Here is a 57295-nt window from a genome sequence, read left to right on the forward strand (position 1 = left end):
GTCGCGGGGTTGTACGTGCCTGCGCCAACCTCGGAGTTGTAGGGCTGCACGATGAGGCAACCGCGCTCGGCCCAGAAGCGCTGGAGCGTCAGGATGATGTCTTGGAACGTCATGGCGACGGGCAAGCCATACCCCAGGCCCGGGCGCTCGTCGACGCCGTCCTCGCGCCCCGCGAGCGCCCACCGGTCCGATGCCGCACGTTGCACCAACCGCCCGTTCTGGAAAACGCCCTTGACGCCCCAGCGGAGGAACGGTACCCGCAATGACCAGGCGTCATACAACTGGCGCCCCTTATAGGTAAGCTTCCTCGGGGTCGGAGGAACGTAACGGTTCTCGGTGGTTCGGCCCGAGCAAGGCCGCGCTCGTCGGCACGGCGAGGTGAGCCTGGTCGGGTGCGCCGAGGAACGCGCACGGAAGGACGGTCCGATGCCGCGCATCCTGATCATCGACGACGACGCGGCCTTCGGCGCCAGCGCTGTGCGCACCCTGGAGAGCGCGGGTTTTTCCGCACGGTTTCACCGTGGCCCCTTCGGCAGTTTGCAGGCGATTCGCGAGACGGTCTGCGACGTCGTGTTGCTCGACGTCAACATGCCGAAGCTCGATGGCCCCTTGCTCGTCCGCATGATCCGCGACGCCTTCGGCCGCGGCGCGGTGAAGGTGCTGCTCTGCAGCAACATGGAGCCTGGGCCGCTCGAGCGCCTCGCGAAGGTGATGGGCGTGCACGGCGCGGTCCCCAAGCACCTGCCCGAAGCGCATCTCGTGGATCAGGTGCGCGCCGCGCTCCCGCCGCGCGCCACCGCCTGATCACGCGCGGCGCTCAGCCGTGCTGTTTTTCCAGCGCCTTCTTGTCGATCTTGCCCGCGCCCGTGCGCGGCAGCGCGTCGACGAACACGACCGACTGCGGGACCTTGTACTTCGCGAGCCGCGCGCGGCAGTGCGCGAGGATCGACTCCGCGTCGGGCGGCGCGCCCGGGGCGAGCACCACGATCGCCCGGCCCACCTGGCCCCATTTTTCATGCGGCACGCCGAGGAGCGCCGCTTCCGCGACCGACGGGTGCGCCGCGAGCACGGCCTCGACCTCGGCCGGATACACGTTTTCCCCCCCGGAAATCAGGAGATCCTTGCTGCGGCCCGCGATGTAGAAATGCCCCTCGTCATCACACCGCGCGAGATCCCCCGTCCGTAACCATCGGCCATCGTTCGGGGGCTTCGCTCCGGCGAGCGGAGCTGCGCCCCCGTCCCCCGCCACTAGCACCTTCGCCGTCTCCTCGGGCCGACCCCAATAGCCGCCGAAGACGTGCGGACCACGCACCTCGAGCTCGCCCACCTCGCCCGGACGAACCGACTCGCGCGCCGCATCGACGACCCGCGCCTCCACGAAAAACAGCGGCGCGCCCACGGATCCCACCTTGCGACGCACGTCCGCGGGCGGCAGCCAGAAATTGTTCGGCCCCGCCTCGGTCAGCCCGTAGCCCGTCTTCAGGTCGATCCCTCGCTCCCAGTACGTGTGGAAGAGCGGCTCCGGGCACGGCGCGCCGCCGCTGATGCAGATGCGCAAGCTCCGGAGTTCGCCCTCGGCGAACCGGCGATGCTGCGACAGCGCGAGGAACATCGTTGGAACACCAAAGAACACCGTCACGCCTTGATCTCGCACGCCCGTGTACACCTCGTCCGGATCGAAGGCGCGACAGACCACGGACGTGCCGCCCGCGAGCACGAGCGGCGCCGTGAACACGTTGAGCCCGCCCGTGTGGAAGAGCGGCGCGTTGAGCAGCGCCACGTCCGAGGACGACAGGCTGAAGCTCGAGATCGTGTTCACCGCGTTCGCCGTGATCGACCGGTACGTCAGCATCGCGGCCTTCGGCGTGCCCGTCGTCCCGCCCGTCCCGCAGAGCACCCAGGGTTCGTCCCAGCCGATCTGCAACGCCGGCGGCGGCCTGTCCGTGGCCGCGTCGCGCTCGCCGAGATCCACGTCGTCTCCGCGCGCCCGCGACGCGCCGTGCGTCGCCACGAACACGCGCGGGACGAAGCTCGCCTCGCGCCGCAGCGCCTCGCTCGTGGCGGCGAACGCGGGCCCGTAGACGAGCACCTCGGGCGTCGTCGCGGCGAGGTACTGACCGAGCTCGCCGGGCGTCAGCCGGTAGTTCAGCGGCGTGAAGATAGCGCCGAGCTTGCCGCACGCGAACCAGAGATCGAGCATCACGACGTCGTTCATCGCGAGCGCCGCGACCCGGTCGCCGCGCCGCACCCCGAGCCTCTCCCGGAGGAAATGCGCCGTGCGGTTCGCGGTGTGATCCCAGGCTCGGTACGTCAGGGGCCGCCCGCCTGCTCCATTGTCGAGCAGCGCTACCTTGTCGGGTGTTAACGCCGCGCGTCGTCCGAGCCAGTCGCCGAGATGCATGGCGCCCTGCGTAGCAAAGCCGCGCGCGCGGTGGAATGGCTCGCGTGCATTGCTGCGTTGCAACAAGCGATTGCGATCTGGACGATCGGGGTGTACGACCGTCCGCATGGTCGTGAAGAAGTACGGCAACCGGAGGCTGTACGACACCGAGGCGAGCCGTTACGTCACGCTCGAAGAGGTGGAGGCGCGCGTCCGGCGTGGCGACGACGTGGAGGTCGTCGACGCGAAGACGGGCCGCGACCTGACGCAGGCGACGCTCGCGCAGATCATCCTGGAGAGCCGCGGCGCTGCGCGCCTCTTGCCGGTGCCGCTCCTGCGCCAGCTCATCCGCATGGGCGACGACGCGCTGGCCGAGTTTTTCGAACGCACCGTGATCTGGGCGCTCGACATCTACTTGCTCGCAAAGAAAGGCGCGCGCGTCTTTCCGATGGGCCCCCTCGGCGCGCTCCCTTTCCTCAACGCGATGCTCGGCGGTGGCAAGAGCGCGCCCTGGTCCTCGCCGCGGGATCCCGAGCCCGAGGAGCAGGTCCCTCCGCCCGACACGAACGAACGCGACGAGCAGGCCGAGGAGATCGCCGCGCTCCGCCGCGAGCTCGACGAGCTCAAGCGCATCGTCTCCAAGAAACGCCGCGAGCCTTGAGGAGCCTTGTTGCAGTGCAACAAAGTCCGCTTGACACAGCAAAAGGCGGGGTTTAGGTTCGGCTCCCAACAGACGGGGTTCGCCTGGAATGCAAGGCGATCCTTCCGGGGTGAGGAGCACGCGATGAGCGAACAGGTGGATTCGCAGGTGCAGCAAAACCGCGAAGTCTTCCCGGGACACCGCGCGTACGCGGACTTGTTCGAGGGGCTCGACGCGCTGGAGACGGCGGGCGCGGCGCAGATCGGGCTCGTGCTCCGGGGCATGGCGCGCATCGGCCAGGCGTCGCTCCTCTACGGCGCGCGTATCGCCGCGGAATGGCAGCGGATGGCGCGCGAAGCGACGGAGCGCGCGGGCGACACGTTCGGCGCGCCCTTCCTTTGAGCGGCCTTCCAAGCCACGTCGAGCTCGCGTAAGCTCGGCTCTGTCCGGGCGAACCACCGAAAGCACGCGCCGGCGAGCGGAGAACAAGAGCATGTACATCGGGGACTGGATGGAGCGCGGTGAGCGGTATTTCCCGGAATCGCTCGCCGTCGTCGACGTGGCCAAGGGGGACGCGGGCCGCTTTTCGTATCGCGAAATGAACCGCCGCGCGAATCGGCTCGCCGGCTTCCTGCGGGACGAGGCCGCAGTCGCGAAGGGCGATCGCATCGGAATCCTCGCGATGAACGGCGTCGAGTTCCTCGACGCGTTTTTCGCGTGCGCCAAGCTCGGCGCGGTGCTCGTGCCGTTCAACTGGCGTAGCCATCCGCGCGAAATCGCCGAGCTCGTCTACCAGACCGAGCCGAAGGTGATGCTCTTCGGCGACGATTTTCGCGCTGGAATCAGCGAGATCGCGGGCCTCTCCGCGTGTGCGTCCGTCAAGACGTGGCTGCACCTCGACGGCGAGGGCATCGAGGGGAGCCGCCCCTATACGGAGACGGTGCAGGCGCGCGAGGCGCGGCCCGTGAAGAACGACGCGGTGGAGGCCGAGGACATCGTTTGCCTGCTCTTCACGGGCGGCACGACGGGCCTGCCGAAAGGCGCGAAGATCTCCTACCGGATGATCGCGTGGAACACGCTGAACACGGTGGTCCACGAGCTCGCGCGCGGGGACGTGACGCTCACGCACACGCCGATGTTCCACACGGGCGCGCTCTTCGTCTACACGTTGCCCCTGCTCACGCTCGGCGGGACGGTGGTCATCATGCGCAAATGGACTGCCGACGACATGCTCTCGCTCATCGAGCGCGAGAAGGCGACGGTGCTCTTTTGCGTGCCGACGCAATACCAGATGATGATGCAATCGCCGCGCTTCGAATCGGCGAAGCTCGCGTCCCTGCGCTTCCTCACGAGCGGCGGCGCGCCCTTGCCCGTGCCGATCCTCCGCGCGTACCGGGAAAAACACGGGGTCGTGTTCAAGCAGGGGTTCGGGATGACCGAGTTCGGCCCGGGCATCTTCTCGATGGACCCCGAATATGCCGAGGCGAAGGCTGGCAGCATCGGCAAGCCGAACTATTTCATCGACGCGCGGATCGTCGACGACGACAACCGCCCCTTGCCCGTGGGTGAGGTCGGCGAGCTCGTGCTCAAGGGCCCGAGCGCGTGTTCGGGGTATTTCAACAATCCCGAGGCTTCGGCGGCGTCCGTGGACGAAGAGGGCTGGTTCCACACGGGCGACATGGCCCGCGTCGACGAGGACGGCTTCTATTCCATCGCCGACCGCAAGAAGGACATGTTCATCTCGGGCGGCGAGAACGTCTACCCCGCCGAGATCGAGAAGGTCCTTTACGAGCACCCGGCCGTGGCGCAGGTCGCGGTCATCGGCGTTCCGGACGAGAAATGGGGCGAGGTCGGCCGGGCGATCGTGATCACGAAGCCCGGAGCGAGCGCGACCGAGGAGGCGCTCCTGGCCCATTGCCGCGATCACCTCGCGAAATACAAGGTGCCGAAATCGGTCGTCTTCGTGGAGGCGATGCCCATTTCGGCGGCCGGCAAGATTTTGAAGAGAGAGCTGAAGGAAACGTACGCGCGGTGAACGCGCGAGAGGGAGAGGATGCCGTGGCGAAAAAGGAACCCAAGCTCTTGACCCGCGTGGTGAAGGGCCTCGGGCACTGGCTCGGGCCCGAGACGCCGACAGGCAAGGCATTCGTCGCCGCCGAGAAGGGCATGACCAAGGCGTTCGATCGCCTCGGCGGCAGCGAACGGTACCTGAACCTCGCGGGCGGCGTCTTGAACCGCGCCTTGCGCGCCCGCGCCGCGTATGTCGAGGCCCAGGAGAACTGGCTCCACCTCTTCCGCCTGCCCACCTCGACGGAGATGGACGATCTGCGCGAAGAGGTGCGCGACGTCAGAAATCAGATCGAGGCGCTCTCGTACCAGCTCGAAGCCGTGATCGAGGCGCTCGAAAAGAGCCGCGCCCTGGCGCAAGGGGGCGAGGCTCCGCGCCCGCCCGCTCCCGGCAACACGGCGACCGATCGCCCCTCCTGACGCGGAGAAGGACGGAATAAGCCATGACGACGCAATCGACCACAGCGCGCCTCCGCGCCTTCGTGAATGGCCAGATCGAGCTCTCGCGTGAGCTCCTGCACGCCGCGCAGAAGGGCTCGATGAGCCCGTACCACTACGTAAAACCGTTCCTCCTCCGCGCTGCGGACATCGGCGAGCCCCCGCTCGCCCCGACCCCGCACAAGGTGGTCTACACGAACGGCAAGATGCGCCTGCTCCGCTTCGAGCCCGCCGTGCGCAAGCACGCGACGCCGATCCTCTTCGTCTACTCGCTCATCAACCGGTATTACATCCTCGACTTCCTGCCCGGCCGGAGCCTCATCGAATTCATGGTCGGTCAGGGCTTCGACGTTTACGCGATCGACTGGGGCACGCCCGGCTCGGCCGAGCGGCGAATGGGCTGGGACGACGTGCTCAACGTGCTCGTCAAGAACGCCGTGAAGTGGGCGCTGCGCCTCAGCGGCGCGAAGGACCTCACGATGTACGGCTACTGCATGGGCGGCACGATGGCGCTCGCCTATGCGGCGCTTCACCCGCAGGGGCTCCGCAATTTCGTGGCGCAGGCGACGCCGGTCGATTTCCACGAGGGCGGCGTCTTCGCCGAATGGACGAAGCCGAACCGCTTCGACGTCGACGCGCTCGTCGACGCCTACGGCAACGTGCCGATCGAGCTCATGGAGACGGGCTTCTCGTCGATGGCGCCCGTCCAGCGCATGACGAAATGGCTCGAGGTCTGCCGCCGGATCGACGACCCCGACTTCGTCACCACGTTCCTCGGCATGGAGCACTGGGCCTCGGACAACGTGCAGTTCCCCGGCGAGATTTACCGGCAATACATCAAGGATTGCTACCAGTACAACAACTTCTGCACCGGCCGCATGAAGGTCGCCGGGCAGACCGTGGACCTCTCGACGATCCAGGTCCCGCTGCTCAACATCATCGCCGACAACGACACAATCGCGCCCCCGAAATCGAGCGAGATCCTGAACACGATCGTGCGCTCCACCGACAAGGAGATCATGCGCTTCCCCGTCGGTCACATCGGTTTGTCGACGTCGAGCAAAGGCCCGAAGCAGATCTGGCCGAAGGTCGCCGGGTGGATCGCGAAGCGCTCCGATCCGTGGACGGCGACCTGAGCTTACGCTTCGATCAGGGGTTCGGCGGCGGGGCGTGGAACTGGAACTGGCCCTGCCGCTGGACCGGGGGGGTTTCGCCGAGGCGAGGCGGGTAGGGCGCGAGGGGCTCGAGTTCCGCGAGGAGCGAGTCGACAAACGGGTCGGGCCCTTGCTGCTCTCGGATACGACGCAGCGCCGGCAGGTTGTGCGCGCAGACCGGGAAGGCGCCCCAAGGGCAGCTCTTGCACGGGTCGTCAAGGCGTTTGGCGCGGAGGCGTAATGCCGCCGTGCCGAGGCCGACGGTCGTCACGACGAGCGCGGCGCGGATGGCCCACCCCAAAAGGGTGTTCGGCAGGAGCCAGGCGGCGCCCGCGACGAGGCCAAAGCCCACGCCGAGGACGAAGCGCGCGGGGATCTTGTACCAGCGGCGCTGGATGAAGGGCTGAAAGAAGGTCGGCACGGCGCAGCCGAGGGCCGCCATGGCGACCTTGAAAGCGGTCGCCACGTCGTGCGTAGGTGAAACGAAGAAAAGGGCGATGAGCGCGACCGCGATGCCCGGGTACATGCAGGCACAGCCCAGGCACAAGGGCACGCCAAACGGGCGGACGAGGTGATGATCGTGCCGCCCGCAGGTCGGATGATGAGCGAAGGAAGGATAACGGCCGAGTTCGCTCAGCGCGAACGCAGCCGGAGGCACCCCCGCGAGCTCGAGCCTGCGCGGGGATGAGCGATCAGCCACGCTTGAAGACCAGCACGGCACAGCGCTTCGGGCAGAACGGGCCGAACGCGCTCCGGACGTCCATGAAGACGTGCGAGAGCACGAAGCCCTGCGCCGCCATCTGGTTCGACAGGTCCGAGATCTTGCTGTGCTCGATGGTGCCGCCGCAGCCCGCGTCGATCGTCATGACCTGGAACGAAGCGCCGCCCGCCTGCGCGCCAGCGTAGCCGCCACCATAACCGGGATTCTGTTGCACTCCTGGGATCCTTTCTCCGACAGAGACCAGGCGAACGCTACGTCCGAGACGGGGCGCAAGTCAACACCCTCGCGACGATGAACGCCACGTCGTCCACGCCGAACCGTTCGTCCGTCCGTTCTGTTCCTGGCACCGTCAGCGTCTCCCGGAGGAGCCCCCGGCACGTCCCCTCCTCCTGGAGGAGTTCCGCGATACGAGGCTCGCCGACCTGCGCCCAGACGCAGGGTTCGCCTGCGCCCGTTCGTCATGTCACTTCGGCGGCTCCAGCGGCGCGCACGTGGAGACGCCCGCCCCGACGATGCGGAAGCCGATGTCGCTCATGTACGCATTGTCGATGGCGCCCGTCGCGGGGTCGTATTTCGTCACGTTCGAATTGCTGAGGCTCGCGGCGGCATAGAGGTAAAACGATCCGCCCCAGAACGAGAATGCCCACGCCGAGGGCGTCTCCAGGCCCGTGATCGCCTTGGTGTTCGTCACGGCGCCCGTCACCTTGTCGATCTGGCCGACCTGCACCGGGGTTGTCGTGTAATACCCAAAGAGCCGGCCGTCGCCCGTGCCCGTGAGCTCGGCGCTCTGGCCCTTGAACGTGGAGGGGGAGAAGTTCGCGATCGTCTCCACGCTGAACGAGAGCGGGTTGATCTTCCCGAGCCCGGGGCTATCGCCTGCGCCGATCGTGCCCGTGCCCGTGATGTAGAGCGTCTCGCCCATCCCGCCGTCGTTCGTGGAAAAACCCATCCCGAGGCGGAACCAATTCGAGATGAGATTCACCGTGGGCGCCGGATCGCAGCTCGCGTCCTTCGTGCTCACCTTGTAGATCACGCCGTTCGTATCGTCCCCGAAGAACGGGTCGGACTCGACGTAGTTCACCCACGCGACGGCGTTCCGGTCGACGGCCATCGAGTTCGGCTGCATCGTCGTCTGGCAGCCGAGCTGGCCGATCTTCGTGAACTTCTTCGCCGGCGGATCGAAGCTGTAGAGATCGTTCGCGTCGGAGAGCACGTAAATCAGCTTGGCCGCGTCGCTGCAATCGTCGCCGGGCCCAAACCCGCCGCTGCCGCCCGAGCCGGGGATGAAGCCGCCGCCGCTGCCGCCCTGGTTCCCCGCGCCCTGGCCCGAGCCTCCTTCCCCCGAGCTTCCGCCTTCATTGTCGAATTGACTGCCGCCCCCCGTCGCGCTGCAGCCGACGGCGAGGCCGATCGTAAGCAAACTCAAGCAACCCCAGAAAAGCTTCATGTCATGCACCTCCGAGCCGGGGGCAGTATATCCGAGCGCGCCGTCCGTGTGAGGCGCGACTGGTCATAAAATCGTCACCAGGTCACGGCCGTGGGGGCGCCCCGATCCGAGGTCGTGCCGTCGCCGACCTCGCCGGCGCCATTTCCGCCCCAACATCGCACCGCGCCGCCGTCGAGCATCACGCACGTGTGCGCGCCGCCCGCGGAGAGAGCGCGCACGCCCGCGAGGCCGGGCACGAGGACGGGAGAAAGCCGCGCCTCGGTGCTGCCGTCGCCGAGCTGGCCATGATCGTTCTTGCCCCAGCACGTCACCGCGCCGCCCTCCGTCCGCGCGCAGCCGTGCTCAGCGCCGAGCGCGATCGCCGTCGCGCCGGCCACGCCTTTCACGACCACCGATTCCGCCCGCGCGTCCGTCGTGCCGTCGCCGAGCTGCGCCGCCGTATTGTCGCCCCAGCAGCGCACGGACCCGTCCGCGAGCAGCACGCACCCAAACGCGGCGCCGAGCGCGATCGCGATCGCCCCCTCGATCCCCTTGACGGAGACGAGGCGCGGCGTGGGGCGCGGGCCGGGCCGGGGTTTGGCGGGGGACGAGGGTGGGCGGACACTGCCGAGCTCGCCGCTCTCGTCCTCGCCCCAGCAGGCGACCAGGCCCCCGGGCCCGAGCGCGCAAGCATGGCGGCCGCCGAGCGCGATTTTCGTGGCGCCGAAGAGGCCCGCGACGGCCGAAGGCGCGCGGCCGCCCGGGGACGCCGGGAGAGGCGAGGGGACCTCGGTCGCCGGGGGTTTGCCCGCGGGTCCCGGGGGTTTGGCGCCGAGCTGCCCGCGGTCGCCGCGTCCCCAGCAGACGACCTTGCCGCCGCCGACGATCGCGCAGGTGTGCGCCGCGCCCGCCGCGATCGCGGTGGCGCCTGCGAGGCCGAGGACCTGTGTGGGCGGGCGAGGCCCGTCGGTCGTGCCGTCGCCGACCTGGCCGAATGCATTGTGACCCCAGCAAAGCGCCGTCCCGTCGGCCCGCCGCGCGCAAGCGTGCGCGCCCCCGAGCGCGAGCTCGACCGCGCCCACGACGCCCGGGACCGGCGGCGCTCCATACGCGCCGCGCCGCACGCCCGCCGCGCCGAAGCAACGCGCCGACCCATCCTCGAAGAGCGCGCAGGTATGCGCCCCGCCGGCCGCGATTTGCCGGATCCCCACGCACGCCTTTCCCGCGCAGATCGGGCGTCCCTCGGGGCAGGCCGCTGTCTTCCACGCGCCCTCCTCGCTGCACGTCGCGACCGCGTTCCCCTCGCAGCGCTCGGCCTCTGGCAAGCACGCGCCGCACGCGCCTTTGCCGTTGCACACGCCGTCTTCGCCGCACGACTCGCCGACCGGGCCTGGCTCGTGCACGCCCGCGCTCTCCTTGCACATCGCTATCGTGCACGCGTTGCCGTCGTCGGCCGGGACGTCGACCTCGTCGTCGATCTCCATCACGTGCCCATTGCCGTCGCATACCTGCATGCGGCAATCGCCCGCTTTTTGCTCGCGCACCACCGTGTTCTGCGCCGCCGCGACCATCGCGCACTGCTGCTCGAAGCAGGTGGAGACGACACACGGATCGTCCGAGGGCGGGCAGTCCATCGCATGGAAACACGGGATCGGCTGCGTCGGGCTCTCGGCGACCCGGAGCCCACATCCCGAGGCTGGAAACAACCCTCCGGCGAGCACGAGCGCCGCCGCGCGCGCGAGGGCGCCCGGCAGAGAGGAATTTTGCGCTCGGGCCCACATGGTAGCCGCGACTCTATCGAAGTCGGGCCCTTCGTCGCAAGGCGGTTCGCCCCGGGCGCGTGGCGGCGCTTGGCACTCGAAGGACGTTTCTGTATCGTTTCCGCCCCGATCCCGGGGCAGAGAGCGCGAGCCATGGAAGAGACGACGAGAGCCGAGCGCGGCGGCTGGGGCAAGGTGGCGACGGCCGAGGAGGGCGACGCCGAGCCGAAAGCGCCGCGGATCAAGGACCGCGCGAAGACGATCGCGCGGGACGTGGGCGCGGCGATCGAAGGTCGCGTCGCGCCCGCGGCGGACCGGGCGGCGCGGGCCGTGAAGAGCGGCGCGGGCACGGCCTTGCGCGCGCTCGAAGATCCGACCGCGGCCCAGGCCTCGGAGATCCTCGCGCAGGCGGATCTGCCCGAGGTCGTGGGCGAGGACCCGCTCGCGGAGCTCGCCGTTCGGCTCGATCGCGAGGCCGATCTGCACCGCGGGATCGCGATGCGGCAGCACGCGCGGGCGGCGTGGATGGATCGGCTCGGCGCGATCGGCGCGGTCGTCGCGCTCGTGGGGATCGTCGTCCTCGCCTCCATTGCGGGGTTTCGGGCCCTCTTCGCCCCGGAGGGCGCGCTCCTCGCGTCGCTCCTCCTCGGCGTCGGCGCGCTCCTCCTTTTGCTCGGCGTCTTCGCGCTCGCCCGCGCGACCGCGCGGATCCGCGCAGGCCAGGCGCAATCGGCGCGCGAGGCGCTCGTGCGGTCGGACCTCGCGGAGGCACGCCTGCACCGCGTCGCCGCGCTCCTCGCCTTGCGACAGCTCGATCCGGAGGCCTTCGGCCGGGCGGTCCAGGACCTCGAACGCGACACGCGCGCCGCCGGATGAGCCCCATGCCCGAACCCGACGTGATGCAACGCCTGACCGACGCGCTCTCCGCGGCCTTCGCCCGTGATTTCGGCGGCCCCGCCTTCCCGAACCCCGAGGGCTGGCGGAACAAGGGCGCCCGCCTCCGCACGTTCCGCCGCACCGTGCCCGTCGTGGAGCTCGAAATGGAGGGACGAACCCTCTCGTTCATCGTCACGCCCACGGACCCGGCCGAGCCCGCGTACCGTCGTTCGTCGCGGTACGATATCGTGTATTTCTCCGAGGACGTGCCCGACAACGAACAGTCACGCATTTATGCCCGCGACCGCGCCACGATCGATCGTTTCGCGGCGTGGGTGAAGGCCTGGGACCAGGCCGGCGGGGGATCTGTTTGAGCACAAGCGAGACGGCGCTGGCGCGGCCGGAGGCGTCGGGGATGGAGATGGCCCTCGTGCCCCTTCGGCTCGGGGGGTTTTCCTGCAAGGCCATCCTGCTCGAAGGCGACGACCGGCTCACGGCGCGGTTCGAGGCGAAAGGAAGCGCGGACTGGGTCGAGGTCACGGTCCTGCCGCACGGCGCGCCCGGCCCGGTGTTCCGGCGGCTCGCGTGCTGCGCCGTGAGGTACCGCGGCGCGATCGCCGAGCGCACGCCCGAGCGGCGGGACGAGGTCTCGCGGCTCGTGATGGCCGTCGCGGCCTCGATCGACGCGTTGCTCGAACGGAGCCCGGGAAAGACGATCGCCGAGGCCCTCGGCCGCTCCCGCGAGCAAGGCCGCCTGATCTTCGGCCGCGACGGCCTCCGCGCCCTGCTCTCGCCGGAGATCGTCGAGGGCGCGCCCGCTGCCGCGGGGTTTTCCCTCGTCGACGTCTATCCGAGCTCGTACCTGCAAAAATCCCACGAGGGAGGCCTCGAGCTCGTGCTGGATTTTCGTCGGGAATCGGACGCGCGCAGGCTGCTCCTCCTCGTCGGGCGCCGCGACGACACGAAACCCGCGTTCGCCACGACGGCCCATTTCTCGATCAAGCACCTCGCGCTCGGCTCGGCCGATCCTCCCGGCGCGGACGAGCTCCGCGCGCTCGTCGCGTTCGTCCTGCAATTGCGCGATCACGAGGGGCTCGACGTCGTTTTTCCGGACATCCTCTCGGACGTCGCCCCGGCGCTCCTCTTGCCCTCCGCGCCCGAGGAAGAAGCGGAGCCCTCGGCCGACGGCGAGGTGCTGAACCTCGCGATCGACGCCGATTGCGAGCAATCCTGCGCGTTCTGCTCGATCAAGGAGACGGCCCCTCCCGAGGACGGCGGCGACCGCGTGCTCGCCCGGCTCTTCGCCGACCTCGAATCGAACCGGCGGCGCGGCGTGCGCGCCGTCCGCATCAATGGCTACGACCCGCTCGCGCATTCGCGGATCCTCGACGTCCTCCGCCGCGCGAAGGACCTCGGCTACCGCACCGCGCACGTCTTCTCCCCGTGCACGCGCCTCGCCGACCCGGCCTTCTGCGACGACGTCGTCGCGGCCCTCCCCGAGGAAAAACGCTTCCACGTGCCGCTTTATTCGGTTTCACCCGACGCGCACGACCGGATCGTCGGCCGCCGCGGCGCGCACGCCCTCGTCTCCCGCGCCATCGACAACCTCCTCGCCCGCGTCTCGCCCGAATCCGTGTGGATCCTCTGCGTCGCCACGCGCGAGGGACTCGGCGAGCTCGAAGGCGTCGCGCGATTCGTCGCCGACCGGGGTTTGTCCTTCTACCCGCACATGCCCTACCCGAGCTTCGAATCACGCGCCGATCGATACTTTTCCTCCGCGCCGCGCATGACCGACGTGGCCGAGGTGATGTCCCGGGCGCTCACGCGTGGCGCGCGCATGAACGTGCAGGGCATCGTCCCTTGCGTGGTTTTTCGCCGGATGCGCGAGGACGGCGCGCCGCCGCGGGCCTGGCTCGACGCGCCCGCCGAGCGGCCTCCGCTGCCGGGCACCGAGTACCGCGACCCGCGCTTCCGCCACCGCGCCGGCGAGGCCGAACACGCGGCCTTCCATGCTTCCGCGATCCCCTGTCCTCACGAGGCCCGCTGTGTGCTCGCCTCCGCTTGCCCGGGGGAGGTCCTGCGCAGTTATGCCGAGATCCACGGCCTCGCAGAACTCTCGCCCGTCTCGCTGCGGGAGCTCGTGGAAGCGACGTAAAACTGCGCTAGAACGCGCCCAAGCGGCCGGACGGACCGGTCCTGTGTGCCAGAACCCCTTTCAACGCGCGGCGCATTTGGTCTAGGATGCGCGAGCCGGTCTCCTCCATGCTCGTCACAGGCGTCTTGTTCCACGACCGTTACCGCGTCGTCCGCAGCATCAAGTCGGGCGGGATGGGCGCGGTGTTCGAGGTGCACGACGAGCCGACGAACCGAAGGCGGGCCCTCAAGGTCATGCATCCGGCCGTGCTGGAGAATTCGGTGATGCGCGGCCGGTTCGCGCAGGAGGCCACGGTCACGGGTGGGATCGAGAGCGAGCACCTCGTGCAGGTCCTCGACGCGGGCGTGGACACCTCGACGCAGCTCCCGTTTCTCGTGATGGAGCTGCTCGTCGGCGAGGAGCTCGGCGGCATGGTCAAGCGCCGCGGCCCATTGCCCGAGCCCGAGGCCGTGCTCTACCTCTCGCAGGTCGCGCTCGCCCTCGACAAGACGCACGCCGCGAACATCGTCCACCGCGATCTCAAGCCGGAAAACCTCTTCGTCACGACGCGCGACGACGGCCGATCCTGCGTGAAGATCCTCGACTTCGGCGTCGCCAAGGTCGCCGTCGCGACGACCCTCGCGCACACGACCGCTGTCGTCGGTACGCCCCTCTACATGGCGCCGGAACAAATCAGCGGAGATGCTGGGATCCGGGCTTCGGCCGATATTTATTCGCTGGCGCACGTCGCTTATACCTTGCTCGTCGGCGAGGCATACTGGCGGCCTGAGCTTTTGCAGCTCCCGAGCGTGTATGCGCTCTTCGGCAAGATCATCGCGCCGGAACTGCCCGAGGCCCCCACGCTCCGCGCGGCGAGGCGCGGCGTCCAGCTCCCCGCGGGATTCGACGACTGGTTTCGGAGGGTCGGCGCGCGTGAGCCCAAGGAGCGGCCCGAGCGGGCGACCACGGCGATCGGGCTCCTCGCCGACCTCTTCCGTGTCCCGCTCAGCGTGCCCCCGTCCGGGCCGATCCTGCCGCTCTCCGAGTTGCCTCCGCCCTCGCAGGCGCCGCGGCGTATCTCCCAGCGCCCGCCCGTCCCCTCCGTCCCCATTCCGATACCCGTGCCCCGGCCGAGCCGCGATCGGCTGCGCGACGACCCGACGCCGCCCCCGAGCGCGCCCGCGCCCGGCAGCCAGAAGCCGCGGTCGCGGTTCAGCGACATCCCCGCGTCGTACGAGCCGACGTTGCGGAGCGAGGTGAAGGGCGTGCTCGACCAGCAAGGGCTCGTCGATATCCTCGAGGTCGAGTATCAATTCAGCGCGAACACGGGCATTCCTTTTTCGGTGCTCCTGTTCCAGGTCCAGGAGCCGCCGCGCGCAGAGGGCCCACGCGCCCGGCCTTTCGCCGGGTGGGGGCTCGAGCGCACGATGGCCGAGCTCATCCACCTCGCCCGCGCGCTCGGCCCGGAGAAATCAACGATTGGTCGCTGGCCAAGCAACACGATCGTGGTCGTCGTCCGCGCCTCGCTCGGCATCACGCTCTCGCCGAGCGAGGCCCGCGACATCCTCGCATTCGTGGGCAAACAGCTCGCGGGCCGGGACGAGCTGCCCGAGATCCGCAGCGGTTATTCGCAATGCTGGCTCACGGACCGATCGGGCATGGACGCCGTCGACCGCGCCCGCTTCGCCCTGAAGCCCTTCAACCGCTGATCAAGCGCCGGCGGCCGCGTCCATCGCCTGCAAGAGGTCTCCGACCACGTCCTCGGTCTCCTCGATTCCCACGGCGAGCCGCACGAGCCCCGGCGCGATCCCGACCGCGACGAGCTCCTCGGGCCCGAGCTCCGAATAACTCATGATCGCGGGCTGCTCGATGAGTGTCTCCACGCCGCCGAGGCTCGGCGCGATCCGCGCGAGCTTGCACGCGTCGACCACGCGCCGCGCTCCGTCCTTGCCGCCGCGGACCACGAAGGACACGACGCCCCCGCCGCCCGCGAGGTGCTTCTTGGCGATCGCGTGATCCGGGTGGGAGTCGAGCATCGGGTAGTAGACGCGCTCCACGGCCGGGTGCGCTTCGAGGGCGCGCGCCACCACGAGCGCCGTCTGGTTTTGTCGAGCGACCCGGAGCGAGAGCGTCTTCATGCCGCGCCCGATCAGCATCGCGGCGTGGGGATCGGACACGGCCCCGAGCACGTCGCGCGCCTCGTGCACCACGGACAGGAGCGACGACGGCCCCGACACGCTCCCGCCGAGCACGTCGTTGTGCCCGCCGAGGTACTTCGTCGCGCTGTGCACCACGAGGTCGATGCCCATGGCCGAGAACATGGCATTGATGGGCGTGGCGAACGTCGCGTCGACGAGCGTCTTCGCCCGCGTCTTCTTGCAGATCTCCGCGAGCCGCTCCACGTCGACGCAGCGCAGGTAGGGGTTCGTCGGCATCTCGGTGATCACGAGCCGCGTCTTCGGCCCGATCGCGGCCGCGAGCCCGTCGAGGTCGCCGGGCTCGAGCAGCGTGTGCGACACGCCGAGGCGAGAGAGCATCTTCACCACGAACTGCCGCGTCCTCCGGTACGTGTCGCGGAAGAGCACCACGTCGTCGCCGGCCTTCACGAGCGCGAGGATCGTCGTGGTCAGGGCGGCCATGCCGCTCGGGAAGAGCAGCGCGTCCTCGGTCCCGTCGAGCGCAGCGATGCGCGCCTCGACCTCGCGCACGGTGGGGTTTCCGTAGCGCCCGTAGTCGAGCCGCCCGGGGTCGGGATCCTCGCCGCGCATGAACCGCTCGAGGTCGTCCGAGTCGGCGAACGTGTACGTCGCCGTGAGCGCGATCGAGGGCGCGAGCGTGTGGTCCGGGCGATCGACGCGCTCGCCTGCGTGAACGGCGTCCGTGCTGGTCGGGAGGGCGGTCTTCATGGGGGAGTTCAGGGGAACGGCGCCTGTAGCCTCACGTCGGTTCGGAGATCATGGAAGACGATGTCTTGGCCGCCGGAGGGGGAGGCGATTACGTCCGCAAAATCGGAAATCTGGGGATGGGTCCCCGTCTCGAAGAGGATGATCGGGACACCTTGCTCGCGCAGGACCCGTGCGAGCACCATGCAGGCTCGTCGAATCCCATCGGGATCACGGAATGTACGAATCACCTGCAGATCTCCGACGAGGACGCGACGGATGGACTTGCCCTCGTGGATGGCCTTGTTGCAAAGATCGAGGGTGATCGCGAGGAGCCAGTCCCCGCTGAGGAAGGGTCCTTGACAGTCGACAACGAACTTCCCCTGCTGAGGTTCGTCATCATCTACCGCACGGGTGAAGCTCAGCCGCACGTCGACGCCGGCCTCCTCCGCGTCGCCGATCGACATGGCAGCGCGACGCACACCGTGAGGACCGCTCACGGCCACCACACTACCCCGCAATGCGGGCCAGGCTGCCGGAGGACTCCATCCGGAGCCCCACGCTTGCATCCCCGGTCCCCCCTTGGGCCAGCCCGCGAAGAGGATACCTTTGGCGGTCGTCGACTCATACACCCAAGGACGCGGATAAACCCGAAGGCCACGCGCTGAGCCTATCGTGAAGGAGTGTCCACCCGGCACCGAAGGCCCCAGCCGATTTTTCGAGACGACCATCCGGCGCGCGGCGCGATGCGAAAGATCGTTTGGCGAATCCTCGAGCACCGCTCCCAGCTCGATCACGACGTCCGTCGCGAAGCTCCATGCCGAGTGCCGGTGCTCCATGGTCTCCTCCAGCAGAATGAGGATCATCCCCCGCTCCGCGGCCATCTTGCATAGCTCGTCCGCCAGGATCCGTGGCGCCAGCGCGCCGAGGTTGTATCCATCGGAGAGCGAGTCCACCACCATCACCCGCGGATAACCTCCCGCGCGCGCGATTTCGTCCAGCAGTCCAAGGAGAGCAGCTACGATGCCGTCTTGCTCCTGCCCTGAAGCGCCGATATCGAGTGTTCCGGCGAAGATGTCGCTTCCTCGATCTCCCTTGGGATGTACGGGAAACGGCGCCACGGCGTCTGCTGCGCGCGCATCCGCCAGGATCACGCGCGATTTTGCGTGTTCGCGCAAGATCCCCGCGTACTGCGCGGCGAACTCTGTCGGCAGGATCTCCACGCAGCCGTAAGCAACATCGGTATCCAATGCGCGCGCGAGCGACTCCGCGAGCAGCGTACCGAACACGGTTTTCCCCGAGCCAGGTGGCCCTCGGAAGAGAATCGTGGTGCTCTCTGCGTGATCCGTGGAGCGTTTCAGGACGTGAATGCCTCCACCGAGGAGCAAATTGAGCCCCGGAATGTCGACCGGTATCGTCCGCGCTTGCATCACGCAGCCCTCACGAGGGAGCGCTTGCGCATCCGGTCGCGGAAGCTCGTGCACACGGGGCCCGGCGGCGACGCGTTCTTCGTCCCTGAATGTTTCTCCAGGACCGCCGCGGCCTCTTCCACCCCGCGCCTCCTCTCCTCCTCTGTCCGATTTCGCAACCCCGCCCTGAGCAGCGCCTCCACGTGCGGCGACCCCGCCCGCGAAAGCCCCGCCGCCGCCAGGTACATGCTCCGCTCCGCCACGCTCGCCCTTGACAACCAGAAACTCGCGTTCACGAGGGACTGTTTGTCCCGCCCGAGCGCCCGGACGAGCTCCTCCTCGGCCACCGCTTCGATCCGCTTCCAGAGCGCGAACGCCTCGTCCGGCGAGCACACCCAGGCGACCACGTCATCCACGCGCTCGCAGCGAAGACGCTCCGAGCGCGGCTCCGTGCCCCCCAGCCATGCGACGAACTCCTCCACGCATGGCGTACTCGTCTCCGAGGTCTGCGGCGTGAGACGCCACGAGGAGCGCCGCTCGCGGTCCCCCACGATCACGACCCTATCTCCGAACAACGCAGGGACTGAGGAGAGCCGTGTGCCAATCCCGGGAAGCTCGCCCTCCGGGAGAGGCTCGGCGTCGATCTCCACGAGGACCTCTCGTGGAGATCGCTCTCCTTCAAGAACACGTACGAGCCGTCCGTGCTCGTCGGCCAGCACGGGGCCACGGCGCGCAGGCGTTTGCTCCGTACCCACCTTCCCGTGAAACCCGACGACCCGAATCCCGGGCAGGCGGCCATCCGTCCCGAGGCGCAAGACATTCGTACTCATTCGTCTTTCACCAGCTCTCGTAAAACCCTACCTGAATCCTCGTAGAGCGTCTGAGAGTGCGCCGCCACCTCGGGGGCCAGGGTCTCGATCGTCGGCGTCTCTCCGGTGCTCCACCGCAGCTTTTCTGCCACTTCGAGGGCTTGCTGGAGCGCGTCGAACGGCACGTGCAGCGCACGGACGTGCTCGAACGGGAGTCTCCAGGCGATCCGGACCTCCCACGTCCAGGCTCTGCGGTCCCCGCATTCGTTCGGGCCGTACTTCTCCCGCCCGCGGCTGCCGTTGTGTTCGAGGAGCTCGGGAGGATCCAGCCGATCGGGTTCGCCGGCGGCGCACCGATCGGAGGCGGTCTCCAGATACCGATCGGGCGCATCGTAGGCACGCGAAAGCCATGTAGCGAAGTGCTCCCGCCAGCCGGCGAGCGGTATCATCTGCTGTTCCAGAAACGTCCACCGGGCCTCGATGGATTGCTGGGCCCAGGGCATGAGCTTGGGAGACGGATCTTCGAGCGAGCCGGAGTCGAAGGGGGTCGTGCTGCCCGTACGTCCGTTCTCGGCGGCAGGATCGAAGTAAAGGAGCGCGTCGCCGATGCATTGCTTGCTGTAGAAGCAAGACGGTCCGGCATAAGCGAACACGTGATTTCCCCGAAGCCGGCCGAAATCGTCGTCGGGAATGGCCAAGCCCCGCGCCGCCTTGCTCTCGAGGCCCGACCAGGACGCGCTCCACCCCTCGAATCTCACGCTCACCGGGAAATGAACGAGCGGCATCCGTCCGGCCAGTCGTCTCGCGCAGGCGTCTCGGTCTTCCATCGCGTGTCCTGTGGGGATGCTACCTCAACGTCCCCACGTGCGGAAAGCGCCGAGCCCTCCGGGACGGCTGCGCCCCGCCGATCCCTCTTCCTGGACGCCTGCGCCTGCACCGGACCGGCGCAGAGAGACCTCCCCCCGGGGACGCGCCCCCTCCTGCGCGCTGCAGACATCCATCCGACGTCCCCCCCGAGGACCTCTGCGCTGCGCAGACGTCCTTCCGGGCGTGCCCGGGACCGTCTCTGACGTGCGCAGACTGTGCCCGAGCACACCCGCGTGCATCTCTGCGCTGCGCAGACGCCCTTCAGGCCGTGATCTGGACCGCTTCTGATCCGCGCAGACGCCTCTCCTGCCTCGCTGGGGCATCCTTCTGGAGGGGTCCGAGGAGGTTCCGGTCGTTCCCGCGAGGGCTTCGAAAGATTGTCACACTTGACGCGTCGGAAAAGTGAGGGATAAAGTTCGCTGCCATGTCTGACGCAGCGTCACGTATGCAGACCGCGCTCGACGAGTACGCGGAGAACATCCAGCGGTTCAAGCGCGGGGAAATCACGCCGGACCAGTTTCGCCCGCTGCGCCTGGGGATGGGCGTGTACGCGCAGCTCGCGCACGTGAAGAACATGCAGCGCATCAAGGTGCCGGGCGGGCGCATGACGGCGGCGCAGCTCGATGCGGTCGCCGAGGTGACGGAGCGCTGGGCGCTCGGGCTCGCGCACATCACGACGCGTCAAGACATCCAGCTCCATCACCTGGAGATCGAGGAGACGGTGGAGCTGCAGCGCGTCCTCGCGAAGGCGGACGTGACCACCGTGGGCGCCTGCGCCGACACGGTGCGCAACGTGACCGCGTCGCACCTCGCGGGCGTGGTCGAGGACGAGGTCTTCGACGTGACGCCGCACGCCCACGCGATCACGCAATACTTCCTGTTTCATCCGCACAACCGGAAGCTCCCGCGCAAGTTCAAGATCGGCCTCTCGGGCAGCACGCGCGACCACGCGCAGATCATGATCAACGACCTCGGCCTGCTCGCGCGCGTCACGGACGCGGGGCGCGGGTTCGCGGTGTACGTCGCAGGCGGACTCGGCTCGACGCCGGAGATGGCGCACCTGTGGCGCGACTTCGTGCCCGAGCGGGACGTGCTCGCCGCGTGCGACGCGGTGATCCGGGTCTTCTGGCGGGACGGCGAGCGCAAGAACCGCAAGAAGGCGCGCATCAAGTTCCTCCTGCGCAAGCTCGGCGAGGCCGAGTTCATGAAGCGGCTCGACGACGAGCTCGCGAAGGTCAAGGCCGAGGAGGGCGCGAAGATCGAGGCGGAGCTCGATCGTTACCTCGGCGAATACCCGAACGAGGAGGCGCCCTCGTCGGTCCCGGGCGGCGAGGCGATCGGCGACGCCGCGTTCGCGCGCTGGAAGAGGACGAACACGATCGCGCAGACGCAGCCTGGCTACCGGGTCGTAACGGTAAAACTCCCGCTCGGCGACATCACGGCCGAGCAGATGCGCAGGCTCGCGGCGCTCGCGCGGGGCCACGGCAACGGCGAGGTCCGCACGACGAACACGCAGAACTTCGTGATGCGCTTCGTCCCCGAGGGCAACCTCGTGGCCTTGCACCGCGCGCTCTCGCAGATCGGCCTGGCCGAGCCCGACGCCGGGCACATCACGGACATCGTGGCCTGCCCGGGCGCGGACTATTGCTCGCTGGCGATCACGAAGAGCATGGGCGTCGGCGCCCGCGTGCGTGAGCACCTGTCGGAGGGCGGCAACCGCGCCGAGGCCGACGATCTCGTGCAGCAGATCGGCGCCTTCGAGATCAAGATCTCCGGCTGCCCGAACTCGTGCGGCCAGCACCACGTGGCCGACATCGGCATGACGGGGCTGATGGTGAAGGGCAAGGACGGCGTGGAGCGGCCGCATTACTCGCTGCGCGTCGGCGGTGGCTGCGGCCCGGACGCGAAGATCGGCGACCGCCTCGACGGCCGCGTGCCCGAGGAGGAGACGCCCAAGGTGATCGCGGCGATCGCGAGGCATTACGTGCAAGAGCGCGCCGAGGGCGAGAGCTTCCGCGAATTCGTGGCGCGCAAGGGCGCGGGCGACATCGGTCGGATCGGATTCGCGGCGGCGACCGACGTGATCTGACGAGGCGCACCGGCGCGTATCGGCCGGGGGGTCCTCCGTGATAGCTTCGCGGGCCACGGAGGACCTTCCAATGCGTCGAACTCGTCTTGCCTATGCGCTCGTGCTCGCCACCCTCGGCGGGGCCGGGTGTGGCTCGAATCCCGTCATCGAAATCCCCCCGCCGTCCGCGTCGGCCACCGAATACACCCTCGGAGGCACCGTGAAGGGCCTCGAAGGGAAGGACCTCGTCCTCGAGGTCGCCCTCCCCGACGAGCTCTACTCGACCCTCACGATCGCGGCGGACGGCGAATTCACGTTCAAGCCCGCGCTCGCCGACGGCGACAGCTACGACGTCACGGTGGCGGTAGAGCCAGGGGATCCTGCGCAGAGCTGTACCGTCACCCGGGGCAAGGGCGTCGTGGCCGGCGCCGACGTGAAGGACGTCGCCGTCGATTGCACGACGCTCCCGCCGAATCCGCGCTGGATTGGCGGCACGGTCTCGGGCCTCGCGGGCACGGGCCTCGTGCTTCAGAACAACGGCAAGGACGACCTCTCCGTCGCGATGGACGGCGCCTTCCAGTTCACGACACCGGAGACCGACGGCGACACGTACGACGTGACCGTCTCCGCGCAGCCCACGAATCCCGCGCAGACGTGTGTCGTCGAGGCGGGGAAGGGGACCGTCGAGGGCGCCGACGTCACGGGGATCCTGGTGAAGTGCACGAACGATCCCCCGGTCTTCAACGTCGATCCGAATACGATCGACGTGACGAACGCGGATCGTTGTGACTTCCTCGACGCCGCCCATTGCCTCTTCCCCTGGCCGAACGACCATTTCACCGTCGCCGATCCCACGACGAGCACGGGCCGCCGCGTCGCGCTCCACCCGATGTCGATGCCCGTCAATGCCGAGGTCGACCTCTCCCCGGCGGTGGGAGCCCCGGCGGGGACTGTCGTGAGCCCCGGTGGGATCGGAATGGATCCGACGGACTGGAACCGCGCCGACGGGTTTTCCCCGGGCCAGATGCTGCTCTCGTACGTGCCGGGGCTCGACCTCGGCAAGACCGGGATCGGCCCGATCACGCACATGGAACGCTCGCTCGAAGCCGATTCGCCGCTCGTCGTGGTCGACGCCGAGACCCTCGAACGCCACCTCGTCTGGGGCGAGCTCGATTCGTATGCGACGAGCGACGCGACGCGCGCGCTCATCATCCGCGCGGGCATGAACTTCCGCGAGGGCCACCGGTACGTCGTCGCGCTCCGCAACTTGAAGGACAGCGACGGGCAGGGGATCGAGGCCTCGGACGCGTTCCAGGTCTACCGCGACGCGATCCCCTCGAACGTGCCGGCGATCGAGGCGCGGCGTGATGCGATGGAGAAGGTCTTCGACGTCCTCGCGGGCGCGGGCGTCGAGCGCAAGGAGCTCTACCTCGCCTGGGAGTTCACCGTGGCCAGCGCGAAGAGCCTCGCCGGTCGCATGCTCCACATCCGCGACGACGCCTTCGAGAAGCTCGGCAATGCCGCACCCACGTTCACGATCACGCAGGTCCTCCAGAACCCCGACGCGAACCGCTCGCGCCGCATCCTCGGCACGTTCACCGTCCCGAACTACCTGAACCAGGCGAACGGCATCGCGGGTTCGTCTTTCCATTACGCAGAGCCGAACGACGGGCTGCCCGATCAATTCGACGGCAATGGCACGCTCCAGGCGAACTTCATCTGCAACATCCCGCGCGCGGCGCTCCCGGACGGGAACGATCCGACGGCGGCCGTCGTGCCGGGTCGCGCTGCGCTGTATGGCCACGGCCAGCAGGGCGCCGCGAGCCAGGTGAACGGCGGTTCCGCCACGGGCGAGCTTTCGAACGCGTACAACTTCGTGTTCTGCGCGACGGACTTCATCGGGATGTCCTCGAGCGACAACGAGAACATCCTGCGGCTCGTCACGCAGTTCGGCAGGATGAACACGCTCGCCGACCGGCTGCAGCAGGGCCTCCTGAACAACCTCTTCCTGGCGCGGCTCATGATCCACCCGCAGGGCTTCATCGCGGACCCGGCGTTCCGCGGCGGCCCGCAAAACCAGCCGCTCATCGACACGAGCGACGTGTTTTATTACGGCATCAGCCAGGGCGGCATCCTCGGCGGCGCGCTCGTCGCGATCTCGCAGGACATCCGCCGCGGCGTGCTCGGCGTCACGGGCATGAACTACAGCCTCCTGCTCGACCGCGCCACGGGCTTCGATCAGCTCCGGGTCTTCTTCGACCAGGCCTACACGAACGAGCTCGACCGGCGTATCGTCTTCTCGTCCATGCAGATGTTATGGGATCGCGGCGAGACGAACGGGTATGCCTGGCACGTCGGCAACGATCCGCTCCCGAAGACGCCGCCCCACGCGGTGCTCATGCAAAACGCGTTCGCCGACCACCAGGTCACGCAATGGTCGGCCGACATCGAGGCGCGCACGATCGGGGCAGGCATTCACGTGCCCGTCCTGAATCCGGGCCGCTCCATCGACACGACGCCGTATTTCGGCATCGAGCCGCTCGGCAGCTACCCGCACTTCGGCTCGGCCGTCTTCGTGTGGGATACCGGGCCGTTCGACGCCATGCTGAACAAGGGCACGCCGCCGCCGCCCGTCGAGAACAAGCCGCTGCGCGACGGCGTCGATCCCCACGGCGCTCCGCGCGTGCAGCCCGGCGCGCGCCTGCAGATCTCCGAGTTCCTGCGCTCGACCGGCAAGGTCATCGATCCCTGTGGGGAGACGCCCTGCCTCGTGCCGTAGGCGTTTTTCCGTTTCGTCGAGCTTCCGTGATGGGCTAGCCTCGCACCTGCGTATTGCCGCGGAGGAGGAAAGCCCGTCATGGATCTCGACACCGTCCTTTCGACCCTGCGCGAGAAGGGCAAACCGAATACGGCCAAGATCTACGCCCGCCACGGCGTGAAGGATCCGACGCTCGGCGTCTCGTATGCCGACCTCGACAAGCTCGTCAAGGCCATCAAGCAGGACCACGCGCTCGCGCTCGCGTTGTGGGCGACCGGCATCCACGACGCGCGCGTGCTCGCCACGAAGATCGCCGATCCGGAGGCGTTCACCTCGGACCAACTCGACGCGTGGCTCGCCGTGACCCTGGATCACGTGGTCGAGGGCGCCGTCGCCACGCTCGTTGCGCGTCGCAAGGACGCGCTTTCGGTCGGGCTGCGCTGGATCGAGCTGCCCGGCGAGTTCGCGAGCACGGCCGGGTGGTTCGTCCTCTCCGGCGTGGCGGCGCGGGGCGATCTCCCCGAGAAAGAGGCGGCGCGCCTCTTGAAGCGCATCGAAAAGAACATCCATGGCGCGCAGAATCGCACCCGCTACGGCATGAACGGTGCTCTCATTTCGATCGGCGGGTACATCGAATCGCTCCGCCCGCAGGCGCTCGAAGCGGCGCGCGTGATCGGCAAGGTCGAGGTCGATCACGGAGAGACGAACTGCAAGACACCGGACGCGGCCGAATACATCGCCAAGATGGCTGCCCATCACGCAAAACGCGCGGGCGGCGCGAAGTCCGCGGCCCCGAGAGCCGCGCCCGCGAAGAAGGCGCCTGCAAAGAAGACCGCGGCCAAGGACAAACCGAGGGCCACCACGTCGCGCGGGGCGTGAACGTTCACGCGCGGTCGAGCGCGCGGGCGACGACGCGGTAGTGCTCGAGCATCTCGGCGTACGAGAAGTGCGCATTGCGGCCGCTCGGATTGGGGACCACGAACACCCGCGCGCCGCAGATCTCCTCCGGCTGCTCGCCGCAGGGGATGGGTTCCGAGGCCTTCTTGTTGAAATAACTCCGACAAACCGTGATGCCCACGAAGACCACCATGCGGGGGCGAAACGTCCGGATCTTCGTGGTGAGCGCGCGCCTGCCCGCGTCGTAGTCCTCTCGCCCGAGGTCCATCACGCCGCGTGTCGCGCGGGCGACCAGGTTCGTCAGGCCGAGGCCGTGGTCGAGCAAGCGCATCTCCTCCTCGGGCGTGAGGCGCCGCGGGACGAGGCCGCTCTCGTGGAGCAACTTCCAGAACGCGTTCGCCGGATTGGCGAAGTTGTGCCCTTTTTGCGCCGAGAGCAGCCCGGGGTTGATCCCGATGAACAGGGCGTCGAGGTTTGGAGCGAGGATGTCGGGGGTGGCTTGCTTGGAGGACGGCATGACGAGAAGCGCCTCGATTCTAGTCGCCCCGGCGGGTTTGTCCACGGGAACTGTGATATCGTGGGGCGACCATGCCGCCCGCCCCTCCCGTCCTCGGCCTCGACCTCGGCGCGACCCTCACGAAGATCGCCTTTCGCCAGGGCGATCTTCACACCGAGCGATGGCCCTCGAACGACCTCGAGGCCGTCCGCGCGCGCATCGTCGAGCTTGCTCCCGCGCGCATCGTGACGACGGGCGGCGGCGCGGCCGTGCTCGGCGCGAGCGCGCTCGGCGTGGCCGTGGAGGGCATCTCCGAGTTCGAGGCCTGGTCGCTCGGCGCCGCGGCCCTCGCGGCCGAGGAGGGCATCGTCTTGCCCCGACGGCACCTGCTCGTCTCGGCCGGCACGGGGACGTCGGTGCTCGTCGTGGAGGCCGGTTCGGCCGTGCGCGCGGGCGGCACGGGGCTCGGCGGCGGCACGCTCGTCGGGCTCGGCAGGTTGCTCGTGGGCACGGGCTCGTTTGCCGATCTCTCGGCGCTCGCGGCGCGCGGCAAGCGCGGGTCGGTGGACCTGCTCGTCGGCGACGTGTATTCGCAAGGCGCGCCCATTCCGGCGTATCTCACGGCGGCCAATTTCGCGAAGCTCGCGTCGACGGAGCCGGCCGACCTCGCGCATGCGCTCGTCGGGCTCGTCGGGGAGAACATCGCGCTCGTGTGCGCGGGGATCGCGCGCCTCGTCGGCGCGGACACGGTCGTGCTCGGCGGCTCCACGCTCGCGGAAAACCCGGCGCTCGTCGAGGTCCTCACGCAGACGCTCGGGTTCACGGGGCTCTCTGCATGTTTTCTCGGACACGGCGCGTATTGCGGCGCCGTGGGGGCCCTCGTGGCCGGCGAGCGCCTCGCGGAATCCGCCTGAGCGCTGTTGCCAGCCTGAAACGAAGAGCGATACGCTGGCCCAGCGAGAGCGTACGTCGATGAACCGCAAAGGGCAGGGTCCGGGTCATCCCCCGGCGAACACCGTCCGGAGCTCGCCTTCGCGCGTGAAATAGGTGACGCAGGACGACGAACGATTGCCCCGCAGCATCCGGATCGCGTGCTCCAGCGTGGCGCGGCGTGCGTCGTCGTTCTCGATGGCCGGCAAGGCGAGGCCGAGCGCCTCCTCGGCGGCATCCGCGAGCAGCCACGGCGCGCGGCGCATGAGCTCTTTCCAGGCCGCGTCGCGCGCCTCGGCGTGCCCGAGAGCGTCCTCGACGAGCCAGAGGGTCACCCAGGCGCTCACGCGGGAGGGTGTGTCGCGGCACGTGCGCGTGAGGTCTTCCACGGCTGCCGGCAGGTCCCCGCGCAATCGATGGGCCTCGGCACGCACGCCGTACAGCGTGGGACCCACGACCGCGGGCGCACAATCGATGCTGCGCTGAAAACAGGCGAGCGCGGCGGCTGGTTCGTTTCGGAGTACGTAGACGGCGCCCATGCCGATGTGCAGCCATCGGGCGCGGGGCTTTTGGGCGAGGCCGCGGCGGAAATCCTCTTCGGCTTCGTCGACGCGTCCGAGCCAGAGGAGCAATTCACCCCGGTAGGCGTGGGGGTGATGCGAGGGCGGATGATCCCGCAGAATGGCGTCGAATTCGCCGAGCACCTCCGCGGGGGACCGGCTGCGGATCGACCATTGCAAAACCTTCGCGCGCTGCCGCGCCGAGCTGCGGAGCGGGGGCGGCGTGTGGTGCTTCGGGTCGCCGAGGCGCGCGAGCATGGCCTCCGGAAAGACGCGCGCGAGAAGGCGGAGCCGCAGATCACGCGGGGCCGGGAGCTCGCCTTCTTCCTCGCGAAATCGGTCTCCGAGCCGCCAGGCGAGCGGCGCGAGCGCGGCCTCCGGCAGCGCGTCCCAGGCGCGGTTCGCGAGGCGCGCGGCGTGATCGAGGGCGGGGGCCACGAATCGCCGATGGAGCGCGCGCTCGATTTCTGCTTTGCGGCCGGGTTCGTCCGGGCCGCGGCCGATCGCCGTGAGTGCCTCGACGTCGAGGAACCCAAAATGCTGCCGGCCGAGCACGACGAGCTCGAGATCGATGCGCCAGATCTGGTCCTCGTCCGCGATGTGTTTGGCCGCGAGCAGATCACGAATCGCGCCGTGTGGGTCCCCGATCGCGCTTTTCTCCCGGGCACGGCGCACGAGCGCTTCGGCCTCCTCGGTCAAACCCGTTTGGCGCGCCGCACCTTTTTCGATTCGCTGGCGCGCGCCGAACGCATGAAGGAGATCCGCCGCGCGCTCACGCAAGCCGGCGTCGTCGGGCGCGAGCGCGAGTGCGCGCTCGACGTGCTTTTGGCAGCCGGAAAACCGCCCCGCTCCGCGATCGACGCTCGCCGCGGCGAGGTGAACCTTGGCCGTCTCGCGCGGTCCCTCCGCCGACGCGAGTGCGAGCGCCTGCATGATCCACGCATCGACGAGCCGTCGATCACCGAGGCGAAACGCGAGGCGTGCGGCCTCGAGCGCGTGATTCACGTCGCGGGCCGAGGCGGGATCATGGCGCCCGAGGGCCTCCCAGGCCGCGCGTATCCCTCCTTTGCGCCCCTCATCGATCGTCACGACGCTCGTCGATACGTCGAGCGTTCGCCGGCGTAAAGCGGGAACCGCCCTTTTTCGTTGTCACGCCCGCGCCTGCAGGGCGAAGATGCGCCCGTGATGGTGCTCGCCCGTCGTAGTCTGCCCCTCGTCGCGTTGCTCGCCTCGGCTTGCGGATCCCCGAAGCCGCCCGAGGTCGCGAAGGCCGAGGGCCCCGACATGCAGTTCGTCCGCCCCACGATGCAGCCGCCCGTGTTCCTCGATCCGCAACGAAAGGAGAAGCTCAAAGAGGCCTTCCCTGCGATCGAGCGATATGTCGCGGACGAGGTGGCGCGGCGGGGGTTTCCCGGGGTCGCCGTGGGTATCGTGATCGATGGGGAGCTCGTGTATGCCAAGGGGTTCGGCGTGGCCGATGTCGAGGCAAAGGCGCCCGTCGACAAAGATTCGGTTTTCCGCATCGCCTCGCTGACGAAGAGCTTCACGGCGATGGCCGTTTTGCAGCTCCGGGACGAAGGAAAGCTCTCGCTCGACGATCCGGCCGCGCAATACGTCCCCGAGCTCGCCGGCCTTCGTTATCCCACGCGCGACGCGGCGTCGATCACGCTCCGGCACCTGCTCGGCCACGGCGCGGGGTTCCCCGAGGACAACCCCTGGGGCGATCGACAACTCGGCCTCTCCGACGCGGATTTTTCGAGGATGATGCGCGAGGGGGTCCCCTTCTCGACATCCCCCGGCTCGGCGTTCGAGTATTCGAACACCGGATTCGCGATCCTCGGGCGCGTGATCACGAACGCGTCGGGGATGGATTACGCGGACTATCTGCGGGCGCGGATCCTCTCGCCGCTCGGCATGAACCGGACGGTCCTCGATGAACGGATGGTCGAAAAGGGGCACCTCGCGCGGGGATATCGAAAGGAGGGCGATCGGCTCGTGCCCGAGGTGAACCTGCCGCACGGCGCGTTCGGGGCCATGGGTGGGCTGTATGCATCGCTCGCCGATATGGCGCGCTACGTGACGTATCATCTCTCGGCGTGGCCGCCGCGCGACGAGCGGGAGGACGGTCCGGTCCGGAGGAGCACGCTGCGCGAAATGCACGTGACGGGCCGCGCGACGGGCCTCTTCGCCTCGCCGGGGCTCGGGGACGAGCCGCCGTCCGCGCGCGCGACCGGCTATTCGTTCGGGCTCGGCACGTTCGAGACGTGCGAATTCACGCGAGGTGTTTCGCACACGGGAGGTTTGCCCGGGTATGGGTCGGTGATCCAGTTCTTGCCCGACCACGGCGTCGGCGTGATCGCGATGTCGAACCTCACGTACGCGCCCATGTGGCGGGTCGCGCGCGAGGCGCTGCGGCGCCTGCACGAGACGGGCGCGCTCGTGCCGCGAGCGTTCGTGCCCTCGGAGGCGCTCGTGCGGGCGAAGAAAGCCATGAGCCGCCTCGTCGCGAAATGGAGCGACGCCGAGGCGGATGCGAACTTCGCGGATTCGATCTTCCTCGACAAACCACGCGAGCGATGGGCGGCGGACCTCGACGCGCTCCGCGCGGCGCACGGCGCGTGCCGGGAGGAGGGTACGATCGAGGCGGAGAACGCGCTTCGCGGCACGTTCCGGCTCGGATGCGAGAAAGGGTGGATCGGCGTTTCGTTCACGCTCGCGCCGACCTCGCCGCCGCGGATCCAGTACCTCGATTTCCACAGCGTGCTGCCGCCGCCGAGCGCGCTCGCGTCGGGCGGCGACAAATTCGTCCGGCTCCTGAACCGATGGGACGACGCCGCCGCGGCCGATCTCTTCGACACGAGCGTGGATGTGGCGCGCATGAAGGCATCCCTCGCGAGCCTGAAGGAGATTCGCGGGGCATGCCGAATTGGCGATGTGATCGGGGGCGACGGGGCGACGCGGGCGAGCTTCCGCCTTGCCTGCGAGCGATATCCGCTCGCCGTGGAGGTCATGCGGAAGGCGGGGGCAGAGAAGATCGATGGCGTGCGGTTTTTCCCGGTGCCCGGGGAGGCCGCGCGGTGCGCGCAATGAGCGCGCACCGGCTCATTGCGCTGCGACGCCCTCCTGCTTGACGCGCAGGACCACCTTGCCCGGCCCGTCGGCCGTCGCGCCCTCGAAGCGGTCGACGACCAGAAGATACCGCGAAACACCGTCCGAGGCCGATTGCACGAGCCACGAGGCGTCCGCCGGCGCGGGCGTGGCCACCGCCCGATCGATCCAGTAGTCCGAGAACGCGCTGAAGATGCCGTCGCCCCGCCAGATGAGCTTCGGATCGGACAATTCCGCATGCCCGACCGCGTCGAACCGCGCGAGCTCGGAGTCGTCCGTGCGCGTCTTGACGATATCGAGCGTCTCGTCTTTCGTCTCGCTCGCGTGCAGATCCACGGCGGTCACGCCGCGCGGCCCGCCGAGATCGCCGTTGACGCTGATCGAGGCGCGGCGGAAGCAGAGGTGCCAGTCCTTCGTGGTGAGCGCCTCGGCCGGCGTGTGTTTCGTCCGCGCGCCCGTGCCGAGATCGAGGCATTCGCTCGGCACGTCCTCGGGCGCCTGCGAGCCCCCCGCGGTGCCGTCGAGATCGGCGAGCGTCTGCGTGGCGCCCACGCCGGCGGACGTCACCTCGGCCCAGCGGATGCGATAAATGGCCGCCACCGGCGCGCCTTGTTGCTCGGCGTAATACCCGAGGACCTGCACCTTCCACTGCTTGTCCGCGTCACGCACGCCGAAGACGTGGTAACGCACCCAGAGCACGTGGACGCTCGGGTCGTACGCCCAGAAATCGCGGAATGCGCCGCCCGCTTCGTCCTTCGTCAGGAACGGGATCGCCGGCGCGATCCCTTCGTCGTACGTCACCGCGTCGAGCGGACCGAACGCCCCGCCCTCGCCGGACCCGGACGCGCCGCTGTTCGTGAAGACGTTGAACTTTTCGAATGCGAGATCCCAGGCGGTCGAGGCAGAAGCGTCGCCCTCGGGGACGACGATTTCGGGTTTTTCGAGCGCGACGTAGACACGTCCCTGCGCGGGGACGGGCACTTCCAGCGTCGCGCCCGTGTCCTCGTTCGGGGGGGGTTCGCCCGTCGTGGAAGGTTTGCCCACCTCCTCGCTGCAGGCGCAAAGAAGGAGCGGAAAAGCTGCGGCCCAAATGGATCGTTTCATGGTTCCTCCGCGGGAATGTCGGCCGTGAGGCCAAAGTAAAGGGTCCGCCCCTGGACCGGCCGCTGGTCGCCCAAGCGGGTCGGGTCTTTCTGAGCGCCGAGCGCATTGAGCACCCCGGCATAGGCGCGGGCCCCACGAAAAATCGGACGCGCAATCCGCGCGTCGATCGTCTGGAAGCCAGGCGTGCGCAAGCCCTCGTCGAGGAAGGCGTCGGTGACCATTCGATACCGGAGCACGAGCTCCAGCCGGAGCGGCAAATCGGCCCGGAGCGCGGTGACCACCGTGTGCGGCGGGCGCCCTTCGAGCGGACGCTGGTTCTCGTCGTCCCGCGTCCACAAGTAGGAATACCCGGCCTCCGCGCGCAGCACGCCCGCGATGGTGCAAGCGCCGTCGATCTGCGCGCCGAACGTGCGCGCCCGGCCGATGTTGCGGTACGTGTAATCGTCGATGCCGCCCTGGCTCGCGGCCGGCCGGATGTCGATGTCGATGAGGCCGTCGATCCAGTTTGCGAAGACGCTGCCGCGGACGAGAAAGCCGTTTTTCGAGCGATAACTCACGTCGCCGCTCGTGCCCCACGACGTCTCGGGGCTGAGGTTCGGGTTGCCGAGCACGCGATACCCGAGGGCGCCGTGATCAAAGGCGAACCCGATCTCCTTCGCCGCCGGCGCGCGAAACCCGCGCCCGACGGAGGCCCGCACGGTCACGCTGGGCAAGGGCTGGTACGAGAGCGCGAGCCGCGGTACGGCGACGCCGCCATAACGCAGGTGCATCTCCGCGCGCCCGCCCGCGAGCAGGGTGAGCGAATCGAAGAGCTTCCACCCGAGCTGCGCATACCCCGCGATGCTGCCGAGCGTGACGGGGACGAGCTCCTCGATCGTGCTCGTCTGCACGCTGCCGCTGATGAGCTCGGCCCGCGTGAGCGATTGTGAGAGTTTTTCCACCTCGGCGCGCATGCCCACGACCCACGTGCGCCGTCCGTCCGCGATGGTGCCCGTCGCCTCCAGGCTGGAGAGCGAGGCCTCGCGATCACGGGTCTCGTCGATCGGCGATTCGTAGCGGTCTTTTTGGGTCGTGTCGAACGCCCATTGTTGCCCGAGCGCGAGGCGCAGGGTCGAGCCTTTGCCGAGGTCGACGAGCTCGACGAGGTGGACGGCGAATCGATTCGTGCGCTGCGGCAGGTCGATCCGGTACGTCCCGAGGCCCGGGACGACCTGGCTTTGTCGTCCCTCGGATGCGTCGTGGAGCCAGCGCACGCGGGCTTGCACGCGCGTGCGGGCGTTGAGCTCGGCGCCGAGCCGCATCCCGAGCATTCCTTGCAGGCGCGAGGGCATCGCGAGGTCGACCGCGTCTTCGAGGAGCGAGACCCCGTCCGTGCGGAAGAAATTGCCGTCGAGCGTGGCCCACGTCCGCTCCCCGCGCCACGCGGCATTGCCCTGCGCGATGACCCCGCGCCGATTGCGGCCTTCGAGGCGCACCCGCCCGCTGAAGCCCGGGTGCAGGGGTTGTCCCGTGACGACATTGACGACCCCGCCGATCGCGCTCGTGCCATACAGCGAGCTCATCGGCCCGGCGACGACCTCGACGCGGGCGACGTCCGAGAGTGGCATTCTCGAAAGATCGATCGCCCCGCCCACGTCGCCGATGACGCGCTCGCCGTCTTCGAGGACGAGCACGCGTTGCCGGTCGAGGCCCTGGATCTGGATGGCGCTCGGATTGCCGATGTCGCCGTAGGCCGAGGGGTTGATCTGGACGCCGGGTTGCCCCGCGATGGCCTCGGCCACGTTCGTCGCGCCGCGCCGCTCGGCTTCGTCGCGGGTGACGACGTCGACGCGCACCGTGGCACGCTGGCTCTGCTCCGGCATGCGCGTCCCGGTGACGACGACCTCGGCGCCCTTGTCCTTGTCTTTCCCGTTCGGCGCGGGCTCCTCGGCGCGCGCCACCGCCGCAGGCAGCAGCGATGCCCCAAGGAGGAGGACGGCCGAGGTCGAAAGTCTCATCTGCGGCGTAGATGAAAGTGACTTTCAACTTCTAGATGGAAACGCCGAGGAAGTCAAGAACAAGCCGAGGACGCTCGTTTGCACGGGTCGTCGGCTTGTTCTTGTGGGTTCCGTCTCAGAGGTTTCGCACAAAATAGTCGCGGATGAGCTCCTCCATGTAGATGCGGTCCGGCGGCCGGCGGGGCATGTGGCGCTCGTCCGGGAAGAGGAGGAGGTCGTACGGCTTGCGCGCGCCGATCATGGCGTTGACGAGCCGCGCGGTGTGTCGGAAATGAACATTCTCGTCGATGAGCCCGTGCACGAGCATGAGCTTGCCGCGGATGTTTTCGACGTGGCGCATCACGCTGCTCTCCTCGTAGCCGCGTGGGTTCTCCGATGGCATGCCCATGTACCGCTCGGTATAATGGGTGTCGTAACCGTCCCAGTGCGTGACGGGCGCGCCGGCGACCGCGACCTTGAAGGTCTCGGGCGCGCGCGCGAGGCACATCGCGGCCATGTACCCGCCATAACTCCAGCCATACACGCCGACGCGCGCAGGATCCGCGAGGCCCTGCGCGACGAGCCAGCGGACGCCGTCGACCTGATCGTCGACCTCGATCGAGCCCATGCGGTTCTTGATCGCGCCCTCGAACGCGAGCCCGCGCCGCGCGCTGCCGCGGTTGTCCACCATGAACACGAGGTACCCGAGGCTGCGCAGCCATTGCGGGCGCATCGTGACCGTCATGTTCCAGCCGTTCGTCACGAGCTGGACGTGCGGGCCGCCATACACGTAAACGATCGTCGGAAACGGGCCGCTGCCGAAATGCGCTGGCGGGCGATAGAGCGCGCCATGCAGGGTTTCGCCGTCCCGCGAGAGGAACGAGACGATCTCGGGCGGCGTGAGGCCAAGCGAGGCGATGCGAGGATCCTGCTCGTCGTGGAGCGTCGCGAGCACGGCGCCGTCGTCGATCGAGCGGAGTTTGACGGTGGGCGGGCGATCCTTGGCGTGGTAGACGTCGACGAAGCGGCGGCAGGCGCGGTCGCAGGTGACGACGTGCATCCCGGGCTCGGGGGTGATGCGGCGGATCTCGCCGCCGTCGAAGGACACGGCATAGAGGTGGCATTCGAGCGCACTCGCGGCCGTGGCCGTGAAATAGACGAAGCGGCCCTTTTCATCGACGCCGCGGACGTCGTCGACCATCCACGACCCGCGCGTCAGCTCGGCGACGAGGGTTCCTTCGCGGTCGTAACGATAAAGATGCCGATATCCCGTCCGCTCGGAGGCCCACAAAAAGCCGCCGTCCGCGAGCGGGCGGAGGAGATCGTGCAGGTTGATCCAGACGTTCGTCTCTTCGCGCAAAAGGCGCGTCCGCGCGCCCGTCGCGAGGTCGAAGACCACGAGCTCGAGCCAGGTCTGCGCCCGATTCTGGATCTCCGCCGCGAGCCTTTCGCCCGCGAGCCAATGGACGCGGGCGAGATACACCTCCTCGCCGTAGCTCGTATCCATCCAGACGGTCTCGCCGCCCGACGCGGAGACGACGCCGAGGCGCACACGGGCGTTCTCCTCGCCCGCAAATGGGTAATGGTGGTCTTCCTCCGCCTCGGCGCCGACCTGGGCCTTGCCCTGGTGGACGATCCGATAGATGGGGATATGCGTCTCGTCGACCTCGGTGAACGCGAGCCATGTTCCGTCGGTCGACCACCAATACCCGTGGTGCCGCGCCATTTCCTCCTGCGCCACGTATTCGGCGAGGCCGTGCGTCTTGCCCGTGCCGCGCGCGCCCGAGGTGAGCTGCCGCGGCGCGCCGCCGGTCGCGTCAATGACGTACAGCTCGGCCTCCTGGACGAACGCGACCGCGGCGCCGTCGGGCGAGAGTTTCGGGTCGAGGATTGGCGCGCCGCCGGACGCGACGAGCTTGCGCAGCGAGGCGGAAGGCCCGTCTTGCACGTACAGATCGCCCTTGATGGGCACGAGCACGCGGCTCGCGCGGGTCGCCCACGCGTACGTGGTGACGCCGATCTCGCGCTGGCGCTGCCGTTCGCGGCGAAGCGCCTCCGCGAGCGAGACGTTTTCCTCCGTCGTGCCGCCGTCGGGCGGCGAGACGAAGAGGCTCTCCGACCCCGTCGCCGGGTCGAAGACGAAGAGCTGCCGCACGAGGCTGCGCTCGGGGCTCTTCAGGTAGGTGATCAGCCGATCGTCGGGGCTGAAAGCGATCTGATCGGGGATCGCCATGCCCGGCAGCGGGTGGCGGGCGACCTCCTCCACGGCGAGGGTGCCCTCGGCGGCTTCGAAGGCCTTCGGGGCGTCGGTTTTGGTTGCGGACATCGTGGTTCTTCCCGGGTGAGCGTGGCGCGCAACGTATACCATCGCCGCGGGAAACTCCACGCGAGCGACCATGCCCAGGGAGACGTCACGACGGGCGGAACGTGAGCATCGGTGATGTCCCCCACGGTTTGGCCGGATTGCGCAACGGGCCCTCCGGCGGCTTGCGCGAATTGCGCAACGGACGTTTCACAATTTGCGCAAGTGGCGCAGAGCGTCAGAGGTTTTCCTGGGGCTTTTCGGGGCTCGCGAGGTCGGGCATGTTCATTGCCGATCGTCCGGACGAAGTCACGGGACGGCCAGGAAGCTTGTCCCCCCGAGACCCCGCGCAGGTACACAGGCAGGTAACCGCATGCGAATCTCCCTCATCGTCGCCTCGAAGCTCGCGCTCCTTGCAACCCTCGCGGTGGTCTCTACGACGAGCGCCGCCGAGAACGCACCCGCGGACGCGCCGGCCGTGCCCGCGAAGCCCCGCCGGTTTCACGTGGGCATCTCGGGCGGCGTTGCATACCATACCGTGCGCATACCGACGGTGATCCCCACGGAGTACGCGGCCGCGACGCTCGGCATCCATGCGGGCTACAACGTGACCGAACGCCTCTCGATTGGTTTGGATCTGTCGACCATCGAGAAGGACATGGGGCGCGACGGGCCTTTTCAGATGTTCGATCCGGGGCTCGCGCCGCAAGCGGGGTGCAACAACTGCGAGCCGCCGCCGTTCGGCGGATGGGTGAAGAACACGACGGCGGTGTTCGGCACGCTCGGGCCGCGGGTCGAGTTTACTCCCTTTGGCAAGGAAGGCCTTTACATCGGCGCCACGGCCGGGCTCGCGTTCCTCTGGGGCGTCGACTCGATCTACGGATTCGGCGGCTCGGGGCGGCTCGGGTATCGGGTGAACATCGCCGACGTCCTCGGTCTCGCCCTCGAAGCCGGCGCCCAGGCCCAAACCTTCGGCAGTGGCGCGTACACGACCGCGCCCTACGGCATGGTGCTCTTCCGGCCTTATTTCTGAGGCGTTCCGAGGCCGCCCTCGATCCCGGATTGACGAAGGAAAGTGGAGGGCGGTAGCCTTCGGGCAATGCACGATGTGGTGGTGCTCGGCGGTGGGCCGGCAGGGCTCGCCGCCGCGATTGCGCTCGGCGCGCGAGGCCGGAGCGTGGTCGTCCTCGAACGGGGGCGGCTCGGGCGGCCGCGCGTGGGCGAGACGTTCGGGCCCGAAATCGAGCCGCTCCTCGCCACGCTCGGGGTCTTGCAGGCGTTTCGGGCCGAGGCGTGCGTGCCTTTCCGAGGCGTGCGTTCGGCCTGGGGCTCGGCGGAGATCACGGCGCGCTCGTCGATCGTCGATCCGCTCGGCGAGGGGTTTCACGTGGACCGCGCGCGCTTCGACGCGATGCTCGCGGGCGCCGCGGCGCGCAATGGCGTCGTGCTCCGGGAGGAGACGGGCGTCCCGACGATCGAGGAAGCCGCGGGGGGCTTTCGCGTGCTCTCGCGCGAGGGGGACGAATTTTCGTGCAGGTTCCTCGTGGACGCGAGCGGCCGCGGCGCGCCTGCGGGCGCGGTAGGGTCGAGCGCGCGGCGCTGGGTCGCCTGCGATCGAGCCATTGCGATCGTCGGGCGGATGAAGGTGCCCGCGGGCCGGGGCGTGGAGCCCGAGCTGCTGCTCGAAACGACGGAGGCGGGGTGGTGGTACGTCGCGCCGCAGCCGGGACAAACGCTGCTTTTCGTGTTGCTCACGGACGCGGATCTCGGGGCCACGACGCCTCGCGCGGAGCCGATCGAACGATTTCTCCAGGCGCTCGAGCGGACGCACCACGTGCGGGCGCTCGCCGAAGGATGCATTCTGGAGGAGCCGCCGCGCGTGGTGCGGGCCGATACGGGAATGCTCCTGCCGGGTCGGGGGGCGCGGTGGTGCGCGGTGGGGGACGCGCTGGTCGCGGGCGATCCGCTGGCCGGGGACGGCGTTTCGCGGGGGTTTCGTTCGGCGATCGAGGCGGCGGCGGACATCGATCGGGCGCTCGCGGAAGGGGCCGAGGTGTTGCCCGCGCCGGCCACGGACCCTGCGGTGTTTCTCGCGGGGCATCTGGATCGGCGGGCGCGTTATTACAGCGTGGAGACCCGTTTCTCCGAGGCGCTTTTCTGGAAGCGGCGCCAGGCGATCGATTGGCAAACCGAGGCGATCACGCTGGATCCGCGGGCGATGCTGCAGTGGGACGGGCGCGAGCCCGACCCGCACGTGATGGCGCCGGTCGAGTCGCTCCTGCCACCAAAGGCGCTCGCCTCTGTGCTCGATTTCCTGCGGAGCCCGCGCCCCGCGCACGAGGCGCTCGCCGCGCTCCAGGCCGCGGCGCCGCTCGGGGATCGCCGCCTGCTCGTGGGGCTCGAAGGGCTCGTCGACCTCGGAATCCTGGTTCCTACAGGATGAACGGGATCAGGGCGCGCCGCTCGGTCGGATAATCGGGGAATTTCTCGCGATACCAGGTGTGCGTGGCGAACGCGCGCGGCACGAGGTTCGCCGCGCTGATGGCGAAGATGAAGACGCCGGCGAGCGACCACGTGCAGAGGGCAAACCCGGCCCAGCCCGTGAGCTCGGCCAGGTAACTCGGGTTCGTGACCCACCGGAAGAGGCCACCACGCGGGATGCGGTAGACCCGTTCGCCGCTCTGGACCTCCTCGCGGGTGCGCAGGTTCCGCAGGATCGAGTCCGAGTGCAAGGTGGCACCGAACGAAATGTAATAGATCACGAAACCCACCAGGAACCGCGGGTCGTGGAGCCATTCGGGGCCGTAATGGGGGCCGAGGCGCGAGATGAAGTCGGCGTGGAGGTAGCCGTGCATCGAGGTGACGAGGACGCCCGTGCCCACGACGAGGAGCCCGAACGAGGAGCGCTGGCCCTTCGGGACGCGCATCGAGAGCGGAAAATAAAAGCCGCGGTTGCCGTAATGGAGGAGCCACATCCCGAGGAAGACGAGCGGGACGAGCGCGCCGCGGTTCGGGCCGCGGGTGTAGAAGTAGAGGAACGAGAGCGTCGCGGGCAGCTCCATGAGGAACCAGCCGAGGCGCGGATCGAGCGCGACGCCGAAGCGCGGGCTCGCGAAGCGGCCATAAGGCGAGGGGACGAACCACGCGGCGACCGCGACGAACAGGGCAAACCCGAGCGCGATCGAGAGGACGAGGTCGTAGGTGGCGTCGCCGGTGTAGGTGGGCACGGTTTCCAGCGTGATACTACAGCCGGCGCGGCGGGCACAAGCCAGCTCGTGGGGCGGCTGCTAGGATGGGCCTTATGCGATGGATGTCTTTTCTGGCCGGAGCCGCGCTCCTTTCGGGGCTCCTTTGCGCGTGTGAACCGGAGACCGAGATCGTGGAGGGCTCGGCGGAGGACCACGGCAAGGCGCTGTTCTCGGACCCGACGCTCACGGAGACGAGCGCCAATGCGTTCTCCTGCGCGACGTGCCATCCGACGTCGAAGCCGTCCGCGGACGGGCCTATCCTTCCCGGCGCGCCGCTCGCGGGCGTGACGCGGCGGGCCTCGTACTGGGGCGGAATGGAGCTCGAGCTGCTCCGCTCGATGAACCATTGCCTCTATTATTTCATGCTGTCGAGCAAATCCTGGTCGGCCGAGGACGAGCGGGCCGGCGCGCTCTTCGCGTATCTCGACGCGCTGCCTGCGGGCTCTGCGGACGAGGAAGCCTGGCCGTTCACGGTGCCCGTGCAGGTGTCGGCGCCGCCCCCGGGCGACGCGACCGCGGGTGCGAGCGTCTATTCGCGCGCCTGCAAGAATTGCCATGGCGCCGTGAAGACGGGCGACGGCCGCCTCGTGGCGCGCGCGCCGGTCCTGCCGGACCAGACGCTCGCCGAGCACCCGCTCGGCACGTACACGCCCGAGCAGCGCAGGCTCGTCTTCGTGCAGAAGACGCGGCACGGCGGGTTTCTGGGGTACGGCGGGCAGATGCCGCCGTTTTCGCTGGAGGTGCTCTCCGACGAGCAGATGGGGGATCTGCTCGCCTACATGGGCGTGCCTTAGGGCGCCGCGCCCGGGATGCGCGCAATGGCGTCGGGATAGACGCCGACGACGGCCTCGCTCTGCGTCGCGAGCGTCGCGGCGTCGAGCACGAGGGCCTTGCCTGCCGTCACGTGATCACCCTCGCAGATGAGGACGAGCCGCGTGTCGTCGAGCCGATCGGCGACGTGGGGCCATTTGCATTCGTTGGCCGCGAAATCGCGGCGGGTGACCTCCTGGTCGTTTTCGAGGTCCCACAGGACGAGCGCGTCCGGCGACTGTGTCGGGATCCAGAGGCGCTTTCCGTCCTCGGAGAAGACCGGGAAGAAGGGCGCGCCGAGCGTGTCGATCTGGCGGTCCGGGGCCATCACGTTCGCCTCGATGTCGAAGAAACGCACGTCCTTCGAGACCGTGTTGCCGAGCGCCAGGGTTTTTCCGTCGGGGGAGAGGACGACCGAGTAGGGGCCGTATTTCGGATCTCCGATCGCGCTGCCGGAGGCGTCGACGGGGATCCGATCGACGACCTCGCGTTTGTCGAGGTCGACCACGGCGACCACGTCTTCCCCATAACAGGCGACATAGGCGCGAGCGCCGTCGGGCCGCGAGAGGACCATGCCATGCGGCGCGATGCAGGTGGTGATCCGCGCCGGATCGACCGAGCCGGTGGGGAGGATGGCACCCGGGTCGAGCAGCGCGAGCGTGGCGCGGGCCTTGTCGAGGTTGCCCGCGTTCTTGATCGCGCGCTGGAGATCGAAATGGGAGACGACGACGCGGCGGCCGTCGTCCGAGGCCACGATGTCGCCGGGATTCGCGTCGACGCGGACCTGGCCGAGGATGCGGAAGTCGGCGAGCGAGAGCTTTTGCACGTAGCCGGGCTGGATGCTGCCGCCGTGCGAGGCATGCGGGCCACCGGTCGCGACGACGGGATAGGAGAGGCCGATGTAGACGAAGCCGCCAGCCTTATCGACGGCGACGTGGTGCGGGCCGTCGAGGCCGACCGGGTCGCGGCCGACCGGGACATGCCCGACCTTCTCGCCCGTGCCGAGGTCGAGGAGCGAGATCGTGTCCGAGAGGCTGTCCGTGATGATTCCAAGTCCGCCCGGAGGGACGGCGACGGGCTCGCGTCGATCCGGGAATGCGTTGCCCGTGTACGGGTCGTAGCGATGCTCGACGGGGGCTTCCCCGCATGCAGGCAGGGCGGTGAGCAGGGCGGCGCCGGCGAGGGCGCGAAGATGAAATGCGGTCATGGCGTGATCGTAAAGGTGGTTTTGCTGCCCTGGAAGGGGCCGCCGTCCATGTCGATGCGGTTGTCGACGAGCTGCGCGCCCTGGAGCTCGACCGTGAGGGTCGCCTTGGCCGCGGTGATACGCGCCCAGACTGAATCCGAGGGCTTCCACGAGGTCTCGCTCGTGAAGACGCGGGCGAGCTTGGGGTCGGCGTCGGAGGAGACGACGAGCCAAGTCGCATACCCCGTGAACGGCGTGCCGTGGGCGTGCGCCGCGCGGACGGGCCCGAGGAGCGCGGCGAGCGGGGCGAGGAGGGGCTCGGCGCGCGGCTCGGCCGGCAGGAGCGACGGGGGCGCGGGCGGCGTGAGGCGCGAGGTGGCGCCGACGGCCCAGGAAAACGTGGGAATGGTCGCGGCCGAGAGCGCGCCCGCGGGCGGGTTGAGCAACGTGGGGGCCTGCGAGGGGGCGTTCGCGGGCGGGTTTGCTTCGACGGCGGTGAGGAACGCCGCGAGCGCTTCATCCGTGGTCGTTCCCCCGTAGACGACGTCCTCGTACCCTGCGGGGACGCTCTCCTCGTCGTCGTGGCAGGCATAGAGGGATGCCGAGGCGAGTGGGATCAGAATGGCGAGATGAAAAAGATTTTTCATGGCAAGCTCCGTGCGGCGCGTGAGCGGTGGCCCTTCGGAGCGTAGCGCATCGGGGCCCCGTGGCCAGGCGTCAGGGCGCGTGGAAGCAGGGAACGAGCGCGCTCGCGTGGAAGCTCTCGGTCTTGTCGAGGGGGAACGTCGCGAGCTTGTTGGGTGCGGTTTTGTCGTCCCCGAGAGCGAAGGTGTCGATGGCGCCGCCATAACCGCTCGCTGCGATGAGCATCTTCCCCCCATAGGCGAGGTAGAGGCGGTTCAGGCCGCCGGTGGCGGGGGTGGCGGTGAGGCAAGCCGCCTTCTCGCCCGGCGTGAAGCGACACGCGCTCACGTTCGCATCGCTGTGGGAATGGTAGAAGAGCTCGCCGTCCAGCGCGATCGCGTCGTATCCATTCGAGAACCCGGCGCCGCTGTAGGTGGGCGACTTGCCGGTGGGGATGTTTCCTGCCTCGGCGAGTTCGTAATTCGCGAACCCACCGCCGCTGTACCCAGTAAAACCCATGAACTTGCCGTCGGTCGAGAGGAAGGTCGCGTGGAAGAAGCCTTCCCCCGTGTCGGCCGTGACCGAGGGTTGATCCACGGTCATCTTCCCATCGGCGGCATAACGCACGAAGGCCCCCACGACCTTGTTTTCGGCCGGGTTGATGCCGCTGGTGGATCCGCCGAACACGTAGAACGCAGGTTGTTGCGGGTGCATCGTGAAGGCGACGGTATCGAGCGAGCCCACAGGGAAAATGATCGTCTTGTGGTCGACGTCGACGAGCTCGCCGCTCGGGCCGATCGAATACGCACGGACGTCGACCGTGTCCGTGTGGCTCATGACGAAGAGGACGTTGTTTTTCTCGTCGCAGAGGAGCCCGGCCACGTCGGGCACGCTTTTCGTGGCCCCGACGGGGAGGAGCTTGCCCGTGGGGGTGACCTCCACGGCCTCGATGGAATCACTCGTCTGGAGAGTGAAATAGACGCGGCGGCCGCATCGCGCCGCGGCCCGCTGGCGGAAGGGCCAGAGGCCGATGGTATGGGACCCGTCGAGGACGCGCAGATCGGCGAGCGTCATGGTGCCGTCCTGGTCGACGCGAATCGAGCTCACGACCGAGGGATCGCCGCCGATGTGGTTGACGAGACAAACCGCCTCGATCTGGCAGGTGGAGCTGCAGCCGTCTTCGTCGACCTTGTTGCCGTCGTCGCAGGTCTCGCCCTCGTCGATGCTGTCGTTGCCGCAATGGGGGAAGGCGTCGACGCAGGTGCCTTCCTTGCAGGAGAGCCCGGGATTGCACGTGCCGTCCGCCGCGCAGGGACAGCCTTCCGCGCCGGGATCCACGCAGCCGGGCTGGCCTCCCTGGCCCCCCTGGCCGCCCTGCCCGCCCGCGCCGGCCTGTCCTCCGCTGCCGGAACTGCTGTAATCGCGGATCTCCACCGCACATCCCCCGCCCAGGGCGGCCGTGGCAATCGACGCGAAGAACCACCATTTCTGCAAGTTCATGAAAGCGCCTCCCCTCGATTCGGGATCATGGCCAGGCGAGGTCTCGCCGCGGCCCGCCCGGGAAGGTGCCCTTCTCCAGGCCCTCCGTCAACCGCGGTTGCGGAAAGGTCCCGCGCTCAGCGGGCGCGAAGGACGAGCGCCGCCGCGTCCGCGGCAAGCGTGAGCGTCTGGCCCGAGAGCCGAGCTTCGCCGAGCGCGAAGAGGAGGGAAGCGACGGGGAATTCGTCGTCCTCGAGATCCATGTCGACGGGGGAAGCGACATTGACGGCGACGTCGAGGATCTCGCCCTCATGGGTGCGGCGAAAGAGGAAGAGGCCGCCCTCGGCGAAGAGGATTTCGAGGGCGCCGCGGCCGAGCGCAGGGTGAGATGCGCGGAGGGCGAGGAGGGAGCGGATGATTGAAAACGCGCGCTCGCCGGCGGAATCCGGGCGGAGCGGGAGGGGCATTCGATCGGGCCAGACGTCCTCGGGCTCGGCGATGGGGGTCTCGGCGAAGAGGTCGTACTCCTCGCCATAAAGAAGCGAGGGGACGCCGGGCCACGCGAGGAGGACGAAGAGGCCGAGGAGGCCGGAGCGGGAAGGGCCGCCGTGTTTGCGGGCGATGCTGGTGAAGCGGGGGTGGTCGTGTGTCGAGACGAACCGGAGCGAGCGTGCGCCGGGCGCGCCTCGATCGAGGTCGAGGCGGGCGAGCCGCTGGGCCGCGAGCTCGGCGGGGATGGCGCGTTTGGCGAGGAAATCGACGAGGACGTCGTGGAAGCCGAAATCGGTGGCGCAATCGAGGGCGCCGCGGCTCGTCCAGCGATGGGCGTGGGCCGGGACGAGCTCGCCGAGGACGACGGCGTCGGGGATTTCGCGGCGGAAGGTGTCGCGAATGGAGACGGCGAGGTCGTGCGGGACTTCGGCGGCCATGTCGAGGCGCAGGCCGGAGGCGCCGCGTTTCGCCCAGCGGGACGTGGCGGAGAGGACGAGGGCGCGGACCTCGGGATGATCGAGGTTCAGCAAAGGAGCGTCCTTGCGCCGGCCGTAATGGCGGAGCTTGGGCGCGCCGCGGGACGGGGTTGTCCAGTGGAACCAGGCGGCGAACGGGGAGCCGAGGCCGCGCGCGTGGACGTCCTCGTAGGGCGGAAAGCCGCGGCCGGCGTGCGAGAAGGCGAGGTCGACGAGGATGCGGATCCCGCGGGCGCGGGCCTCCGCGGCGAGGCGCTCGAAGGCGGGTTCGCCGCCGAGGGCCGGGTCGATCTGGAGGGGATCGACGAGATCGTAGCGATGGCAGGAGGCCGCGAGGATCGTCGGGGTGAGGTAAAGGACGGTGACGCCGAGAGCGGCGAGGCGCGGCAATGCCAGGCGAATGCCGTCGATGTGCCCGCCGGCAGGACGATCACGGCCGGGATCGTGTCCCCAGGAGGCACCGGGGCGCGGGGCGAAACGATCGACGAAGATCGTATACAGGACGGCGTGTTTCCACCAGGCGGGGAGATCGTCGGCGGGCGCGAGTACGAGGGAAAAGGCCTCGTTCGGGCCGGGATCGAAGTGGATGCGGATGACCCCCGCGGCGGCCGGAAGCTCGGCGCGGAAGAAAAGGTGCTCGTCCTCCTCGGCGGCGCGGGTCATTTCGATCGTGCCGCGCGCGTCGTCGGATTCCCATGAGAGTCGCAACGACGTACCGTGGCCGCGGCGCACGCCGGCCGTGACGATGCAATGATCGTCCTCGGGCGCTCGCACGACGAAGGGCGGCGCCGGGGCGAAGAGCAGCGGCTCGGGCGCGCCGCCGATGGAGAGGACGCTGTTCCGAATGCGATCCCGCGAGCGTGTCCGCGGATTGTCGAGGTCGAGCGACCAGGAACCGCCCGCGCGGAGCTTGTACGAATACATGCCGACGGGCAGGTCGAGCGTGGCTTCGGCGATTCGTTCGTCGGGCTTCGAGGTTGGCGTCGACGCGAGCGGGATCCCCGTTTGCCAGTCGCAGACCTCGCCGAGCAGCTCGACGGGCGCGCCGGGCTTCGCGCCGGGGAAGGCGCCACGCGCGCGCAGGTGGACGGGACGGAGATCACGCGGTGAGGCGGGATCATGCGGGAGGGGTGTGGTCGGGTCTTGTCGCGGCACGCGGCTTCATCTTACCCTCGGGCAATGATCAAGGTGAGGGTGCGAAAGGCGGGGACGGGCGTCGCCGCGGCGTCGGGGCTCATCGCCCTTTCCGGGGCGCAGACGGGGTGCGTGGCCGAGCCGATCGAGCCGGGCGAGGAGTCGATCGCCGAGGCCGAGGCCGAGCTTTCCCCGGGCACGGGCACGCTCGCGCTCGACGGCTTTCCGGGCAACTTCACGGTGAAGCTCGTCAACGCGAACACGGACGAGTTCCTGCGCGCCGGCCAGGCGCTCTCGCTGGAGCTGCCCGTGTGGCTGCTCTGGGACAAGCTCTATCCGGGGTCGCCGCTTCCGACGGATCTCGCGCGGCTCAAGCAGATCACGGCGACGGTGACGGTGGGCGCCATCGACAAGGCGACGCCGCTCGCATCGCTGAAGAGCCCGGTGACGAGCTACAGCGGCGCGGATTCGTATGGCCTCAAAGCGCTCACGAAGACGTTCATCGTGCCGTCGAAGGCCGACTGGCTCACGTTCGCGCTGACGATCACGGACCTCGCGCCCGCGGGCGTGAGCGCGAGCATCACGGCGGCGGAGCTTTCGAAGCTCGCGGTCTTCGGCGGGGAGCTGCCGAACAAGAGCTTGTTCATGGATTGGGCGCAGTCGACGAAACGAAACAAGATCATCGAGGGCGACGATCCGATCGCGGGGGCCGAGCTCTTGCTTGCGGTGTCGGACTGGCGGGCCGACGTGGTGGTCGACAAATCGCTGATCGACACGCAGATCGGCACGGCGCAGAGCGCGAGCCGGTTCGGGTGGGTGACGATCCCGATTTACGGCAAGATCGTGCACGAGGTCGCCTACGGCGTCTATTTCGACGACGGCCTCGAGTGGCGGCCCGAGGTGATGCTCACCGAGACCCCGAATTCGCGTTTCCTGGGCGCGGGGCGCACGACGTACGAGGGGAACATCCAGGTGCCCGCGAAGGCGCGGCGGATGCTGATGTACACGCACGTGAAGACGTACCTCGTCGCCGATTACACGGGGTACGCGAACGTCACGGCGAAATGGTACGCGGATGGGGAGAAGATGCTGAAGGCCGACAAGTACGACAACCCGAACGGGGCCTTCACGAATTATTCGTTCTCGATCTCGAACACACTGCCCTGAATGCTCCTCCCGACGGACCTGCACGGGCACACGCTCTTCTCGGACGGCCGCGCGACGCCGGAGGCGTACGTGGATTTCCGTCGCGAGATCGGGATGCGCGTGATCGCCGTGGCGGATCACGACGTGCTCGCCGCCGTGCCGCGCGCCGCGCGGGCGGCGGCGGACGCGAGGATCCTGTTCCTGCCGGCCCTGGAGGTGACGTCGTTTTTGCATTTCGGGACGGACCGGGCCGAGCAGTTCCACGTGCTCGCGTACTTCCCGGCGCGCTTCGCGATGCTGCCGCTCCTCCGGCAAACGGCGCTCTTCCGGCGGGGCGAGCGGGTGCAGGCGAAATGGAAGGCGTTCGTGCTCGCCTGGATGGAGGGGATCTCGGAGGCGGAGCGGCGCGCGATCGATCCGGGAGGTGAATTCGAGGCGCTCGCGCCGGCCGATTTTCCGGCGCTGCAATCGATGCTGGACCGCATCGCCTCCCGGACGGCGTTGTTTCCAGCGTTCCGCGAGCATCACGTGCGGTTCTGGGAGGAGGATCGGGAGCTCTTCGGCTGGACGCCGGAGGAGGCGATCGAATGCATTCGGCAGGACGGCGCGCTCGACGTGGTGGCCCACCCGGGCCGGTACCGCGACAAGGAGAGGACCCGCGCGGTCCTGCTGCGGGCGAGCGGGATCGAGGTTTATACGTCGCGCCACAAGGCAGAGGTGGCCGAGTCGTTCCGCGCGTTCGCGGAGGAGCACAAGAAATGCTGGACGGCATCGTCGGACGATCACCAGAATGCACGGTACGTGAAGCCTGCCGCGGGAACGCCGGTCTCGACGATCGAGCGGATCCTGGGGCGAGCGCTGCCGATCGAGGCGATTCTCTCGGCCTGAAGCGGCGCTCGCTCGGGTTGCTCTCGGCGGCGCTGATCCTCGTGCCGGGCGCGGCGCTCGCGGCCGATCCGCCGGCGGCGCCGGCCCCGGTGCAGCCAGCGCCGACCCCGCCTCCGGGAGGATGGGCGGGCGAGCTCGACGCGCTGTCGAAATGGATCGCGGACCGGGGCAAGGGGCCTTCGTGCGCGGCGCGGTGTTATACGCTGGAGAGGCTCACGCTTTCGGGGCGGGTCGGGGAGGGGCCGCTCGAATTCGAGCTCGTGGGCCGGGTGCTCGCGGACGGAGCCGTCGACGTGCCGCTCTTCGGTCCGCCGAAAGAGGTGCGGCTCGAAGGCGTGACGGAGAACGACAAGGAAGCGGCGATCGGATTCGAGGGCGATAAGTATTTCGTGCACACGTCCGCCCGGCGGTTCGTGCTCAAAGGAAAAATGACGCTCGGGACCGATCTGACGCTCCAGATCCCCGGGCCCTTGAACACGCTGGAGGCGGATCTCGCGTCGGGCGCGGTGGTCGAGGGGTCCCGTTTGTCCGGGATCGTCGGGACGACGATCCACCTGAACCGGCAGGACAAGGCGGCCGAGGCGGGGCCCACGGTCTTTCAGCTCTCGCGCGCGGTGCGCGTGGGCCGCGAGATCAGCTTCGAATATCGGCTCGTGATGCGCTCGGGGACGGACCTCGGGGTCGTGCGTTTGCCGCTCTCGCTCGGCGAGAAGGTGCTCGACGTGACGGGCGCGACGGGGTTCCGGGTCGAGGGAAACGAGCTCGTTTTGCCGACGTCGGGGCGGACGGCGGAGATGACGATCACGGGCACGCTCGCGAAGCTCGGGGCGATGGCGCCGGACGCGCGGTCGGGGTATGAATGGTGGCTCCTCGAGAGTGACCCGGAGCATCGGGTGGCCGTGACCGGGGACGCGCGGCAGGTGGATTCGGCCGAGTCGCCCATTCCGCGGTCGCAGCCGACGTCGCGGCTCTTTCTGGTGCAAAAAGGCCAGAAGATGGAGGCGGCCGTGACGCCGCTCGCGGCCGTGGATGCGCTCGCCGCGGTGGTGCAATCGCACCAGCGGACGGTGGTGCTGACGGCGCGTGGCGACGTGGTCTCGCAGGATTATGTGACCTACGAGAACAATGGCGTCGATTACCTCGCCTATGCGCCCTCGGGGCGGCCGATCTTCCTGTCGACGTCGGGCAAGGCCGAGCGGATCATGCGGCAGGGCGCCGATTCCGAGGAGATCCTGGTGCCGCTCCGGACGGGCAGCCAGACGGTGCAGGTGCAATCGCTCTCGCAGACGGGGCTCAAGCCGCTCTTCGGGACGGTGACGGTGCCAATGCCGTCGTATGCATTGACGGCGAGCCGGACGGATCTGACCGTGGGATTGCCGGCGGGGGTGTTTCCGTTGGCGTTGCTCGGCGGCGATCGCCCGAAATGGGCGGTGGAGGGCAGTGATCTCCTGGTGTCGGGCATCGGCTTCGCGGCCGGCTGGGCCGCGGTGCGGCCGGGGCCCGGGACGAGCCCGTCGCGATTGCGGACGATGCGGATCCTCGGGGGCGTCGTGCTCGCGTCGTTGTGGTTCTTGTGGCAGCCGGGGTTCGTCCTTTCGCTCATCGCGCTCGGGCTCTGGGGGCTGATCTGGCTCGTGGGCGTGTTCGCGAAGGGCGCGGCGCGGGCGGCGGCGACGATCGTGCTCGTCGGCGGGCTCGGGCTCGTGGGGCTCATGGGGCTCGCGGCGATGAGCTCGCGTTCGCCGATGAAATCGTCGGACATCAGCTACGAGCCGCCGCCGCAGCGGGCGGCCGCGCCTGCATCGACGCTGGGTGGAAAGCTGGAAGATGATCGACTGGGCAATGGTTGGATGGGCAAAGGCGGCGGGGTGCTGGAGGGCGTGACGCCGGTGCCGCTGCCGCTGCCGGGATATCGACATTCGATGAGCGCGAGCCGCGAGCTCGTGACGAAAGATCGGCCGTTCCGGCCGACGCTGGTGTACGTGACGGACACGGCCGTGGCGCCGATCGCGGTGCTATGGCTCGTGGGTTTGGTGATCGTGGTGAGCGCGCATCGAGGGCGCATCAAGGATGGCTATCGGCGGCTGCGCGAGCGGCTCGACCACGCGGCGGCGGCGCCGGCCGAGGCGACGGCGAAGGCCGTCGAGGCGCCGAAGGACAAGGAAGGAGAAGAGGAATGACGAAGGCAGGAAAAGGCGGTCTCACGCTCCTCGCTGCGGCGCTTTTCGTGGCGTGCGGCGGCGCAGCCCCGGAGCCCGTGACGCCCGCGGAAAAGGCGCCCGAGAAGGTCGCCGAGGCGCCGAAGCCCGAGGCGAGCGGGGACGCGGCGGCGGCCGGGCCGGACGCGGAGAAGGCCGAGCAATGTATTGCGACGGCCAACGCGAAGCGCGCGAAGTTCAGCGGCGAGCCGCCGAAGGTGACGGTCAAACACATCCTCGTGAGATTCAAGGGCACGAAAAACGCGGACGCGTCGATCAAGCGCTCGCGCGAGGAGGCGTGTCTGCGGGCGATGGAGGCGCGCGACAAGCTGCGCGAGGGCGCGGATTTCGACGAGATGGTGAAGGAGTACAGCGAGGAGCCCGGCGCGGCGTCGCGCGGCGGCTCCGTGGGGGAGATCGAGCGCGCCATGGTGGTCAAGCCGTTCGCGGACGCGGCGTTCGAGCTCGCCGTCAACCAGATGAGCGATGTCGTGGAGACCGAGTTCGGCTTCCACTTGATCTTCCGGTCGCAGTGACCCGAAACGAAAAGGCGCGCCCCCGGTTCTCCCCGGGAGGCGCGCCTTTTTCATTTCCTTACGTCGTCGAACGAATCAGCGGGCCTTGCCGATCGCCTTCTGCCAGGACGGGCGCTCGCTGATGCGGCTCCACCACGCCGCGACGTTCGGGCGCTCCTTGACGATGTCGCCGAGGCCCGTGTCGAAGAGGTATTGGAAGTACGGCGCGTAGGTGATCTCCGCGATCGAGAACGAGCCGGCGAGGAACTCCTTGCCGACGAGCGCGCGGTCGAGCACGTCGAGGGCCTTCGCCGCCTCCGCCTTGCCCTTCGCGATGACGTCCGGGTCCGGCGTCGTGCCCTTCATCGGCGAGAAGAAGATCTCGAGGATCGCCTTCATCGCGGGCGGGCTGAAGTACGACTGCTCGACGCTGATCCACTGCTCCATGACCCCGAGATCCTTCGCGTCCGTCGGGGCCAGGCCGCCGAGCTTCGCGTTGAGGTAACGCAGGATCGCGCGCGACTCGTAGAGCACGAAGCCGTCGTCGTCGAGGACGGGCACGACGCCGAAGGGGTGACGGGCGAGGTGCTCGGCGCTCTTCTGGTCGCCCTTCATGATGTCGACGAGCACGAACTCGTAATCCACGCCCTTCTCCGCCAGAGCGCAAAGGAGCTTGCGCGTGCACGTGCTCGCCGGATGACCGTAGACCTTCATGAGAATCCTCCTCCCCGTCACGGAACGGGATATTTCGCTCCGCTCCATACTCCCCTTGGATCGCGTCGTCCACCCTCACGGGCCGCCGCGCACGATGGTGCGCCGCGTCGGGCGCGAGCGTCACAATCCGTAAACGTGGACGTCGTCGATTCGCCATTCTTCGGCCAAGGCGTCGCCCGCGGCGGTCTGGTCGTCGTAATGGAAGCGGACGACGAAGGGCTTGCCGGCGACGAGCGCCGAGAGGTCGAGGCGGACGTGGCCCGAGGCGTCGAGCGTGTACGTGGCGACCGGGCTGAAAGGTCCGCCCATCACGGAGATTTCGACGGCGGCGCGGTCCGTGGCCGAGGTCCAGTGGTCGAAGTCGTGGTCGAATTCGAGGAAGACGCGCGTGAAGGGCCCTGCGTCGAGGGTCGGGGAGACGAGGATCTCGCCGTCGAGCGTGACGTTGCTCTCGTCCTTGACGAGCATGAAAGCGCCGCCGGACGTGCTGCCCGTGGTGTTGTCCTGGGGGCAGCCGAGGAGCGGATCGCAGCGGTAGAAGCCCTTGCCGTCGCTGCCGGCGTCGACGACGGAGAGAGGGGCGAAGTCGGTGGAGAAGTCCTGCGCGAGCAGGCTCGTCGCGGCCGCGCATTTCGGGCCCATGCCGAGATCGACGCAGGCCGCGCCGTCGGCGCAGCGGTTCGTCTTGCCCGACGGATCACAGGCGAGGCCTGGGGCGAGGACGGGGCGAACCATGGCTTCGAGGCCATACGCGCCGGAATCCATGGCGCTGAAGCCGTCGACGACGAGGGAATACGTACCCGCGGGGAGGTTTGTCAGCGTAAACGATTCGGGGTGGCCGCCGAGCTGGGTGTCGGCGCAGGCGAGCTCGTTTGCATTCATCGAGCAAGCGTCGAGCAGGTACACGCCGAGGTCGAAGAGCGGCGAGGACGGCGCGACGCGGACGGAGAGATCGGCCGGGGCAGGGAGCGTGATCCTATACACGGCCTCGGGGCCGCCGCCGGTGCAGCTCGCGGAGAGGACGGCGCCGTCCGAGACGAGCGTGGTGCCGGCAAGAGGGCCCGCGCCGACCGCGGAAGGCATTTCGCAGGTGCCCGAGGCTGCCACGAGGTCGAAGGGCTGCTCGGTGACGCGGAGCTCGTAGGGGCCAACGTTCGCCGCCGCATAACCGGAGACGACGAGGAAGACGGGCGTCTGGGGCGGCAAGACCGCGGTTTCGAGGCGCGCGAGGGGGCCGTCGCCGCTGTCGTCGTCGCAAGCGTGCTCCACGCTGGTGTCGAGGCAGTCGAGGTACGCCCAGGCGACGGTATCGGCGAGCGCGCCGCCGATGTCGGTGGTCTCGAACGTCACGCGCGCGGGAGATGATCCTGTGACGTACCGATGCACGACCGCCGGCGCAGCCGTGCCGCCGGCCGAGCAGGTTGGCGTGCCGAACCCTGGGACGGGAGAGCCGAGCGTGGTGCCGGTATAGACGAGCGTTTCGCCCTGCATTTGGCCCGTGGCGAGGAGATCGACGGCGTCGCCGCAGGTGGTGCCGGGTTCGAGGAGACATTGGGAGGAGCAACCATCGGCAGGCATGGCGTTGCCGTCGTCGCAGGTCTCGCCCGGCTCGATGACGCCGTTGCCGCAGACGAACGAGGCGCCGCCTTGGCCGCCCGCGCCGCCGTTTCCGGCGCCGCCCATGCCGCCCGCGCCGCCGCTGCCGCCTGCGCCACCGCTGCCGCCTGCGCCACCGCCGCCGCTTCCGCCTTGGCCCCCGACGCCGCCGCTTCCGCCTGCGCCGCCGCTTCCGCCTTGGCCTCCGAGGCCGCCTTGGCCGCCCGCGCCACCTTCTCCGGCCGCGCCGCCTTGCCCCCCTGCGCCGCCTTCGCCCGCGACACCACCTTGGCCGCCGGCGCCGCCGTTCCCACCTGCGCCTTGTCCTCCTGCGCCCGCCGTGCCGCTGCTCGACGTGGCTGTGGTTCCGCCTTCGTCTCCACACGCGGCGAGCGCCACGGTCGAGGCCACCATGCAGGCAAAAAGAGCGTCGCGGACGTGGGCCATGTCTCCTCCGTTTTCGGCGCGATGAAAGCATGGCGGACGCGGAATTTGGAGCCCGCTTTGCGTCACGAACGGCGCGGATCGGGAGAAACGCGCGTCGCCGTCGGGAAAACACGCACGCCGCGCGCGCTCTCGCCGGAGCCACGAACGGTGGGGTTCACCGGTTGTCCACCGTTGGTGTTCGAATCATCCTCGATAGTCGCTTTTTGTCCGCGTGATAGAGAGATTCCCGCGGACGAACGAAAGGCGACGGGTGCGGAGACTCCGGGGGGAGGTTTCGATGCACGACCTTTCGACGTTCTCGCTCGACGACATGATCAGCTTCGGCGCAATGCTGCGCGGCCTTGGAGAAGGCGCCCGGAGCATGGAAGACACGACCGGGCGCGTCGTGCGCGCGCTCTACGAGAACCTGGCGCGCCCCGCGACGGGCGCGCGTTCGTGCGCGCTCGTGAGGTTCTTCGAGACCGAACGATTCGACGCGCTGCCAGCGGAGCGTCGGACGTTCGCGCTGCGGATGGCCGCCTGTGACGCGCTCGCGCCGGACACGACGTGCTTGCAATTGCTGGCGAGCGCAGGCGACGAGCCGGCGTGGAACGATGCGCGGGCGTCGGCCGGGCACCTCGCGATTCCGCTGCCGAGCGAGGAGGCGCTCGCGCAAATGCCGATGATCGCGCAGCTCTGCACGCAGCTCGGGATCACGACGAGCTCGGTGCTGCGGCCGTCCCGGTTCACGGAGCTCGCCGAGCAGACGTACGACGTGTTCCACGTGGAGAACGCCGCCGCGAGCCCGCACGTGCCGGCGAAGGCGGGTTTCGTGGAGCGTCACGGGATCCGGTCGGTCGTCGGCTGCGGCGGTGTCCTGCCGAGCGGGCAGATGTTCGCGGTGCTCCTGTTCTCGAAGGTGCACGTGACGCCGGCGACGGCGCAGCTCTTCCGGCCGCTCGCGCTCGCGATCAAGCTCGCGATCCTGCCGTGGTCCTTCGCCGAGCCAGAGGACAGCGCGCTGGGCGACGCGCCACGCGCAGCACGAGAGGAGGTGATCTCGTGCGCCCCGTGACCCTCGACAGCGAGACCGCGGTCCTTCGGGCACGGGTGGCGACGCTCGAAGCGTTGCTGGCGGAGCACGAGCGGGCCGCGGCGGAGCGCGTGCAGCGGATGGAGCAGCTCGTCGCGGATCTGTCGGCGCGCGCGCAGGTCTTCGAGGGGACGTTGCGGAGCATCGTCGACGGGGTGGTCGTGTGCGACACGGCAGGTCGCATCACGCACGTGAACGAGGCTGCGGCGTCGATCATGGGGTCGAGCAAGCCCGGTGGCGTCCCTGCGGAAGGCTGGGAGGCCACCTACGGAATCTTCGGCGCGGACGGCGTGACGCCGTACCCGAGGGAGGAGATCCCGCTTTATCGCGCGGCGCGCGGCGAGCCGGTCGATCGCGCAGAGATGTTCATTCGAAGCCCAAACAAGCCGCGAGGGATCCTCCTCGAGACGAGCGCGCGGACGATCCACGACGAGCGAGGGGAGCGGCTCGGCGCCGTGGTGGTCTTCCGCGACATCACGGAGCGCAGGCGGCACGAGCGGGAGATGGCGCAGCAGCTCGTGACCGAGCGGGAGAAAAACGAGACGCTGGAGCGGCTGCGGATCGCCGTGCAGGAGCTGTCGACGCCGATCCTCGAGGTATGGGACGGCGTGCTTGCGTTGCCGCTCATCGGCGTCGTCGACTCGAAGCGGTCGGCCCAGGTGATGGAGACGCTGCTGGAGTCGGTGGTGCAGATGAAGGGGCGGTACGTGATCCTCGACGTGACCGGCGTGGAGGTGCTCGACACGGCGACGGCCGATCACCTGCTGAAGATCGTGCGCGCCGTGGAGCTGCTCGGGACGCGCTGCGTGCTCAGCGGCGTGAGGCCGTCGGTCGCGCAGACGTTGGTCGAGCTCGGGGTGTCGTTCGGGAAGCTGGTGACGCTCCGCAATTTGAAGCACGGCCTCAAGGCGTGCATGCGGTGGAAGCAGGAGGCGGCTGCGGCGAGCGCAGGAACAGGGGCAGCAGCTTCGAACGGAGCTCGTCCAGGAACGTCGTGAGGCCGGAGCTTCGGCCCTCGGATCACGCCTCCGTGTCCTCGTTCGTCCCGGTCGCCTCGTCTTCGCTCGTCCCTTCGCTCGGCCTCTCGCCCTTCAGGAAGAACGACTCCACGAAGTCGCGTTGCCCCGGGAAGAGCGCGCCGAGTGAGCGGTGCACGCGCTCGAGCTCCAGCCGCAATCGACCCTTCGCGACGAGCTCCTCGGAGCGCTCCTTCGACCAGCCCGTCTGCGCGCCGTCATTGGCGTGGATCGCCTGCTGCGCGCGTTCCGCACCTTCCTTCAGCTTGCCCACGAGGACCGCGCGCTCGCCGAAGTCTTCGCCGGCTTCGAGGCGCCCGGCCGCCTCGTTCGCGAGCTTGGCGCGCTTGTCGATCGGCGCGCGCGAAAAACCCGTGAGCAGGCCAGGCAGGAAGGAGGTGACGGCCGGGTGCTTCTTCGAGCCTCCGCCAAGGCGGATCGTGACGAGGGCGAGCGCTTCGTCGACCCTGCGCTTGAGCAAGACGAGCGTCGCGTTTTGCTTGGCCTGCGCGGAGGGGCGGCCGAAGAGCTGGGCCTCCTGCGTGTCGCGCGCCTCCTTGAGGAGGGAGTCGATGTGGGTCTTGAGGGAGTGCGCGAGCTTCTCAATCTCGGCCCGGTCGCTGGGCTTGAGGTCCGGAACTTCCGCCCAGGCGCCGAGGGAAGACCACGAGAAGGACGCAAAGGTGAGGAGAACCCAGGAGGAAGCTGTCTCGTTGGGCAGGCGCATGGGGAGGACGCTCCGGGAAGGTTGGGGGATGTACGAGGCGGCGGGAAGGACGCTAACGAAAGCGAGCGGGGAGCGTCAAGGCGGAGTGGAGGAGGCGGACACTCCATTGCAGGAGGGTCAGGGAGGCGGGGAGGAAGGGCGTGAAGGATCGAGGGATGTGCAGGGGAGGAGCGAGATGCCGCGCGGAGGTCTGCGGAGAGGGTCGTTGGACCGGCGCGTTGACAGCGTTCGGGGGAGCTGGTCGCATCCGGCGGTGACGTTGCCGCGCGTACGAACCATGCTCTCCTTGGGGCTCTTCGGTTGCGCGACGGCGGCGCTCGTGCCGCTCGGTTGCGGGGCCAAGATCACCTATCCGGTGGCGAGCGAGGGCCCGCGCGTGCCGGACGCCACCGCGGAGCGCCTGCGAGCGTGCGTCGATGAGTTCGGCGGCGACCTTCGCGCGGGACACTACACGTTTGATTACAAGGTGCTGGCCGACCAAGAGGGCCACATCGCCGACGTGAAGGCGAAGGGCGTGCCCCATGCGGATCTTGCGGCGTGTACGCGGCTCGCGCTGGGAGCCATGAGGGTGCCGGAGGATCTCCTGAAGGTGCGGCGGATGTCCGTACCGCTTGCCCAGGCGAACAGGCAGACGATGCCGGAGCGGGGGCCGATCGGGGAGATTGTGATTGTGACCGTGACGACGGTGACGATCGTCTTCGTCGACCTCCTCATCGAAGCGGGCGTGGCGACGATGCTGTTTGCCGTCACCCTGGAGATCGCCGGGGATGTTGCGGAGAGTTTGAGATCGAAAGAGGAGAGGCCGCAGCCGTGTCCACCTTGCAAGACGGTTAGCGGGAGAATAGTGCCGGTCGGCACCATCGGGTATCGCCCGTTGGACACGCCGCCACCGGGAAAGGCGCAGCATGGCGTCGTTGGACCTCATCACAACATCTACAAGGCCAACCAGAACCCGAAGAACTGCCAATGCTTTTGGCAATCGATAGGGGCTGTGCCGCCGACGGGCCTACCGCCTGGGGCGATTTCAATTGAGCCTTTTGTCAACTAACTGCGGAGCCATGCCATGAAGTATTGGGATGGTCAGGACGTCAGGCTGGGTGACAGGGTAAGACTTGGTGACGATGACGGCGGGGTTGTTGTCTGCTCTCTAGATACGGGGGAGTACAGTGAGGAGCACCCAGAGAGTGCGTGGGGATACCTCAAGCGAGGCGTGATGATTTTGTTCCCCAAGTACGGGCTGATCCATTACGAGCAACCAGAAGAGGACTTGGAGCTGATCGCGCGGGCTGGCGCTTGACGAGCGTCAAGGACTGCGCTTCCTCCAGAACCCGAAGGGCCGCTCGCGCGGCCCTTCACGTCCGCGCTAGTGCAACAAAAACCGGCTGAGGACGAACAGCGCGATCATCCCGAGCGCGACGCCCACGCCCGCGGCGAGGAGCAGCACGCCGCGGCCGCTCGATTGCGCGTTCGACGCGACCCTCGGCTCCATCTGCACGGGCGCTCCATGCGACGCCGGCGCCGAGGGGAGGTTCGGTCGCGGCATGCTCTGCGGCACGCTCGGTAGGCGCATGCCGCCGTGCGGGTTTGCCTGCGAGGCGTAACGCATCGGTTGCATGTCGTGCAGGGCCGCTTCGAGGCGCGCCGCGAGCACGCCGGCCGTCGGACGGCGATCCCGATCGCGGCGCAGGCAGTCGTCGATGATCGAGGCGAGCGCGGGAGGAAGGTCCGGCCGGCGCGAGGCTACGGGGTCCGCGTCGCGCGTCAT

At 68.8% G+C, this 57295-nt stretch carries 50 protein-coding genes (2 of these 50 only partly in view); 26 read left to right on the forward strand and 24 right to left on the reverse strand.

All coding sequences use genetic code 11. From position 1 onward, the window contains the following. Positions 1-113 carry the 5' end (the start) of a glycine--tRNA ligase subunit alpha gene (gene glyQ / locus QHF89_RS15385; RefSeq protein ID WP_136968842.1) on the reverse strand. Its footprint begins 832 nt before the window's first position, so only the first 113 of its 945 coding nucleotides appear in the window; its start codon is at positions 111-113; its stop codon lies beyond the left edge, outside the window. Positions 114-426: 313 nt separating this feature from the next. Here glyQ and QHF89_RS15390 point away from each other — a divergent pair, with 313 nt between their 5' ends. Further along, positions 427-804: a response regulator gene (locus QHF89_RS15390; protein ID WP_136930218.1), complete on the forward strand. Its 378-nt coding sequence runs from the start codon at positions 427-429 to the stop codon at positions 802-804. Positions 805-817: 13 nt separating this feature from the next. Here the strand turns inward: QHF89_RS15390 and QHF89_RS15395 are convergent, their stop codons facing one another. Further along, positions 818-2401 carry an acyl-CoA synthetase gene (locus QHF89_RS15395; RefSeq protein ID WP_136968789.1) on the reverse strand — a complete coding sequence of 528 codons (1584 nt, stop codon included), beginning with the start codon at positions 2399-2401 and terminating at the stop codon, positions 818-820. 106 nt (positions 2402-2507) lie between these two features. Here QHF89_RS15395 and QHF89_RS15400 point away from each other — a divergent pair, with 106 nt between their 5' ends. The 5 genes from QHF89_RS15400 (at position 2508) to QHF89_RS15420 (ending at position 6661) form a co-directional block, all read left to right on the forward strand. Beyond that, a complete protein-coding gene (locus QHF89_RS15400) occupies positions 2508-3041 on the forward strand; it encodes a polyhydroxyalkanoate synthesis regulator DNA-binding domain-containing protein (RefSeq protein ID WP_284720526.1) in 534 nt (177 codons plus the stop codon). Between the two features lie 123 nt (positions 3042-3164). After that, the gene (locus QHF89_RS15405; protein ID WP_136930221.1) at positions 3165-3422 is read left to right on the forward strand and encodes a hypothetical protein; all 258 of its coding nucleotides are present in this window, start codon (positions 3165-3167) and stop codon (positions 3420-3422) included. Positions 3423-3513: 91 nt separating this feature from the next. Then, the gene (locus QHF89_RS15410; RefSeq protein ID WP_136968787.1) at positions 3514-5055 is read left to right on the forward strand and encodes an acyl-CoA synthetase; all 1542 of its coding nucleotides are present in this window, start codon (positions 3514-3516) and stop codon (positions 5053-5055) included. 23 nt (positions 5056-5078) lie between these two features. Then, positions 5079-5507 carry a hypothetical protein gene (locus QHF89_RS15415; protein ID WP_136968786.1) on the forward strand — a complete coding sequence of 143 codons (429 nt, stop codon included), beginning with the start codon at positions 5079-5081 and terminating at the stop codon, positions 5505-5507. A 23-nt stretch (positions 5508-5530) separates the two neighbouring features. Then, entirely contained in the window at positions 5531-6661 is a 1131-nt protein-coding gene (locus tag QHF89_RS15420) for an alpha/beta fold hydrolase (protein ID WP_136968785.1), read from the forward strand. Positions 6662-6674: 13 nt separating this feature from the next. Here QHF89_RS15420 and QHF89_RS15425 read toward each other — a convergent pair whose 3' ends face one another. From QHF89_RS15425 to QHF89_RS15440, 4 genes are all read right to left on the reverse strand, one after another. After that, positions 6675-7379 (reverse strand): hypothetical protein, encoded by a 705-nt coding sequence (locus QHF89_RS15425; RefSeq protein ID WP_136968784.1) that lies wholly within the window; start codon positions 7377-7379, stop codon positions 6675-6677. Next, positions 7372-7614 (reverse strand): hypothetical protein, encoded by a 243-nt coding sequence (locus tag QHF89_RS15430; RefSeq protein ID WP_136968783.1) that lies wholly within the window; start codon positions 7612-7614, stop codon positions 7372-7374. Before QHF89_RS15430 ends, QHF89_RS15425 begins: the two co-directional genes overlap by 8 nt. Before the next feature lie 249 nt (positions 7615-7863). Beyond that, a complete protein-coding gene (locus QHF89_RS15435; protein WP_136968782.1) occupies positions 7864-8847 on the reverse strand; it encodes a hypothetical protein in 984 nt (327 codons plus the stop codon). Positions 8848-8921: 74 nt separating this feature from the next. Further along, complete coding sequence (locus QHF89_RS15440; RefSeq protein ID WP_136968781.1) at positions 8922-10607, reverse strand: RCC1 domain-containing protein; 1686 nt, start codon at positions 10605-10607, stop codon at positions 8922-8924. Positions 10608-10739: 132 nt separating this feature from the next. Between QHF89_RS15440 and QHF89_RS15445 the strand changes: the two genes are divergently transcribed. From QHF89_RS15445 to QHF89_RS15460, 4 genes are all read left to right on the forward strand, one after another. Next, on the forward strand, positions 10740-11462 hold the full coding sequence (locus QHF89_RS15445) for a hypothetical protein (protein WP_136968780.1): 723 nt from the start codon (positions 10740-10742) through the stop codon (positions 11460-11462). 5 nt (positions 11463-11467) lie between these two features. Next, positions 11468-11836, forward strand: coding sequence for a hypothetical protein (locus QHF89_RS15450; RefSeq protein WP_136968779.1), 369 nt, complete (start codon positions 11468-11470; stop codon positions 11834-11836). Next, positions 11833-13617: a radical SAM protein gene (locus tag QHF89_RS15455; RefSeq protein ID WP_136968778.1), complete on the forward strand. Its 1785-nt coding sequence runs from the start codon at positions 11833-11835 to the stop codon at positions 13615-13617. The genes QHF89_RS15450 and QHF89_RS15455 overlap by 4 nt, the downstream gene beginning before the upstream one ends. Before the next feature lie 107 nt (positions 13618-13724). Next, the gene (locus tag QHF89_RS15460; protein WP_284720527.1) at positions 13725-15305 is read left to right on the forward strand and encodes a serine/threonine protein kinase; all 1581 of its coding nucleotides are present in this window, start codon (positions 13725-13727) and stop codon (positions 15303-15305) included. On the opposite strand, the gene QHF89_RS15465 is transcribed toward QHF89_RS15460, so the two are convergent. The 4 genes from QHF89_RS15465 to QHF89_RS15480 all read right to left on the reverse strand — a co-directional run bounded on the left by QHF89_RS15465 (position 15306) and on the right by QHF89_RS15480 (position 19460). Then, entirely contained in the window at positions 15306-16502 is a 1197-nt protein-coding gene (locus tag QHF89_RS15465; protein WP_136968776.1) for a trans-sulfuration enzyme family protein, read from the reverse strand. Between the two features lie 8 nt (positions 16503-16510). Beyond that, complete coding sequence (locus QHF89_RS15470; RefSeq protein WP_284720528.1) at positions 16511-17767, reverse strand: hypothetical protein; 1257 nt, start codon at positions 17765-17767, stop codon at positions 16511-16513. Positions 17768-17907: 140 nt separating this feature from the next. After that, a complete protein-coding gene (locus QHF89_RS15475; protein WP_136968774.1) occupies positions 17908-18717 on the reverse strand; it encodes a hypothetical protein in 810 nt (269 codons plus the stop codon). Then, on the reverse strand, positions 18714-19460 hold the full coding sequence (locus tag QHF89_RS15480) for a hypothetical protein (protein ID WP_136968773.1): 747 nt from the start codon (positions 19458-19460) through the stop codon (positions 18714-18716). The genes QHF89_RS15475 and QHF89_RS15480 overlap by 4 nt, the downstream gene beginning before the upstream one ends. Before the next feature lie 527 nt (positions 19461-19987). Between QHF89_RS15480 and QHF89_RS15485 the strand changes: the two genes are divergently transcribed. The 3 genes from QHF89_RS15485 to QHF89_RS15495 all read left to right on the forward strand — a co-directional run bounded on the left by QHF89_RS15485 (position 19988) and on the right by QHF89_RS15495 (position 25268). Beyond that, entirely contained in the window at positions 19988-21652 is a 1665-nt protein-coding gene (locus tag QHF89_RS15485) for a nitrite/sulfite reductase (RefSeq protein ID WP_136968772.1), read from the forward strand. Positions 21653-21722: 70 nt separating this feature from the next. Then, positions 21723-24410: an acetylxylan esterase family protein gene (locus QHF89_RS15490; protein WP_136968771.1), complete on the forward strand. Its 2688-nt coding sequence runs from the start codon at positions 21723-21725 to the stop codon at positions 24408-24410. 78 nt (positions 24411-24488) lie between these two features. Beyond that, a complete protein-coding gene (locus QHF89_RS15495) occupies positions 24489-25268 on the forward strand; it encodes a DNA alkylation repair protein (RefSeq protein WP_136968770.1) in 780 nt (259 codons plus the stop codon). 4 nt (positions 25269-25272) lie between these two features. Here the strand turns inward: QHF89_RS15495 and QHF89_RS15500 are convergent, their stop codons facing one another. Next, the gene (locus QHF89_RS15500) at positions 25273-25803 is read right to left on the reverse strand and encodes a mismatch-specific DNA-glycosylase (RefSeq protein ID WP_136968769.1); all 531 of its coding nucleotides are present in this window, start codon (positions 25801-25803) and stop codon (positions 25273-25275) included. A 71-nt stretch (positions 25804-25874) separates the two neighbouring features. Between QHF89_RS15500 and QHF89_RS15505 the strand changes: the two genes are divergently transcribed. Next, entirely contained in the window at positions 25875-26696 is an 822-nt protein-coding gene (locus QHF89_RS15505; RefSeq protein WP_136968768.1) for a hypothetical protein, read from the forward strand. 84 nt (positions 26697-26780) lie between these two features. Here QHF89_RS15505 and QHF89_RS15510 read toward each other — a convergent pair whose 3' ends face one another. After that, a complete protein-coding gene (locus tag QHF89_RS15510) occupies positions 26781-28361 on the reverse strand; it encodes a tetratricopeptide repeat protein (protein WP_136968767.1) in 1581 nt (526 codons plus the stop codon). A 96-nt stretch (positions 28362-28457) separates the two neighbouring features. Here QHF89_RS15510 and QHF89_RS15515 point away from each other — a divergent pair, with 96 nt between their 5' ends. After that, a complete protein-coding gene (locus QHF89_RS15515; protein ID WP_284720551.1) occupies positions 28458-30362 on the forward strand; it encodes a serine hydrolase domain-containing protein in 1905 nt (634 codons plus the stop codon). Positions 30363-30374: 12 nt separating this feature from the next. On the opposite strand, the gene QHF89_RS15520 is transcribed toward QHF89_RS15515, so the two are convergent. The 3 genes from QHF89_RS15520 to QHF89_RS15530 all read right to left on the reverse strand — a co-directional run bounded on the left by QHF89_RS15520 (position 30375) and on the right by QHF89_RS15530 (position 35786). Then, the gene (locus QHF89_RS15520) at positions 30375-31484 is read right to left on the reverse strand and encodes an HmuY family protein (protein WP_284720529.1); all 1110 of its coding nucleotides are present in this window, start codon (positions 31482-31484) and stop codon (positions 30375-30377) included. Continuing rightward, positions 31481-33481, reverse strand: coding sequence for a TonB-dependent receptor plug domain-containing protein (locus QHF89_RS15525; RefSeq protein WP_284720530.1), 2001 nt, complete (start codon positions 33479-33481; stop codon positions 31481-31483). Before QHF89_RS15525 ends, QHF89_RS15520 begins: the two co-directional genes overlap by 4 nt. A 115-nt stretch (positions 33482-33596) precedes the next feature. After that, positions 33597-35786 carry a S9 family peptidase gene (locus tag QHF89_RS15530; RefSeq protein WP_284720531.1) on the reverse strand — a complete coding sequence of 730 codons (2190 nt, stop codon included), beginning with the start codon at positions 35784-35786 and terminating at the stop codon, positions 33597-33599. A gap of 349 nt (positions 35787-36135) precedes the next feature. Between QHF89_RS15530 and QHF89_RS15535 the strand changes: the two genes are divergently transcribed. Both QHF89_RS15535 and QHF89_RS15540 read left to right on the forward strand, forming a co-directional pair. Continuing rightward, on the forward strand, positions 36136-36795 hold the full coding sequence (locus tag QHF89_RS15535) for a hypothetical protein (protein ID WP_136968764.1): 660 nt from the start codon (positions 36136-36138) through the stop codon (positions 36793-36795). 66 nt (positions 36796-36861) lie between these two features. After that, on the forward strand, positions 36862-38205 hold the full coding sequence (locus QHF89_RS15540) for an NAD(P)/FAD-dependent oxidoreductase (RefSeq protein ID WP_136968763.1): 1344 nt from the start codon (positions 36862-36864) through the stop codon (positions 38203-38205). On the opposite strand, the gene QHF89_RS15545 is transcribed toward QHF89_RS15540, so the two are convergent. Then, positions 38195-38989 (reverse strand): phosphatidylethanolamine N-methyltransferase family domain-containing protein, encoded by a 795-nt coding sequence (locus QHF89_RS15545; RefSeq protein ID WP_136968762.1) that lies wholly within the window; start codon positions 38987-38989, stop codon positions 38195-38197. The two genes, QHF89_RS15540 and QHF89_RS15545, sit on opposite strands and share 11 nt — an antisense overlap. A 74-nt stretch (positions 38990-39063) precedes the next feature. Here QHF89_RS15545 and QHF89_RS15550 point away from each other — a divergent pair, with 74 nt between their 5' ends. Then, complete coding sequence (locus QHF89_RS15550; RefSeq protein WP_136968761.1) at positions 39064-39804, forward strand: c-type cytochrome; 741 nt, start codon at positions 39064-39066, stop codon at positions 39802-39804. Here the strand turns inward: QHF89_RS15550 and QHF89_RS15555 are convergent. From QHF89_RS15555 to QHF89_RS15570, 4 genes are all read right to left on the reverse strand, one after another. Continuing rightward, the gene (locus tag QHF89_RS15555) at positions 39801-41027 is read right to left on the reverse strand and encodes a YncE family protein (protein WP_136968760.1); all 1227 of its coding nucleotides are present in this window, start codon (positions 41025-41027) and stop codon (positions 39801-39803) included. The genes QHF89_RS15550 and QHF89_RS15555 overlap by 4 nt on opposite strands. Further along, on the reverse strand, positions 41024-41653 hold the full coding sequence (locus QHF89_RS15560; protein WP_136930250.1) for a hypothetical protein: 630 nt from the start codon (positions 41651-41653) through the stop codon (positions 41024-41026). Before QHF89_RS15560 ends, QHF89_RS15555 begins: the two co-directional genes overlap by 4 nt. Positions 41654-41723: 70 nt before the next feature. Further along, positions 41724-43130 (reverse strand): hypothetical protein, encoded by a 1407-nt coding sequence (locus QHF89_RS15565; RefSeq protein ID WP_136968759.1) that lies wholly within the window; start codon positions 43128-43130, stop codon positions 41724-41726. Positions 43131-43246: 116 nt separating this feature from the next. Then, a complete protein-coding gene (locus tag QHF89_RS15570) occupies positions 43247-45232 on the reverse strand; it encodes an alpha-amylase family glycosyl hydrolase (protein ID WP_136968758.1) in 1986 nt (661 codons plus the stop codon). Between the two features lie 24 nt (positions 45233-45256). Here QHF89_RS15570 and QHF89_RS15575 point away from each other — a divergent pair, with 24 nt between their 5' ends. From QHF89_RS15575 to QHF89_RS15590, 4 genes are read left to right on the forward strand one after another with little or no spacing between them, the layout of a single operon-like run. Further along, entirely contained in the window at positions 45257-46378 is a 1122-nt protein-coding gene (locus QHF89_RS15575; RefSeq protein ID WP_136968757.1) for a hypothetical protein, read from the forward strand. Continuing rightward, a complete protein-coding gene (locus QHF89_RS15580; RefSeq protein WP_136968756.1) occupies positions 46379-47245 on the forward strand; it encodes a PHP domain-containing protein in 867 nt (288 codons plus the stop codon). Between the two features lie 17 nt (positions 47246-47262). Further along, positions 47263-49425 (forward strand): hypothetical protein, encoded by a 2163-nt coding sequence (locus QHF89_RS15585; protein WP_136968755.1) that lies wholly within the window; start codon positions 47263-47265, stop codon positions 49423-49425. Continuing rightward, positions 49422-49979 carry a peptidylprolyl isomerase gene (locus QHF89_RS15590; RefSeq protein WP_136930255.1) on the forward strand — a complete coding sequence of 186 codons (558 nt, stop codon included), beginning with the start codon at positions 49422-49424 and terminating at the stop codon, positions 49977-49979. Before QHF89_RS15585 ends, QHF89_RS15590 begins: the two co-directional genes overlap by 4 nt. 75 nt (positions 49980-50054) lie before the next feature. On the opposite strand, the gene QHF89_RS15595 is transcribed toward QHF89_RS15590, so the two are convergent. Beyond that, positions 50055-50672: a glutathione S-transferase family protein gene (locus QHF89_RS15595; RefSeq protein WP_136930256.1), complete on the reverse strand. Its 618-nt coding sequence runs from the start codon at positions 50670-50672 to the stop codon at positions 50055-50057. A 120-nt stretch (positions 50673-50792) separates the two neighbouring features. Continuing rightward, positions 50793-52715, reverse strand: coding sequence for a hypothetical protein (locus QHF89_RS15600; protein ID WP_284720532.1), 1923 nt, complete (start codon positions 52713-52715; stop codon positions 50793-50795). 277 nt (positions 52716-52992) lie between these two features. Here QHF89_RS15600 and QHF89_RS15605 point away from each other — a divergent pair, with 277 nt between their 5' ends. Beyond that, positions 52993-53769 (forward strand): hypothetical protein, encoded by a 777-nt coding sequence (locus QHF89_RS15605; RefSeq protein WP_136968754.1) that lies wholly within the window; start codon positions 52993-52995, stop codon positions 53767-53769. Continuing rightward, positions 53757-54785, forward strand: coding sequence for an STAS domain-containing protein (locus QHF89_RS15610; RefSeq protein WP_136968753.1), 1029 nt, complete (start codon positions 53757-53759; stop codon positions 54783-54785). Before QHF89_RS15605 ends, QHF89_RS15610 begins: the two co-directional genes overlap by 13 nt. A 22-nt stretch (positions 54786-54807) precedes the next feature. On the opposite strand, the gene QHF89_RS15615 is transcribed toward QHF89_RS15610, so the two are convergent. Continuing rightward, positions 54808-55530: a hypothetical protein gene (locus tag QHF89_RS15615; RefSeq protein WP_136968752.1), complete on the reverse strand. Its 723-nt coding sequence runs from the start codon at positions 55528-55530 to the stop codon at positions 54808-54810. Positions 55531-55807: 277 nt separating this feature from the next. Between QHF89_RS15615 and QHF89_RS15620 the strand changes: the two genes are divergently transcribed. Beyond that, positions 55808-56578, forward strand: a complete 771-nt coding sequence (locus QHF89_RS15620; RefSeq protein WP_136968751.1) for a hypothetical protein — start codon at positions 55808-55810, stop codon at positions 56576-56578. Positions 56579-56593: 15 nt separating this feature from the next. Continuing rightward, positions 56594-56827, forward strand: a complete 234-nt coding sequence (locus QHF89_RS15625) for a hypothetical protein (protein WP_136968750.1) — start codon at positions 56594-56596, stop codon at positions 56825-56827. 66 nt (positions 56828-56893) lie between these two features. On the opposite strand, the gene QHF89_RS15630 is transcribed toward QHF89_RS15625, so the two are convergent. Then, a protein-coding gene (locus QHF89_RS15630; protein ID WP_136968749.1) for a serine/threonine-protein kinase crosses the window boundary here: on the reverse strand, positions 56894-57295 show its 3' end. Its footprint extends 696 nt past the window's final position; only the last 402 of its 1098 coding nucleotides appear in the window; its start codon lies beyond the right edge, outside the window; the stop codon is at positions 56894-56896.

This window comes from Polyangium sorediatum, assembly GCF_029946465.1.
Classification (GTDB): domain Bacteria; phylum Myxococcota_A; class Polyangia; order Polyangiales; family Polyangiaceae; genus Polyangium; species Polyangium fumosum.

Coding starts and splice junctions, on each gene's coding strand:
- QHF89_RS15390 (WP_136930218.1), top strand. CDS start 427: ATGCCGCGCATCCTGATCATCGACGACGACGCGGCCTTCGGCGCCAGC.
- QHF89_RS15395 (WP_136968789.1), bottom strand. CDS start 2,401: ATGCATCTCGGCGACTGGCTCGGACGACGCGCGGCGTTAACACCCGAC.
- QHF89_RS15400 (WP_284720526.1), top strand. CDS start 2,508: ATGGTCGTGAAGAAGTACGGCAACCGGAGGCTGTACGACACCGAGGCG.
- QHF89_RS15405 (WP_136930221.1), top strand. CDS start 3,165: ATGAGCGAACAGGTGGATTCGCAGGTGCAGCAAAACCGCGAAGTCTTC.
- QHF89_RS15410 (WP_136968787.1), top strand. CDS start 3,514: ATGTACATCGGGGACTGGATGGAGCGCGGTGAGCGGTATTTCCCGGAA.
- QHF89_RS15420 (WP_136968785.1), top strand. CDS start 5,531: ATGACGACGCAATCGACCACAGCGCGCCTCCGCGCCTTCGTGAATGGC.
- QHF89_RS15435 (WP_136968782.1), bottom strand. CDS start 8,847: ATGAAGCTTTTCTGGGGTTGCTTGAGTTTGCTTACGATCGGCCTCGCC.
- QHF89_RS15440 (WP_136968781.1), bottom strand. CDS start 10,607: ATGTGGGCCCGAGCGCAAAATTCCTCTCTGCCGGGCGCCCTCGCGCGC.
- QHF89_RS15445 (WP_136968780.1), top strand. CDS start 10,740: ATGGAAGAGACGACGAGAGCCGAGCGCGGCGGCTGGGGCAAGGTGGCG.
- QHF89_RS15450 (WP_136968779.1), top strand. CDS start 11,468: ATGCCCGAACCCGACGTGATGCAACGCCTGACCGACGCGCTCTCCGCG.
- QHF89_RS15460 (WP_284720527.1), top strand. CDS start 13,725: ATGCTCGTCACAGGCGTCTTGTTCCACGACCGTTACCGCGTCGTCCGC.
- QHF89_RS15465 (WP_136968776.1), bottom strand. CDS start 16,502: ATGAAGACCGCCCTCCCGACCAGCACGGACGCCGTTCACGCAGGCGAG.
- QHF89_RS15475 (WP_136968774.1), bottom strand. CDS start 18,717: ATGAGTACGAATGTCTTGCGCCTCGGGACGGATGGCCGCCTGCCCGGG.
- QHF89_RS15485 (WP_136968772.1), top strand. CDS start 19,988: ATGTCTGACGCAGCGTCACGTATGCAGACCGCGCTCGACGAGTACGCG.
- QHF89_RS15490 (WP_136968771.1), top strand. CDS start 21,723: ATGCGTCGAACTCGTCTTGCCTATGCGCTCGTGCTCGCCACCCTCGGC.
- QHF89_RS15495 (WP_136968770.1), top strand. CDS start 24,489: ATGGATCTCGACACCGTCCTTTCGACCCTGCGCGAGAAGGGCAAACCG.
- QHF89_RS15500 (WP_136968769.1), bottom strand. CDS start 25,803: ATGCCGTCCTCCAAGCAAGCCACCCCCGACATCCTCGCTCCAAACCTC.
- QHF89_RS15505 (WP_136968768.1), top strand. CDS start 25,875: ATGCCGCCCGCCCCTCCCGTCCTCGGCCTCGACCTCGGCGCGACCCTC.
- QHF89_RS15515 (WP_284720551.1), top strand. CDS start 28,458: ATGGTGCTCGCCCGTCGTAGTCTGCCCCTCGTCGCGTTGCTCGCCTCG.
- QHF89_RS15520 (WP_284720529.1), bottom strand. CDS start 31,484: ATGAAACGATCCATTTGGGCCGCAGCTTTTCCGCTCCTTCTTTGCGCC.
- QHF89_RS15525 (WP_284720530.1), bottom strand. CDS start 33,481: ATGAGACTTTCGACCTCGGCCGTCCTCCTCCTTGGGGCATCGCTGCTG.
- QHF89_RS15530 (WP_284720531.1), bottom strand. CDS start 35,786: ATGTCCGCAACCAAAACCGACGCCCCGAAGGCCTTCGAAGCCGCCGAG.
- QHF89_RS15535 (WP_136968764.1), top strand. CDS start 36,136: ATGCGAATCTCCCTCATCGTCGCCTCGAAGCTCGCGCTCCTTGCAACC.
- QHF89_RS15540 (WP_136968763.1), top strand. CDS start 36,862: ATGCACGATGTGGTGGTGCTCGGCGGTGGGCCGGCAGGGCTCGCCGCC.
- QHF89_RS15550 (WP_136968761.1), top strand. CDS start 39,064: ATGCGATGGATGTCTTTTCTGGCCGGAGCCGCGCTCCTTTCGGGGCTC.
- QHF89_RS15555 (WP_136968760.1), bottom strand. CDS start 41,027: ATGACCGCATTTCATCTTCGCGCCCTCGCCGGCGCCGCCCTGCTCACC.
- QHF89_RS15560 (WP_136930250.1), bottom strand. CDS start 41,653: ATGAAAAATCTTTTTCATCTCGCCATTCTGATCCCACTCGCCTCGGCA.
- QHF89_RS15565 (WP_136968759.1), bottom strand. CDS start 43,130: ATGAACTTGCAGAAATGGTGGTTCTTCGCGTCGATTGCCACGGCCGCC.
- QHF89_RS15575 (WP_136968757.1), top strand. CDS start 45,257: ATGATCAAGGTGAGGGTGCGAAAGGCGGGGACGGGCGTCGCCGCGGCG.
- QHF89_RS15580 (WP_136968756.1), top strand. CDS start 46,379: ATGCTCCTCCCGACGGACCTGCACGGGCACACGCTCTTCTCGGACGGC.
- QHF89_RS15590 (WP_136930255.1), top strand. CDS start 49,422: ATGACGAAGGCAGGAAAAGGCGGTCTCACGCTCCTCGCTGCGGCGCTT.
- QHF89_RS15595 (WP_136930256.1), bottom strand. CDS start 50,672: ATGAAGGTCTACGGTCATCCGGCGAGCACGTGCACGCGCAAGCTCCTT.
- QHF89_RS15600 (WP_284720532.1), bottom strand. CDS start 52,715: ATGGCCCACGTCCGCGACGCTCTTTTTGCCTGCATGGTGGCCTCGACC.
- QHF89_RS15605 (WP_136968754.1), top strand. CDS start 52,993: ATGCACGACCTTTCGACGTTCTCGCTCGACGACATGATCAGCTTCGGC.
- QHF89_RS15615 (WP_136968752.1), bottom strand. CDS start 55,530: ATGCGCCTGCCCAACGAGACAGCTTCCTCCTGGGTTCTCCTCACCTTT.
- QHF89_RS15620 (WP_136968751.1), top strand. CDS start 55,808: ATGCTCTCCTTGGGGCTCTTCGGTTGCGCGACGGCGGCGCTCGTGCCG.
- QHF89_RS15625 (WP_136968750.1), top strand. CDS start 56,594: ATGAAGTATTGGGATGGTCAGGACGTCAGGCTGGGTGACAGGGTAAGA.